Raw genomic sequence first — 47,039 nt, 5'->3', positions numbered from 1 at the left:
CCATCTTTGCCAATGCCCATGTCACCGGTCTGGATTCCGCGGACCGAACCATCTTCATGGTAGAGGATTTCTGATGCAGCAAAGCCCGGGAAGATCGAGACTTCCAGCTCCTCTGCCTTGGTACCCAGCCAGCGTACGATATTGCCCAGCGAGATGACGTAGTTGCCATCATTATGCATGGTTTTTGGTACCATCCAGTGCGGTGCTTCTTTGGAGGTGGTGTCAGAGAGCAGGAAAAAGGTTCTGTCTTCAGTCACGGGGACATTAAGCGGAGCACCGAGCTCTTTCCAGTCGGGGAAGAGTTCATTCATGGCCCGGGGTTCAAGTACAGCACCTGAAAGAATATGCGCACCAACTTCGGAACCTTTTTCGACGACACAAACGGAAAGATCGGGTAGGTTGTTTTCAATCGCCAGTTGACGGATGCGGATCGCAGCTGAAAGACCTGCAGGTCCTGCACCAACGATCACTACGTCAAACTCCATCGATTCTCTTTCTATATTTTCCATAATTAGAAACACCATTTCGCTTAGCGATATATTAATTTGTTATTTGTAAAAAGGCAACTCTCTACTGAATAGCACATATATTGAGATGCTAAAATAAACTATCTTTTCACTATAAAGGTGAACAGGAAAAATAAATGCAGAGAACTGTATCTAAAACTCTTTTAAAAGGCTGAGTTGAATATATTTAGAAACTATTAAATCTATATATGTTTTAGATTTGGATTTTTATATAAAAAATTCCAATAACTGGTTTTTGGCCAGTTATTGGGGAAAAGAACTCAAGAGTTCTGGGGGTCATATTGTTTCTCTTTGATAAAGAGGGCTGGAATAACTCCACAGATAAAGTAGGCTGCTCCCATGACTACAAAGCCTAAGCCAATTGAACCACCAGAAGCCAGATAACCAATAGTTGCAGGAGCAATCGCTGCGCCCAGACGCCCGACATTATATGCTCCTCCAATTGCTGTACCACGAATTGCAGTTGCAAAACTTTCAGTCATGTAGGTTGCATTTACACCATATGGTACGCCATACAGAAAACCGAAAATTATCAATAAGTACAGGATATTCTCTGGCGAATTATAAAATACAATTAATGGTAGAAATACAGCAGTTCCTATAGCACCAAAAGCATAGGTAAAGCGGCGACCCAGTTTATCCGCCATATAACCTGCAAGAACTTTACCTAGAATCATTGCAGTATAAGTTCCTACCATATAAGCAGTCATTTCTTTGAACTTCATTCCAAGTTCACTTTCCAGATAAGAAGGCATCCAGTTATTTACGCCATAGTAGCCAAACTGAAGGAAGCCGGCAGTAAGTGCCCAGAGTATAAACATATTGCGGTTACGTTTATCTTGGAAAATAAGTTTAAAGGCTGACTCTTTTTTCTGGTGATGATTATTTATCGCTTTATTCAAGCGAGATTGTTGCCAGGCTTCCGGTTCTGGAACCAGAATGTGCATAAAGATAGCGATAGCAATTGGAATAATTGCAACATAAAACAGCATGCGCCATCCATGATCAGGAATAATCCAGCCGGCTAGCAAAGTTGCTACAATATAACCCACTGTCCAGCCAGCTTGTAAGGTACCTAATACAGTAGTGCGGTATCGGGTAGGAACATATTCTGCCATTAAAGTATTACAGGCGATGTAAAGAGAACCTAGACCTAATGAAGCAAAAAAACGTAGAATACCAAACTGCATAAAGCTTTGCGTAAAGCCCAAGCCACAGGTCAAAACTGAAAAGGTTAAAATTGAAATTACAACTATTCTGACCCTGCCAAAGCGGTCGCAGGCCCAGCCCCCAAAGATACCGCCAATTGCCATACCAGCTAAAGTAAAACTACCCAGCATGCCAGCCTCAACAGTACTCAGTCCGAAATCTGCCTTAATACTGTTGAGGCTATAAGAAAGCAGCATTAAATCAGCGCCATCGACCAGTAAAGCTAAAAATGCAAATAAGAATGCAATTTTCCAGGTATTCGGGCCAATGCTTGAAGTTATTGTGTTTATAGACATAATCCATTACTTACTATTAAGGGCGCTTTAATTTTCCTTAAAGCGCTTGAGGTTTTATTGAGTCATTTCACGAATCATATTGCGTGCAATAATAATTTGCTGAATCTGTGTGGTTCCTTCATAAAGACGGAACAGGCGTACATCCCGATAGAAACGTTCAATGCTGTATTCACTGATATAGCCAGCTCCTCCATGAATCTGTACGCAGCGATCTGCAACACGGCCACACATTTCCGTTGCGAACATTTTTGAGCATGATGCTTCCGTACTGGTATTTTCACCCTGGTCCCGACGCCGGGCAGCATCGAGCACCATACATCTGGCTGCATAGATTTCAGCTTTGGAGTCTGCCAGCATGGCCTGGATTAACTGGCCACTGGCAATTGGCTCACCGAACTGTTTACGTTCAACGGCATACCGCAGTGCGTCATCCAGCATACGTACCGCAGCACCTACACTTAAAGCAGCAATATGTAGACGTCCTTTATCAAGGACTTTCATGGCCGTTTTAAAACCGATCCCTTCCACTCCTCCAATCAGGGCAGAGGCGGGTACACGACAGTTTTCAAAGATGACGTCACAGGTATGAGCACCTTTTTGCCCCATTTTTTGGTCACGTTTACCTAGAGATATTCCGGGTGTCTTGCTATCAATAATGAATGCAGAAATACCGCCTGAGCCTTTAACTTCAGAGTTAGTACGTGCCATGACTGTAAATGCACCTGCATGTGGAGCATTAGTAATAAAACGCTTGGTACCATTCAGGATATAAAAATCGCCATCTTTCACTGCAGTCGTGCGTAAAGATGCGGCATCAGAACCTGATTCTGGTTCAGTCAGGCAAAACGAGCCAATAATTTCCCCTTTAGCAAAACGCGGGAGATAATACTGTTTTTGCTCCTCCGTGCCATCAATCAAGATTGCGCTAGAACCAATACCATTATTTGTTCCAATAAGTGAGCGAAAGGCAGGTGAAGTGCGACCCAGTTCAAAGGCAACTCGTACTTCTTCTTCCATGGTTAAACCCAGACCTTCATATTCTTCAGGAATAGTCAGTCCAAATAATCCGAGTTCACGCATTTGCTGAACAATATCTGCTGGAATTTCATCTGTTTCTGCTACTTCAGTTTCCCTCGGAATAAGTACGCCTTCAACAAACTGACGTAACATATCAAGTAGTTGATCCAGGGTTTCCTGATCACGAACCATTTCATCTCCTTGGTCGTTATTTTCACCACAGAAGTGGTATAAGCGGACGAGCCGGTATATTTCTTTTTGGGCATACTAAAGAAAATGATTTCACATGACAATATATTTTGATAATTTATTTTGCAATGCGATATTAATTTCTATTACAGCTAACTTATTAAACTTTTGATTTTGCTTAGACAGTTCTTATATTTCAGAAAATATCTTATCTCTAGAGTTTTGTTTTACATAAATTGAGAGTATATTAAAATAAATAATATCGCTAGGCGAAACTTAATCTTGAGTAAATAGAGATTAAGATTTGTTATAGCAAACTAAACAAATAGTGAGATAAAAATGGGAGCACTAACAGGAATTCGTGTACTTGATCTGAGTCGTGTATTGGCAGGCCCTTGGTGTGGGCAAATACTGGCAGATCTGGGGGCTGAAGTAATTAAGGTAGAGCGACCTCAGCATGGTGATGATACTCGTAGCTGGGGGCCACCCTGGATGAAGAATGATGCAGGTGATGACACACGTGAAGCTGCTTATTATCAATCTGCGAACCGTAATAAACTCTCTGTAGCAATTGACATTGCCAGTTTGGAAGGGCAGGAGCTGATCAAAGCTTTAATTCAGGATACTGATGTAGTTATTGAAAACTATAAGACAGGTTCACTGAAAAAATATGGTCTGGACTACGACAGTTTAGCTGCAATCAATCCGCAACTGGTTTACTGTTCTATTACCGGTTTCGGTCAAGACGGACCACGTGCTGAAGAACCTGGTTATGACTTTATCATCCAGGGGATGGGTGGGTTAATGTCTGTTACTGGGGAAAAAGATGATTTGCCTGGAGGCGGCCCACAAAAGGTTGGTGTGGCATTTTCTGATTTGGCTACAGGCCTTTATTCTACGATTGCCATTCAGGCAGCACTGCTGAACCGGCATGAAACCGGATTGGGCCAATATATTGATATGGCTTTGCTGGATGTACAAATTGCCACGCTGGCAAATCAGGGGATGAACTATCTGGCTTCAGGAAAAGTACCGGGCCGTTATGGCAATGCGCATGCCAATATTGTTCCGTATCAGGTATTCAAAGCGGCCGATCGGGATTTTATTATTGCTTGTGGGAATGATAAACAGTTTATCCAGTTGTGTCAGAGTATTGGATTAGCAGAATTACCAAATGACCCACGCTTTAGCCGTAATGCTGACCGAATCAAACATCGTACTGAAATTATTGATATTTTATCGAAGCATTTCTTGAAGAAAACTGCAGATGAATGGGTAACAGCTATTCATGCAGTTAAAGTACCTGTGGGAGTAATTAATAACCTGGAACAGGCTTTTCGGGAACCACAAGTAATAGCCCGAAAAATGCTGGTTGAGATGCCACATCCATATAAGCAAAAACTGACAGTTATTGGTTCACCAATAAAAATGTCGCGTACACCAGTAGAATACCGTCGCGCGCCTCCAACGCTAGGAGAACATACTGAGCAGATTTTAAGACGCGTTGCCTCTCAGGAACACTTAAAAAAATTAAAAGCCGAAGGTATTATTGAGTAAACTGATAAAAAAGAAGCAATCGGCCAGTTTGCTTCTTTGCTATTTAATATAATTATAGATTATAATTTCGCAATGCGAAACATTAGTAGGTTGAGAAAGAGTCATGGATAATACCAATGATATAGAACAAACAGAAAAAATTTTGGCTCCTTTAAGACATGAGTTACTACATCCAATTGAAGATATGCAGGATGAGAATGATCGGCAGTTTATTACTGCCTTGGCCCGTGGTCTGGAACTGCTACGTTGTTTTACACCTAAGCACCAACATTTAGGAAATCAGGAACTAGCTCAATTAACCGGTTTACCTAAACCCACTATTACCCGTCTGACTCATACGTTGTCACGTCTGGGTTATATTAAGCAGGTTCCAAATTCGAGCAAGTTTCAGCTGTCTGTTGGGGTACTGGCATTCGGTTACTCCATGCTGGCTAATGTATCGATTCGTTCAATTGCTAATCCTTATATGAAAGAACTCGCTGACTATGCAGGTGCAGCAGTAGCCATGGCAACCCGAGACCGGTTAAACATGATTTATTTGGATGTCGTGCAGGGGAAAGGCAATATCACCATGCGAAGACAGGTAGGAACTTATTTACCTATTCATTTAAGTTCTATGGGTCGGGCTTGTCTGGCAGCTATGCCAGAAGATGAACGTGATTTTCTGCTTGATGCTATCCGTTTAAAATATAAGGAAGACTGGTTCAAGATTAACCGTGATCTTGACCGTGCCTTTAAGGATTATCAGGATTTTGGCTACTGTTTCTCGATTGGAGAATGGCATAAGGATGTGAACTCGGTCGCGGTGCCTTTAATTCATGAACAGCATGGTTTACTGGTTTTTAACTGCGGTGGACCAAGTTTCATTATGAAACGTGAAAAACTTGAAGAAGATATTGCACCGCGCCTGCTACATATGGTGAATAATATCCGTACTGAAATCAGTTAAAATATGATGCATTGGTCAGGAAGATCAATGCATTGTTATGATTGAAGCGGTAAAGCAGTTCGTTCTTCCAGAATACAAATCACTAGACAGGTAATTGCAAATATCATGCCTAACGTGCAGGTGCCTGTCCAGCCAAAATGAGTCCAGGCATAGGCTCCGGCGGTAGTCCCTAATGCTCCTCCTGCAAAATAACCTGTCATATAAATAGCATTAAAACGAGATCTGAGGTTTTCACTTAATTTAAATACTATGCTTTGATTGGTTACATGAATTGCAGAGAGTGATGCGTAAAGGATAAGCGTTGCCATCATATAAAACGCTAATTGATAAGGTGTAAGTAAAAATAATAGCCAGCAAATGATAAGACCCAGACTACATAAAATAGAAATCTGGTGAATATATCCCCGGTCAATAAACTTACCCGTGAAATTAGCTATAAATACACCAACGATGCCAACCAGACCAAATAATCCAATACTAAAATCGCTCATATGATAAGGAGCTGGTGCAAGTAGTAGTGACGTAGTAGTAAATGTCATACTTACCCCAGCAAAGGTTAATCCGCCAATATAGCTGCGCCGGCGTAAGCGTTGATTTGTCAAAAAAATAGAGGCTAACGAGCGTAGAGTATAAGCATAGCTTTCAGTGCTGGTAGGCGGAAAAACCCCGATATTTCGATGTAATATAAAAGCAATACAGAAAAGTAAGATACCACTGGCCAGATAGATAAAATTCCATGCAAATAAACTTGAGGCCAAACCTGAAAGGGAACGGGCAAGAAGAACCCCCATCATTAAACCGCTAAGCAGGAAACCCACCACCCGACCACTCTGTTGTGCTGGAACCAGACTGGCTGCTAAAGGTAATAATAGCTGCGCAGCTACAGAAAATAGACCAGTAATGAGTGTACCCAGTATAAGCAGACTTATATGCTGTGAAATACCGCTGATGATCAGGCCAAGTGCAGCAAATAGCATGAAACAGAAGAGTAGGCGGCGTTTTTCGAGAATATCTCCAAGAGGCATCAGCAGGAGCAGGCCACAGGCATAAGCAATTTGTGCCAAAGTAGGTACCCAGGAAACAAGGGTTTCTGGTAATTGCAAATTTTGACTCATAGAATGAATGAGTGGCTGACTAAAATAATTACTACCGGTACAGATACCGGCAGCAATTGCCATTAATATAATTGTTGGAGTATAAAGCGTATTTTTCATATTCTCTTAGTATTAAAAGCCTCTGTAGAGGCTTTACCAAGTTAAGCCTTTAAGCTGTTTTCTGCGGGTCATATTGACGGTCTTTAATAAAGATTCCTGATACTGCACCGCATAAGAAATAAGCTCCGCCCATGATCAAAAAACCAAGACCGATAGAGCCACCACTTGCAGCCGCACCAATAATTGCCGGAGCAAACATGGCACCAATACGGCCAGCATTATAAGCTCCACCCACAGCTGTTCCGCGAATATTGGTAGCAAAACTTTCAGTCATGTAAGTGGCATTGATGGCGTAAGGAATTCCATAAAGGAAACCGAAGAAAATCAGCAAATAGGCAATATTATCTGGCGAGTTAAATATTACAATCACAGGTAAAAATATAGCTGTACCAATAGCCCCAAAAGCAAATACAAAGCGTCGGCCCAAGCGGTCAGCTGCATAACCTGCAATAATCTTGCCAAAGATCATGGCAATATAGGTTCCAATCATGTAGCCAGTCATGGCTTTAAAATTCATCCCCAGTTCAGATTCGAGATAAGCTGGCATCCAGTTGTTTACACCATAATAGCCAAACTGTAAAAAGCCGGCAGTTAAAATCCACAGCATGAACATTCTGCGATTACGCTTATCTGCGAAAATTATTTTGACTGTACTTTGCTGTTTTACCGGCTGTGCCTGTACAGTAACCCGTGAAGCGGATAGACGCTCCAGACGGGCTCGCTGCCAGGATTCCGGTTCGGGAACCAGTTTCTGAATAAATAATGCCAATACCGAAGGAATAATGGCTATAAAAAATAATACCCGCCAGCCATGTTCAGGAATAATCCAGCCCGCTAGCAATGTTGCTACAATATAGCCGACTGTCCAGCCAGCCTGTAGAGTCCCCAGTATTGTAGTTCGATATTCAGTAGGTACGTACTCAGCCATTAACGTATTGGCTGCAATATATAAAGAACCAATACCGAAAGCTGAAAGAAAGCGGATGATAGCAAACTGCTCAAAACTTTGTGTAAAGCCGAGTGCCGCAGTTAATAATGAAAATACCAGAATCGAAATCACGACTGTTCGAACCCGTCCAAGATAATCACAGGCCCAGCCACCCATGAAACCTCCTAGTGCCATCCCTGCCAGGGTAAAACTTCCTAATGCACCAGCTTGTAAATTGGTCAGTCCAAATTCGGCTTTTAAACTGGTTAAACTAAAAGACAGTAGCAGCATATCGGCACCATCAATTAACAGGGCCAAAAATGCAAAAACAAAAGCGATTCGCTGCGTAGTTTTAGAAATTGGCCGGATAAGGGTTTCCGGCATCAGTGGTGTGGTCATAATTCATCCTGAAATTCAAAGGTTAATCCTTAACCTGATTAATCATATTTTTAGCAATAATGATCTGCTGGATTTGTGAAGTTCCCTCATAAAGACGGAACAGGCGTACGTCCCGATAAAAACGTTCAATACTGTATTCACTGATATAGCCAGCCCCTCCATGAATCTGCACGCAGCGGTCTGCAACGCGGCCACACATTTCCGTTGCGAACAGCTTGGCACAAGATGACTCAGTAGAAACATTCAGTCCTTGGTCCCGACGCCGGGCAGCATCGAGTACCATACATTTGGCTGCATAGATTTCAGCCTTGGAATCTGCCAGCATGGCCTGAATTAACTGGAAACTGGCAATTGGCTGACCGAACTGTTTACGTTCAACGGCATACCGCAGTGCGTCATCCAGCATACGTTCGGCTGCACCAACACTGACTGCTGAAATATGTAAACGTCCTTTATCGAGGACTTTCATGGCTGTTTTAAAGCCAATACCTTCCACACCTCCAATCAGGGCAGAGGCAGGTACACGACAGTTTTCAAAGATAACATCACAGGTATAAGTACCTTGCTGCCCCATCTTTTTATCTTTTTTACCTAAGCTAATGCCTGAAGTATTCCGGTCAACTACAAAAGCGGAAATACCGCCTGCGCCTTTAATATCAGGATTGGTTCTGGCCATTACGGTATAGGTACTTGCTAGCGGCGCATTGGTGATATAGCGTTTAGTACCATTCAGGATATAAAAATCACCATCTTTCACTGCTGTAGTCTTTAAAGATGCAGCATCAGAACCTGATTCCGGTTCAGTCAGGCAAAATGAACCGATGATTTCACCACTGGCATAGCGTGGTAAATACTTCTGTTTTTGCTCCTCAGTCCCGTCAATAATAATACCGCTTGAACCAATTCCATTATTAGTTCCAAAAATAGAGCGGAAAGCAGGTGAGGTACGACCAATTTCAAAGGCTACATAAAGTTCTTCTTCCATGGTCAGTCCTAAACCGCCATATTCCTCAGGAATAGTGAGACCAAACAAGCCTAATGCTTTCATCTGGTCAATAATGTCCTGAGGCATTTCATCTTTTTCAGCCACCTCATGTTCACGTGGCATTAATTCATTTTTAACAAATTGCTGAATCATATGAAGTAACTGATCCAGTGTTTCCTGATTACGAATCATCCTGACTCCTTGGAGTTATATTCTTTACAAAGGAAAAGACTAAAAATCTATATAAATAATTTTTGGTACTAAAATTAATTAATAATAAAAATTAATTTTACTCTGCAAAATTAATTTATCTAAATATAGCTTCATATTTTATTTAAAATCTATAGTTTTGTGTTATAAATAAAATATTATTTCGTTTGATGAAATAAATATATTTTATTTCTAGGGAAATTAGAACAAGAGTAAGGAGTAGAATGATGGGTGCTTTGAGAGGTTTTAGAGTGCTGGATCTAAGCCGTATTCTGGCAGGCCCTTGGTGCAGTCAGATTCTGGCTGACTTGGGTGCTGAAGTCATCAAAATTGAAAAACCCTATAGTGGTGATGATACCCGTCGTTGGGGACCACCCTGGTTAAAAGATGATTCAGGACAAGACACTCAGGAGTCTGCTTACTATCTTTCTGCAAATCGGGGTAAGCATTCAGTCGCTATTGATCTTGCAACTCTGGAAGGGCAGCAGCTTATCCGGACACTTGTACTTGAATCTGATGTATTAATTGAAAATTATAAAGCGGGTTCACTTCAAAAATATGGTCTTGATTATGAAACGTTAGCAGCAATCAATCCGCGACTCGTTTATTGTTCTATTACAGGGTTCGGACAGAAAGGACCTCGTGCAAATGAACCTGGATATGATTTTATTATTCAGGGTATGGGCGGTATGATGAGTGTTACCGGCGAACGGGATGACCTGCCGGGTGGTGGTCCCCAGAAGGCTGGCTTGGCTTTTGCAGATTTAACCACCGGGCTCTATTCAGCTATTGCTATTCAGGCAGCACTGCTTTCCAGAGAAAAAACGGGCGAGGGTCAACATATTGACATGGCCCTGCTAGATACACAGGTAGCTTCCTTATCTGTTCTCGCCATGAATTATTTAACCTCGGGAAAAGTCCCGGGCCGTTTCGGCAATGCTCATGCTAATATTGTACCTTATCAGGTATTTAAAGCTGAAAAAGGCGAGTTTATTATTGCCTGTGGTAATGATAGCCAGTTTAAAGCACTGTGTGAAAGTATTGGTCTGGCTGAGTTAGCTCTTCATCCACATTACAGGCAAAATTCCGGGCGTGTCACTTATCGGGAAGAATTGACTGCTTTATTACAGCAACACTTTATGACACGACCAGCCGAGGAATGGGTAAAAGTCATTCATCAGGTTAAAGTCCCGGTCGGCATGATTAACAATTTAAAGCAGACTTTAGAAGAAGAGCAGGTGATTGTCCGGGAGATGGTAGTTAACATGCCTCATTCTTTGCAGCAGAACTATACATCTATTGGTTCACCTATTAAACTTTCAAAAACACCGGTAGAGTATCAAAAGGCGCCGCCGTGTTTAGCACAAGATACTGAAAATATTCTAAGCCGGTATTTATCAGAAACAGAAATTATAGAACTGAAAGAAAAGAAAATTATTCAGTAAATTTAAAAGTCCCCGTTCTTACAAGTCGGGGACTTTTTATATTTTACATAATTTCATTTAATGAGTCCTGAATATTGTGCACCATATGAATCAGGCGCGGACCGATTTCATCTTCGAGGCGCTCGGGACTGAGTTGAAAGCTGGGTGCTCCACAGTTAAAGACATATAAACCATGCTGACTGCTTACCAAGGGTACCGCCACAGAATTTACTTCCTTATGCCATTCTCCTAAAGATAAACAATAGCCATAGTCCTGATAATCACGAAAAGCACGTTCAAGTGAACGTTTGATTGAAGGCCAGTTCTCCGGATTTTTCTTGGCTAGTGCATCCATCAAGAAATTGCGCTCATGTTCTGGTGTAGCTGCCAGACAGGCCCGTCCCATAGAGCTGCTATAAATGGGTAAAGTCGAACCAATAGGGCGACGCATATTCAGTGAGCTTTCTACTTGTACTACATCAATATAAATCATATTCAACCGGTCACGGGTTGCCATAGCGACCGGTGCCTGAGCATATTTACTCATCTCTTCCATAAGCGGATGAGCAGTATTGCGAATAGAGATATTAGACAAGGCTGAATAGCCTAAGGAAAGTACACCTATATCAAGCATGTACTTTGTAGAATTTGGCAACTGTTTTAAATAGCCTAAGCTTACCAATGTATTAGTAATACGGGCAATTGTCGGCTTCGGTAAACCTGTCATCTTAGCCAGTTCCTGATTACCCAAGACCTGTTTATGAGCAGAAAAGCAGCGCAGTAACTCTAATCCACGTGCCAAAGAGGCAATAAATTGCGGATTATTTTCACGATGTATATGAGAGATAGGGTCGAGACGAATTTCATCCAGATTGGTTATTTTTTCAGTTTTTTCTACTCTGGTACTTTCAGACATTCAAGCCTCAAATATAATGAAAAATAAATATGTTATTCATTATATTTCGTTAAACAAAATTAATCCATTCACCACTTTTATAGTGAATGGATCTTTAAACTCAAAAAATCAGGAAACGTTTTCAATGACCATAGCCAGACCTTGACCTACACCAATACAAAGACTAATCACCGCATATTTTTTCTGGCGGCGCTGTAATTCACGTGCAACTGTTAGTGTAAGACGCGCGCCAGAAGCACCAAGAGGGTGGCCTACTGCAATTGCTCCTCCGTTTGGATTAACACGCGGATCATTAAAATCTACATCTAAACCTTTCAAACAGGACAATACCTGTGAAGCAAAAGCTTCATTGATTTCAATAATGTCCATATCATCAAGAGTCAGACCAGCACGGCTGACTGCTTTTTTAATTGCCTCAATAGGACCCGCACCCATAATACGTGGTTCAATACCTGCCGCTGCCGCTGACAAAATTTTTGCCATTGGCTTTAAGCCGTATTTTTCCTGAACTGTTTCTGAACCGATCAGTAGAGCTGCTGCGCCGTCATTAATACCAGAAGCATTTCCTGCAGTAACTACACCACCTTCAAACAAGGGTTTTAATTTAGATAGAGCTTCAAAATTAGAAGATGGACGTGGATGTTCATCTTCACTAACCAGTTTAGGCGGTAACTTTTTACCTTGAGAAACTTCAATAGGAGTAATTTCTCCTTCAAAGAAGCCTTCAGTCTTTGCCTGCTGATATTTCGCCTGTGACTGTGCAGCAAAGGTATCCGCCTGTTCACGGGTAATTCCAAATTCGACAGCTACATTATCGCCTGTTTCAGGCATTGAATGGCCACCATACTGCGCAGTAATTTTCTTATTAGGAAAACGTGAACCAATAGTGGTATCAAAGATTTTTGCCTCACGACTAAATGCAGTTTCTGCTTTGCCCATAACAAATGGTGCACGGGTCATGCTTTCTACACCACCAGCAATATACAGTTCACCTTCACCACAGGTAATGGCACGAGCCGAATCGATAACAGCCCCTAAACCACTTGCACATAACCGGTTTACTGTCTGTCCGGGTACAGTAACTGGCAAACCGGCCAATAACACAGCCATACGTGCTACATTACGGCTGTCTTCGCCAGCCTGATTCGTATCACCCAGAATAACATCTTCAATATCTGTCCCTGGTACACCTGTTTTTTCAATGAGCTTTTTAATAACTTCTGCTGCCAGATCATCAGGACGTATAGACGCGAGTACACCCCCATGACGGCCAATCGGACTACGTAAACCATCGTAAATATAGGCATTTAGCATTTGAAAACTCCATTTCAGAGATAGTAAGAGAGTAATTTTTGATTACTCAAAAAATATTTTGGTATCACTACGGCTTAAGGCTTATAAGTCATTCATCATGCTACATTTATTTGTCAGTTCAATCTGTGAAGAGCTTGGCAGTCAGTGATGAGTACATATAAGGCCTATAAATTTGGGATTTCTTACATTCCATCTTCTTAATTAAGATTCTAGAAAAGCACTGGGTTTTTATGTTTTAGCTTAAAATTTCAGTGCAATGAAAAAGACAAGTATTGCCTTTAACTCTTGATTCCTAGGTCTTAATTATATTGATTACTTTGTTTCGTATAGCAAAACTATATTCTTTTTATCCTGTTATGTCTAAATTTTTTTGCAATTAATTTCGAAGTAGAATTAAAAACATTTTTATTATTTTATTAATTATTTGATTTATATTAATTAAAAAAATTAATTTCGCTCGACGAAATTAATTTTCAAAAAAGCTTGAATTTTGTGCATTTTATCTTTTACTATTCAGAACAGCATAAGTAAAACCAGATTTTTCATTGTGAAATTTAAATGAAGTGAAAAATCTATAGCGTTTAAAATAAATAGGTAGGGAGATCTCTGATGATCCGTGATGAAGGAATGCTTGAACAGCTGCTTTCAACGATTCGAAATTTTGTTAAAAATGAACTTATTCCACGTGAACACGAAGTTGCCGAAGCAGATAAAATTCCTGAAGACCTCATCCAGAAAATGCGTGAACTCGGTTTATTTGGACTCACTATCCCTGAAGAGTATGGCGGTTTAGGAATTACTATGGAGGAAGAGGTACGAGTTGCCTTTGAACTGGGCCAAACTTCACCAGCCTTCCGTTCACTTATTGGAACAAATAATGGTATTGGTTCTAGCGCAATCTTGATTGATGGCACTGAAGAGCAAAAACAGAAGTATTTACCACGCTATGCCAGTGGTGAAATCATTGGTTCGTTTTGCCTGACTGAACCGGAATCAGGTTCTGATGCTGCATCTTTACGCACGACTGCAGTCAAAAATGGCGATTTTTATATCCTGAATGGCACTAAACGCTATATCACCAATGCTCCACATGCTGCAACCTTTACCGTAATGGCCAGAACCAATCCTGAAATTAAAGGCTCAGGCGGTATTTCTGCCTTTCTAGTTGAAGCCGATAATCCAGGTATTACTCTTGGAAAAATTGATCAGAAAATGGGGCAGAAGGGTTCACATACCTGTGACGTCATCTTTGAAAACTGTCGTGTACCCGCCTCTGCCCTGATTGGAGGAGTGGAAGGGGTCGGTTTTAAAACAGCCATGAAAGTCCTCGATAAAGGACGTCTGCATATTGGAGCCTATAGTGTAGGGGTAGCAGAACGTATGCTGGATGACGCATTGCGGTATGCCGTTGAACGTAAACAGTTCGGTCAGCCAATTGCCAATTTCCAGTTAATCCAGGCCATGCTGGCAGACTCCAAAGCTGAAATCTATGCAGCCAAATGTATGGTGCTCGATGCTGCACGTCGTCGTGACCAGGGTGAAAATATCAGTACAGAAGCATCATGCTCAAAAATGTTCGCAACGGAAATGTGTGGCCGTGTTGCAGACCGCTGTGTACAGATTCATGGAGGAGCTGGCTATATCAGTGAATACAGTATTGAACGTTTCTATCGGGATGTACGCTTGTTCCGTCTTTATGAAGGAACCACACAGATTCAGCAAATTATTATTGCACGCAACATGATTAAAGAAGTGTCTTCGTAATGAGGACATGATGGGGATAAGGCATCAAAGCTAAGATGCCTTTTATTACAAGGAAATGGACATGATGGATCAGGCTGTTCAAAAAACAGATAACACAACAAATGCAAAAGTCTGGAAATTTGCTTTTATTTTTTCCTTCCTGGCTTTATTGGTTGATGGCGCTGATATTGCTTTTTTATCTTATAGTCTAACCAGTCTGAAAGCTGAATTTGGTTTAAGCAGTATACAGGCAGGCGCACTCGGAAGCTGGACACTGGCAGGCATGGCAATTGGTGGCTTCTTTGGTGGCTGGGCCTGTGACCGTTTTGGACGGGTGCGGGTTATTGTTATTGCAATTACCTTATTCTCGTTGCTGACCTGCTGGCTGGGCTTTGCACAAAGTTACCAGCAATTTGTGACACTACGTTTTATTTCAGCGATTGGTTTAGGGGCACTCTACATCGCCTGTAACACCTTAATGGCTGAATATGTGCCTACAAAATATCGCTCGACTGTATTAGCTGCCCTTATGACTGGCTGGACCTTGGGTTCAATTGTGGCTACGGTACTTGCAGGCTGGCTTATTCCTGAATTCGGCTGGCGCATGCTGTTTTATATTTCAATTATTCCTATTGTTCTGGCAGTAGCCATGCACTTTCTGGTGCCTGAACCACAGTCATGGAAAGATGCACGTGCCCAGCGCCTCACCACTACCACTTCAGTAGATCAGAGCCAACCTAAACCTAAAGGTGCTTTCAAGACAATTTTTGCAGATGTCATGAACCGCCGCATGTTCATCCTGTGGTCATTCAGTACTGCTTTTCTACAGTTCGGCTATTATGGGGTAAGTAACTGGTTGCCAGCCTATTTAGAATCCGATCTTGGTATCAAGTTTAAAGAAATGACCATGTATATGATCGGCACATTCTTTATCATGATCTGTACAAAAATTATTGCAGGCTATATTGCAGACCGGATTGGACGCCGTGCTGTATTTGCCTTCGGTACAATGGGCACAGCAATCTTTATTCCCATCATTGTATTTGGTAATACGCCTGACAATATTTTATGGCTAATGCTGTTATTCGGTTTTCTGTACGGTATTCCATACGGAATCAATGCAACTTATATGACAGAGAGCTTTCCAACCAAGGTTCGAGGTACAGCTGTAGGCGGTGCATACAATATTGGCCGTCTGGGTGCAGTACTTGCGCCGGTTACTATTGGCTACTTTGCACAAGGCGGTTCCATAGGTACAGGTCTGTTGATTATGGGTGTAGCCTATTTTCTTTGCGGTTTAATTCCAGCCTTGTTTATTAAAGACCGTTTATATAATCCTCAAAAAGCAGAGTAATGGTATTTACCATTGCTCTTTTTTTATATTTGAGAAGGTAAAAGTTCAGATGATCAATAAAATCACTCCGGATATTGAAACGATTTTAAAGGGTATTCCAGACGGGGCCAGTATCATGACAAGCGGCTTTGGACTAGCTGGACAACCAGTTGAACTCATTGAGGCCCTGATTGACTTTGGCCCACGCGACCTGACCATTATCAATAATAATGCAGCCTCAGGTGACCGTGGTCTGACCAAGCTATTAATGGCTGGACTGGTCAAAAAAATGATCTGTTCTTTCCCAAAAGCTAATAATACCAAAGTATTTGATGAACTTTATAAAGCAGGAAAAATAGAGCTGGAGCTAGTACCACAGGGCAATCTGGCCTGCCGGATTCAGGCAGCTGGTGCAGGGCTGGGAGCAATATTTACTCCGACCGGTTATGGGACCAAGATTGCTGAAGGTAAGGAAACCCGTATTATCAAAGGCAAAGCTTATGTACTTGAATATCCGATTGAAGCTGACTATGCACTGATCTATGCAGACAAAGCAGACCGTTGGGGTAATCTGACTTATCGAAAAGCTGCGCGAAACTTTGGCCCCCTTATGGCTAAAGCTGCAGAGATCACAATTGCTCAGGTTCATGAAATTGTTGAGCTGGGTACATTAGATCCTGAGTGTGTCGTCACACCAGGAATTTTCGTTCAGCATGTATTTCAGTTACCAGGAGGAGGCGCATGAGTATCCAGAAGCGTACACGTGAGCAAATTGTACAGTTAATTGCACAAGATATCTCCGATGGTTCTTATGTGAATCTAGGCATAGGTCTGCCAACAAAAGTTTCTAAATACCTGCCAACAGACCGGGAAATTATTCTTCATTCAGAAAACGGTATATTGGCTTTTGGTGCACCACCAGAGCCAGGGCAAGAAGACCCCGACCTCATTAATGCAGGAAAAGAATTTGTCACTTTACTGGATGGTGGCTGTTTTATGCATCATGGTGACTCATTTGACATCATGCGCGGCGGGCATCTGGATATTTGTGTGCTTGGGGCTTTTCAAGTTGCAGTAAATGGTGACCTGGCCAACTGGCATACTGGTGAAGCAGATGCAGTACCAGCTGTAGGTGGTGCAATGGATCTTGCAGTCGGCGCAAAAACTATTTTCGTATGTATGGAACATGTGACTAAGCATGGTGAGCCTAAAGTGGTTAATGCACTGACTTATCCCGTAACAGGGGAGCAATGTGTGAACCGGATTTATACTGATCTCTGCATTATTGAACTCAGCAATGGCAAAGCATTAGTTAAGGAAATAGTTGAAGGCTTAAGTTTTGAAGAATTACAGTCTATGACTGGATGTGCACTTGCCGACGCCAGAACTTAAAAAGCTTTTTATACGGATTTAATATCTTTAAGGATTAAAGAATGAAAAAAATGATTTTAGCTGCAGCCTGTGCTGCGGCCTCAGGGAGTATTTTCGCCGATTCTACCGAGCAGCGTATTTTACTGTTGGAAAATGAATTACAGCGCTTAAAGACCGAGCTTAAAGAGCAAAAACAGCAGCAAAATGTTCTGCAAGCACAGCAGCAGGAAGATCGGGCTTTAACACAGAAAATTAATACTTCCTCATGGAAAGACAATGTCGACTTTTATGGCATCTTGCGTATGGATGGTGCAGTAGACTTTAAAAGTACAACAGGCCGTTCAAGCGGAGGGCGTACCAGTAATAAGATTAATAGTGTCCCTTTTGATGGAGTTGAGGGAAACCGTTCAGATTTTACCGTAGCCGCCAGCCGCTTTGGAGTAGACATTAATCATCTGGGGGGACGTAAAGATGTTAAAGCCAAGCTGGAAGCCGACTTTTGGGTGGACAGTGGTAAAGGCGATGGCAAACTCAGGATACGTCATGCTTATGTCAGTTTTGATGACTGGTTATTTGGCCAGACATGGTCGCTTATGTCGAATATGGAAACAATTACTGAGTCAGTTGATTTTACCCAGTTACTCGGTGCTTCAATCCTGCGTGATCCGCAAGTCCGCTATCAGTGGCAGTTTAGCCCCGCACATACATTGCAGATGGCTCTTGAGTATTCAGGTGAAAGAACTTCAGAATTTCCAAGCCTGACCAGTAAATACACTTACAAGAATGGACCATTGCATTTGATGGGGCAGGGCTTCATCAACGAGAAGCAGGCACAAGCTACCACTGGTGATATTGAAAAAGTCAGTTGGGGTGTAGGAGCGGGTGCCAAATATAAATTTAATGCTCAGCAATCAGTTCAGGCGAACTATTACCATGTGAAAGGTGACCAGAAGTTTGTATTTTATACCAATCAGGGTTCAACCTCGGATAACGCAAACTGGGGCGGCGACTTCTCTGTAAATACAGATAATAATGAGTTACTGTTAAATGAATTTGATAGCCTGAGTATTGGTTACTCTCATAAATTTAATGACCAGTGGCGAGCAAATATTGCAACTTCATTACTGCAATATGATGATAATAGTGCATATGCCAAAGCCAATCCAGAAAGTAATAAACGCCTAACTGACCATGTAGTTAATGCATTTTATACCCCAGTGGAACACGTAGATCTAGGGGTAGAATATCATCATGGTAAACGTGAAAACCTTGCAGGAAAAGAGGCGGATATTTCACGTGTTAATATGTCAGCACGTTATAAGTTTTAATTTAACCAGACAAGGATGTCATTTATGCAAAATAGCCAGCCAGAACATTATGACCTGTCACGAGGTCTGATTCTGATGTTGGCAATTACCTGCGGTTTATGCGCAGGCTCGAATTATTTTAATCAGCCATTGATATATTCAATTTCAGAAAGCCTTGCAGTGAGTGCAGAACAGGCAGCCTTTACAATTGTGATCAGTCAGCTTTCATATGCTGCCGGTTTATTTGTATTGGTTCCCTTAGGAGACCTTTTTGAGAAACGGAGTTTTATCTGCCTGCTCATGTGTTTAACCGGAATTGCCCAGATTGGGCTTTCCATGAGTCATTCAGTTTCTGTACTTTATGGTTTTACATTTTTAGCCACATTCTTTTCTATAGCAGCTCAGGTACTTATTCCCTTCATTTCCAATCTGGTATGTCCGCGTAAAAGTGCTGAACTTGTCGGTATACTGATGAGTGGTTTACTGATGGGAATACTTTCCGCCCGAACAATAGCCGGGTTAGTCTCTACCATGTGGTCTTGGCACTATATTTATCTGGGTAGTGGTATAACCATACTTTTATTTGCACTGGTGATGTGGAAACGTTTGCCTCAGTCCAATAAAGTATCTGGCTTAACAATATGGAAAATTTACCAGTCTTTATTCAGCTTTGCTGTTCATGAACCCCATCTGATCCGTAGGGGTATTGTAGGAGGACTCGGCTTTGGCATGCTTACTCTTATCTTTACAACGATGACCTTTCTTTTAGCAAATGCTCCTTACCATTTTAACGATTTTCAGATTGGCCTTTTTGGAATTGTAGGTTTAGCAGGGGTTTTTGCTACACCTTGGGCAGGTAAACTCATCAGCCGTGGTCAAGATCACCATGTAGCACGCATATGCATCTGTTTATTAATCATATCTTGGTTACCACTCTATTTTGCTCAGCAATCATTATGGATGTATGGAGTAGGGGTGATTTTAGCCTATTTCGGGCTTTCTGCCTTGCATGTATTAAATCAGAATCTGGTTTACCGGATTTCAGCTACAGCACGTTCAAGGATTAATTCAATTTATATGACGATGTACTTTGGTGGCGCAGCTATAGGTTCATTTTTGGCGGTCTTTTTCTGGAAACATGGAGGCTGGCCAGTATGTGTAATATTAGGAGTTTGCATCGCATTACTCATCTTTTTATTTGATCGCTATGATTACCGAGCAATGAAGCAATCCACAATCCCTTAATAAGATTTATCGCTCTACTAAAATAATAGCCTAAGCAAACTAATTCTCAATCAAATAGCCTAAGTATAGTTTTAAACTTTTAAAGCAAACCTCTCAACATAAGCCTCACAAAAAAATTCAAGAACGATTGGTAATCATAAGAGTAGCTGAACCAAAAGCATAAACTTTATCACTCTCATCAACTATACGAGCTTCAGACGTTAAAATATTACGTCCCGTATTAATCACATCCCCAATGGCAATATATGTTTTATCTTTCTGTAAAGGCCGAATCATTTTGACATTCAAATCCAGTGTCGCAAAACTTACTCCATTCTCAACAGTTGTATGAACTGCACCTCCAGTTGCTGTATCTAGTACTGTGGCACAAAAGCCACCATGAATTAAACCCTGTAAATTAAGATGACGTTCATCTGGTGTAACTGCATATTTAATATGACCAGGATGCACATCAATAATACGCATAGGAATAGTTTGAGCCATAGCAGCAGGACTCTTGATTTTCCCATCCTTTATGGCCATCAGAAATTCAAATCCATTTTTAAATTCCATATATTCTCCAAAATAGTTTATTTAAGTCTTTATTATATTTTGCTAAATAGAAATTAATTTCGCAATAAGAAATTTTTATATTTTATTAATAATAGTTGAGAAAGCTAACTGTTAAAGCTTAAACCAGCTGATCAAGAATATTTTTATGATCTAAGATAGAGTTATACTGCGTTTAGAATGAATTGATATTAAAATCGTGCTGTGCTGAATAGGGCATATGTTCAGCTATAAAGTCTTCAGCAGGAAAGCTGGTTAAAAAATTTTGAGCTTCTTGATGGGTAGCTTGTAACCAAGCTAGACGTAGCTCGGGTGGAATCACTACAACAGAGCGTTTTTCTTTTCCTGGCTTATGAAACTGTGACATTAATGGATGCTTCTCAGCATTTATAGTGAGCATAGACATAGAATGTATAAACTCTTTTTCAAGTTTTGTGCGCTCATAAATTGCTGCTATTGTAAAAGGTTGGCCATCTTTACGATAAATTCCCCAGCGTTGTGCTTTTCCCTCGATATAGCGAGGCTCAAAAAATACTTCAACTGGAATGAGTGCAAACTGGTCTGATTTCCACGCATGTCTGAAACTTGGTTTCTCGCTTGCAGTTTCACTCCGGGCATTAAAAGTTTTTTGTACTGTTTTTAAATCCTCTGCCCAAACCGGAACCAGACCAAATATGGCACGGCGCCATTCAGGCTGTTGTTCTGGAGCAATAATGATCGGACTCCGATCACTAGGGTAGACTTCAGCCTGATAGTCAAATGTCATTTGCGGTAAATCTAGTAAATGTGCATGTTCAGGTCGGATAGGTAAATAATTAGCACACATAATGCTCTACTATATTTATAATTTCTTATCTACTTTAAAATTACTCGAAATAGAAGAACAGCTAGCTATATAAAAAGTTGCAGTATAGATATATAAAATAAAATTTTTGCTAACCAAGACAGGTTGAGAGAAAATTATTTTTTAAAATAATAGCGAACCAGCAGAAGAAGGATGATAGTAACTATTAGCATGATAGCTGTAGTAGAATCAAAAAATTGCATAGATATTTTTACCTGATGATTATTTTTAAAGAATACCAGATGTCAGAAACTGTCTGGTATTCTACAATATAATAAATTAATTCCAAAAGTTAGCGATGATATTCCTGCTCAATGGCTGCAAGTTCTTGCGCATAATGTTCCAGTTTGTCCGATAAAATTTTTAATTCGTTATCACTGTAGTCATTATCAATAAGAGTGCGATAAATTACTTCCAGATTATCTCTCACAGATTCATTTTTATTAGAAAGTTTGGCATACCATGCTGAATCGACACCATAGTCCATCCTTTCATCATTGCCTGTGGAATGAATAAACAGGTTGCTCTGATATTCTTTATTCCCTGCATTATTCAATTTTTCCGAAATATTATAGGCACGAACCTGTAAATCTTTAATGCGGTCATGTAGTTGATTTTTAGTTATGCTCATAATTTTATTTCCTGTCATTACTCTATTCTTATTAGTGACTATGAAGACAGCTTTAGACTATTTCAATTATAAGTTGTTAAGTTTTAACAGGTCGTTAACATATCCAAGCTAAGCATATTATACTTTTGATCTCGCTAAACCATCTTCATTCTTTAAAAGTTTCTGTTAATGCCTGCTGAACTGCTTCTACACGACTTTTACAAGCCTTATAGGCTCGCATGGATTCTTCTACAATCTCCATCAGATTATCAATGTCTGGTTCTTCCTGTGTTTCCAAAAACTCGGCATTCTTTTTCAAGATCTCATAACCCTGTTTAAAGCTGAGTTCTTCATTATTCATTTTGACTTCCTTTTACAATTTCTGCCTGAATCGTACCATCCTGCAGCTCGAGCTGTATATTTTGCATAATATTTAATTGCTGTATAGAACGAATGGCCCTACCATTATGCCGGACAATTGCATAGCCCTTATTCAAAATATGTCGTGGATTTTGCAGTAAGGTCTCTTTTAATAGGCTGTCAATATGTTGTTTAGTCTGACGAACTTGCTGCTGGGCACAGTAATGGACCACATCCTTTAAAACGTCTAGGGTTTTAGCTGACTCAGAAAGTTGGCTATGAGACAAAGTTCTGATTAAACGCATATATTGATCATTTTGACTCTGATAAACCGTAAGCTGATATTGAGATAAAGCCTTAATATGCTGAAAGGTATTTTGAACCTGCTGTACGTTTTCACTGATAGTATTTCGAATTCCTGCAATAACCTTACTTGGGGTATCAAAAGAGCGATGGGCAATTTCATCCAGAATGGTCCGGTCTTTTTCATGACCGATACCTACCCATACGGGAACCGAACGTTTGCATAAAAGGGCAGCCAGTTCATAATCATTTAAATAGGCCAAATCATTTACAGCACCGCCTCCGCGAATAATTACAATTAGGTCAGGAGGGTAGTTAAAATCATTAGCCCAGTGTTTCAGAGCACTACGTAGAGCCTCTATAATACTTTTTGGAGCTGTTTGGCCCTGAAATGTAGCTGTTTGATAGATGAAATTACAGACACCATATTTTTGTAGTACATCAGCATCTTTTTTAAAGTCACCTAAACCGGCTGCCTGTTGCGGGGCAATAACCAGTACATGCTGGATATCAAATGGCGTAACAAGCTGACGGTTTCGTTCGATCAGTCCTTCCTGAGTTAACCGTTCAACCAGTTGTTGATATTGTCTGGCGATATCACCTAGGGTAAAGCTGGAATCTATATCTTCAATATTGACTGAAAACCCATATTGCGGATCAAAACGAGCCTTGACCTTAATAAGCACATTTAAGTCTTTAGACAGTTCTATTCCACTTTCACGCTCGAATTTAAGCACAATGTTTGCCGCACTAAATTTCCAGATTGTTGCCCGGCAACTAGCAATGACCTTATCGCTCTGCTGTTCTTTTTCAGCAAGTTCCAGATAATAGTGACCACCTTTAATATTTAAATTACGTATTTCTGCCCTGACCCAAACGGGCTCGTCAAAAGTCAGCTGAATAATTTCCTGTACGCCAGATAAATATTCACTTAAAGAAAGTTGTGGATCAGCCATAGGTCTCTGGTTAGAGTAAAACGTAATTAAAAAATATCAGGAATATTATAAATCATCTGTTGAATAGTCGTGAGAATGGCTAAAAGATTTAAGCTTAACTATAAAAGGGACTTATATGAACATCACGCTAGTAAAACTTCTCAGATGTAACAATCAAAAGGTTATGTTATCTCTGCACAAATATTTTGTTACTTTTTATAGGACAAGAATTCTGTTTCTTTAAGAAAGCTTATAACGCACTTTGAAAAGAGTATATTGAATTTCATCATTACTGTTTAGGAGTTAAGGACATGCTTAAACAAGTATTGAAATGCTGGTTATGCTTTCATGTCTGGTCATTTACCAAACAAGATGGACATAAGCTCAAGCAATGTCATAAATGCGGAACCATTAAAGACCAGTTCGAATTCTAACTTGATGCTGTCTTTTAAAAATAAAAAGCTGAAGTAACTGATAAGGATTACTTCAGCTTTTTATTTTTCATATCTATTTAGAGAAAGATTTTTATTTAGGTATTTAATACCTAAAATGCAATTTCTAATTGCAAAAATCTTTTCTATTAATAAGCTGATTTTTTATACAGATGAAAAATTAATAGACCTCCAAGGAGGCCTATTAACTCATTATAATCTAGTGTTAATATCAGTCTGGCAAGGCATAAGCGATTAAATAATCACCCATTTTGGTTCCAAAGGAACCATGCCCACCTGCCATAATAACTACATACTGTTTGCCATTTATTGAGTAGGTCATAGGTGTAGCCTGACCACCTGCCGGTAAGCGGGCTTTCCATAGCTCATCACCATTGGAAACATTAAAGGCGCGGATATAATTATCCTGAGTACCTGCAAGGAACATCACATTACCAGCAGTTGAAATTGGCCCACCTAGCATTGGTACACCTAACTTAAATGGCGGTAATGGAATACCTGGCAGACTGTCACGGATTGTACCCACACGTTTCTTCCATGCTATCTGATGGTTATCCAGATCTACACCGGCAATATAACCCCATGCTGGCTGCTTACAAGGTAAACCTAAAGGAGAGAGGAATGCATTAATTTCTACGCCATACGGAACACCGTATTGTGGTTGAATGCCTGACTCTGTGCCTGTACCTTTTACTCCACCTTCAGGCCAGATCGGATTACCCGGACCACGTGGAATGAGTTTAGATACGAATGGTAATGCCATCGGATTCATTACGGCCACCTGACGGTCCGGATTCACAGAGATACCACCCCATTCAAACATACCAAGATTACCTGGGAATACGATGGTTCCATTTTCAGAAGGAGGTGTATAAGGGCCCTTATAGTCCAGGCTATGGAACATTACACGACACATTAGCTGGTCAAACATAGTCGCGCCCCACATATCTTTATCTGTCAGATGATTTTTAGGGCGGAAGGTAAACTCGGAAATCGGTTGAGTCTTAGATACCCAATCACCTTTAGCTGCACCTTGTGGAACCGGTTCTTCATGAACAGGAACTACCGGCTGGCCAGTACGGCGATCCAGTACAAAGATATGACCGGTTTTTGTCGGCGCATAAATTGCAGGCACTATTTGACCATTTTTAGCTTTTACATCAACAAGAGTAGGCTGTGAAGGTACATCCATATCCCACAAGTCATGATGTGTAGTCTGGAATGACCAGACCAGTTTACCTGTGCTTGCATTGAGAGCTACTACGGCATTTGCATAGCGTTCCATTTGTGGTGTGCGGTGACCACCCCAAATATCTGGGGTAGAAACACCAGTTGGAATATAAACGATATCCAGTTGAGAGTCATATGCAAGCGGTGCCCAGGCATTTGGCGAGTTATGTACATATGTACCACCAGTCGTCGGCATGGCATTTGGATCGGCTGCGCCTGTATCAAATACCCAGAGCAGTTTACCTGTATTTACGTCATAGCCGCGAATAACTCCTGAAGGCTCTTTAATTGACAGGTTGTCGGTTACAGAACCTGCAATAATGATCGTACTGCCAGTTACAATAGGAGGTGAGGTTGGGTTATAGCCGCCCGGATAAGCATTTGGCATATAAAGCTGAAGGTTAACTTCACCATTTTCACCAAAATCTGTACAGCGCTGACCATTATCTGCATTAATAGCAACAAGGCGCCCATCATTAACAGGCAAGATCACCTTACGTGGACATATCGCAGAGGTAGAGGTACGGCCCTGCAGGCTTGTAGCAAACTCGGCAGTATTGTTCTGATCATAGTAAGAAACACCCCGACAGGTTAGATGCTGAAAACTTGGATCTGTTTTGAGTTTTGGATCAAAACGCCATTTTTCCTTACCTGTAGCGGGATCAAGAGCCACCAGAAACTGGTGGGTAGTACAAATATACATGTTATTGCCAACTTTAATTGGCGTCACCTGATTTGTAGTTTCTCCAGAGTCCTTGTCAGTTTTAAAGTCACGGGTCCGATAGGTCCATGCAACTTTAAGATCTTTAACATTGTCAGCATTAATCTGAGCTAGGGGAGAATAGCGCAAACCTGACTGGGTACGGCCATATGCCGGCCAGTCTTCAGGGGGTATACCAGGAAGCGCTTGCCCTTGAGCTGGCTGCTGTGCTTTTAACTCACCATGAATCTCTTGCGGGTCATTAAATATTGAATAAATCATGACTAAAATTGTCAAGGCCAGTACTGCACCCAAAGCCATGATTGCCGGCTTGCGATTTATAAAGTTGTAGGTAACCGCTGGAATTAACAACCAGAGACCAAGCAAGCCTAGAATATCCAGACGTGGTGCAAGGGCCCAAAAGTCGGTTCCAACTTCCCAGATAGCCCAGATTACAGTTCCAAGCACTAAAGCGGCATATACCAGTAATGCTGAAATTCTGCCTTTATATAGCAAGAAGGCAGTAAGTAACATAAGAACGGCAGCAATAATATAATATATCGAGCCGCCAATTGCAGCGAGCCATATACCGCCGATGAGCAATCCGATTCCGATAATTGTAAAAATGAACACGGTAATCAGATTCATTTTTGACCTTGAAGATGCACGATTCATTTTCTGTGATCTCCTCCTAGTTTTAAGTTTTTTAGTGAGTTAAGCATTTTCATCAAGATAGAACAGGGTTCATCAAATCCTTTAATCAGAATCAACATATAATTAAAAAGCAGCCTGTAGTTTTAAACCACCGACCCAGACATTTTCGCCATTCTTATAACCACCGACGTGACGGATGTACTGAATATTCGGGCGAAGAGTCAGCCAATTTGTAGCGTGAATACCGTAGTAAAGCTCGGCATCATATTCTTCGTGTTGACCGGTTTGGACCTTGTCATTCACAGAAATCCGGCCAAATGCTATAGCGAGCTGATCATCTGGGCGTTGTAAGCTAAGACCGGTATAGACCAGACCAATATTTTGCATGTTATCTATAGTATTGGTTGCATCATCATGCAGGGTAAAATTAATAAAGCCTTTTAGACCACGATTCGAATCAGGTTCAGGCTGAGTAAGTTTCTGCTGAATTACTGCCCACATTCCCTGTTTATGGCTATTTTTTATAGGGTTTTCAATTTCTTCTACATCTGCGGTACTATAATAATAACCAAGGCGGTATTCACCTGGTAACTGTTGTAAAAACGCTCTAGGCTGCCAGACCAGTTCTACAGGAATAATTGCACCTTTGGAACCATCTGTACTCAAGTTAAATCCTTTACTGCGTTTCAGATTTTCAGGGTTATATTCATATACTCCTACTTGGCCATAAAGTTCTGGCTGTACCTGGTATTTAACTCGCATGGCCCATTGACTCACAGGCCAGTTATACCACTGGTCACCCACCCAGTTACCTACCTGTGAACCACAAAAAGTAAGATTCTGGAAATCACAGTCAAAACTGTTAAAATCTTCGCCTTCACCGAATCGGCCAACTTTAATATCTAACTTCTGGTCTAAAAACTGTTTTTTTATCCATAAATCAGTCAGACGCCAAGTTTGCCCACGTCCCCAGACTTCCTGTACCGAACTCAAATGTCCTTGTAGGGCCTCATGTGTCTGCGAAAGTGAACGGCCATTCCGGTGAGTAACAGTAATCTGGGCTTCTGTATCTTCCCAACCTATAATTTTTTCCAGATCAAAATGTGCGCCTAGAGCAAACTGGTCGGTGTATTCAGTTTTATGTTTATCATTATTCTTTGCATCTATAAGGCTTGCCATTTCACCTGTATAACCCAAACTAAATTGATAGCCTTGCTGTTCAAGCTGAGTTCTGTTGCTATTCCAGTCGCCCAACATCCAGGGAGATTGCATAGAAAATGCAGGTACAGCTGCGTAGAGACCGCTTGAAGTTAGCAGACCACCCAATAAGCCAAAAAGACTTACAAAGTATTTACTTTCAGTAGGCATTATGAATATCCTGAACAATATTTGTAATTGTTAATAAAGAGAAGTATGAAACTTTCAAAAAATAAAATGTAGGTATAAGATTTTTCTATGTATTCTTTTTATATATTTAAGTTAATAAATATTAACAATTCTTAAATATTCTATAGTTGTGAGATAATAAAAGGTTTTTTATAAAAAATAAGTAGATAGACGATTTTTTATAAGCATTTAATTTTAAGTAAAAACTCTAATTTAAAATACGAAATTACAGTAAATAATGCTTAATATTTTATACAGAAGCGATATAAATTTAAAAAAAAAGCCGTACAAAATTACTTTACATTTCTTTCAGATTTATGCAAGTTTAAAAACAACTGATTAAAATATGAAGAACAATATGCAAGATATTAATGAGCCGAAAATTAATCTTCCTGAAGAGATAAAATTAGAAGACGGAACAGTTATCCCCGTCGGTGACATCAGCTATGAGGCTTCCTATCTGGATGGAACCCATGATCCGGAAAGTTTTAATGGCTATATTCTTACATTTGAAGTATCAGGAAAGGGAATGGCCGCAATTCGGATTATCCCAAGTATGACTGATCCAGATGATGCCGAGCATGGAGTCAACTATACTGAATTCACTGAAGATGATGAAGCCGGTATCGACCTTTCACCTGAAACCGCCAGCCAGATTCGAATTATACCAGCAGAAGAAGATGATCTGGTTAATGAAGATGACTACGGCGACGGAAATGAACATGATGGGGGTGTAGTACCAGAGGACTATAATAATGAGGATATTGAAGATATAAATGATATTATAAACCGCTAGGTTACTGAATTATAAAATTAATCCTAGTATCTTTAAAAACGTTTCATGAGATAAAAAGTTTTGCTATAAGAACTTTTTATCTCATTTCTGATAGTGGTCAATACAACTTCCCGGAGCCAATATCAGCATTGAAGTTTGTATATACAACTTTGACCAAGTTGGTGGAAATCAGATGAATAGGAATCAAGCTGTTCCCATTTTAGCATTTTTTCAGTTAACCATATAAAATCGGCTAGTTGGGGCTGAGCAGACTCACCAATAAAGTTCTGTATAATATTTTTTATAAAATAAAATCTGTCTACATGTATCTCAGCAGAACATTGAAACCGGATAATATTGTAATGAATGAGTAGCTGCCAGATTTGCTGATAATCTTGCATCTGTTTTAATTCATATTGTGCCTTTTGAATAGCCTCGACTAAAGCGGTTAATGTATTTGGATGCTGGCTAGCCCATTCGGCCGTTACTGCCAATACTTTATCGGCGACTTTAGGAATAATGGTTTGGCTTGAAGTAATTATTTTTGAATAACCTTGTAATTCTCCTTGGGTATTCCAAGGTTCACCTGCACAAAAACCATCAATTAAGTGATTAGAAACAGCCTCAACCATATACGGCGGTGGCAGAGTCTTTAATTCAAACTGCTGGGCGACTTGTTCATCGGCCAGAGCCAGCCATTCTCTTAAACAATAATGATGAAGCGAGTATTTAAAAACCTGCGCTAATTGAATTGGACGACCCTGTAAGTAAGCCTGCACTACTTTTTGTGCAGATTGTTGTGCTGTATCACTAGAGTTAATATCCAGTTCAAAACACAGTTTCTGGCTTAAACTGATATAAGCCTGATTGGTACTTAATATTAATGGTGTTTGAAAAGGTATCCCTGACTGATCAAGACCTATTGCAGCAGCAGGTAACATTGCAGAAAGACAATGTGCAGCATCGAGAAAACCAAAAGCTAGCCGATCACGCAGACTGGCCCACGATGGTTCTTTAACCAGCTGGACATTTAAACCAGTTTCTGTAAAAAAGCCACGATGTTTGGCCCATAAAATAGCAATACAGTCCAGTAATGGTATATAGCCTAGCTGAATATCTGTTTTTTCAAGCTGTTTCATAACCTAATCCTTTAATCTGGTCTGTAATAATTGCTGTGCGTCAAGAAGCCTTCTGGCCATTTTACCCATGGTCATACGATGGCTCATGGCATTTTTTCTTAACAGGCGAAATGCATCTTCTTCACTGAGATGATGCATTTGCATGAGTAGCACTTTGGCTTTTTCAATATCCTTACGGTCAGCCAGTTTTCCTTCGGTTTCTTTTAAAGCATTAAGCAATTTTCGGTGTTTTTTAAACTGTTCAATCGAGATCTGCAAAATACTGTCAAGTTTGGCCGGATCAATCCCATCAACGATATAGGCGGTTACTCCAGCATCGATAGCACTTTTAATCGTATCCTTGTGGCTATTTTTGGTGAAAAGAACAGTAGGCAAATCAAAATGGCTGACACAGTTTTCAATAATATCTCGATGCGGATTTTGTATATCAAGCAGAATTACATCTGCGTGCAACTGCTGCAAATAAGACATATTAGAGTGGTCAATGACAAGACAGGCCACCACATCAAAATGATGTTCCAGCAGAGAAACTCTAATATATTCTGCTCGCTCCAGATCATCATCGATTAAAACTATTTTAAGCTTTGACATGCAACACTCGGGTTGTGTCTCTAACAATTATTAAAGATCTAAAGCAATTAGAATGCCAATCTGATATAAAAATTTAAGACACGATGATTAAAATTCAATGGAGAAATACAGAAAATGCAGAATAAGTGCTCTTTGCTTTAACCCTCTGCACCTTAATAATGCAATTCTTAGATTCGAACCAGTAAACTTATATAAAATTAAAACTATTAAAATCAGTTAATTGATAAAAATTAAATAAAATCAATAGAATATAAAATAATTTTTAAAATTGGCATATTAACTGCATATTACTGAATGGGTCAAAGAAGACTCTCAAAATTTGTAAGACGGCCAATGACGTCCGTTCTGATCGCATCTGGTGTGCAGCGATTCGCATAGCAGATAAGCCTATACGTTCAGTTCTGGAAGGAGATGGTGATGTCTTCAAATTTATATGAAAAGAAAGCAACAAAAATAAGTCTTTTGAATTTCAGCAGCGCAGCAATGAGAGCCTTCCATATGAGTTGGCTCGCATTTTTTGTCTGCTTCTTTGCCTGGTTTGCCTGTGCACCGCTAATGCCAGTTATTGCAGGAGAGTTTCATCTGACCAAAGACCAGATAGCCAATATTAATATTGCTGCAGTTGCAATCACCATTCTCGTAAGACTCATCGTTGGTCCTTTATGTGATAAATACGGCCCGCGCAAAACTTATACCGCATTACTCATTATTGGCAGTCTTCCAGTCTTTGGAGTAGCCTCTGCCAACAGTTATGAATCCTTTCTGTTCTTTCGTTTACTGATTGGCGCTATTGGTGCCAGCTTTGTAATTACTCAATATCACACCAGCATCATGTTTGCATCCAATGTAGTAGGTACTGCCAATGCTGCCACAGCTGGCTGGGGAAATGCCGGTGGTGGTGCAACTCAAGCCTTGATGCCCTTACTTCTAGCTGCGTTGGTGATGTTCGGTGTTGAACAGGCGATGGGCTGGAGAATTGCCTTAATTGTTCCAGGCCTGATGATGCTGATTGTCGGTGCCTTGTACTGGAAATTCACTCAGGACTGCCCACAAGGCAACTTTAAAGAACTGCGTGCAGCAGGAATTCAGGTTGGTAGCGAGAAAAAAGGTGGCATGGCAATTCTGATGCATGCTGCACGTAACTACCGTGTCTGGATTCTATTTGGCGCTTATGCGGCCTGTTTCGGTATCGAAATCTTCATTCATAACATCGTAGCCATGTACTACGTAGAAAACTTCAGCTTTGGTTTAAAAGAAGCAGGTATGACGGCCGGGATCTTCGGTCTGCTAGCCCTGTTTGCCCGTGCACTGGGTGGCATCGTTTCAGACAAAGTTGCCATCAAAAAAGGCCTGGACGGACGTACCAAAGTGCTGTTTGCCATGATCTTGATGGAAGGCTTATTCCTGATTTTATTCTCGCAAATGAACAGTGCCATGCTGGCCATTATCACAATGACTGTCTTTGCATTATTTACCCATATGGCATGTGGTGCAACATATGCGCTGGTGCCATTTATTGACCGTGATGCTTTAGGCGGTGTGGCCGGCATTATCGGTGCAGGCGGTAACGTGGGTGCGGTCGCAGCAGGATTCTTACTCAAAGGCATGCTGGATATTCAAACCTGTCTGATGGCACTTGGCGGCCTGGTCGTGATTGCAGCAAGTTTTGTTCTGATGATTCGCTTCTCGGTTGAGCATAAGGCCAAAGAGCAAAAGCTATATGAAGAAGCTGTTCTTGAACGAAACAACCTGGCTTAAAACACAAGATACAAGATTTAGAAAATTTAGGAGAAGGAATATGAAACTGGTAATGATTGGCCATGGCATGGTAGGACACAAATTTATTGAATCTGTGCTTGAGCATACGGGTGATGACGTTGAAATCACGATTCTGGCAGAAGAGCCGCATCTGGCGTATGACCGTGTTCACTTAACAGAATATTTTAGCGGTAAATCAGCCAAGGATTTAACCCTTTGCCGTACAGACTTCGCCGATGCTTATGGAATTGATCTACGTTTAAGCACTAAAGCCACTGCGATTGATACAATTAGTAAAACAGTGACTACCAATCATGGCGATGTGATTGCGTATGACAAACTGGTTTTAGCCACTGGCTCTTATGCTTTTGTTCCACCAATTCCGGGTAATGATCGTGAAAATTGCTTTGTTTACCGTACTATTGAAGATCTGGATGCCATTCGTGCAGCCAGCCTGAATTCAAAAACCGGTGTAGTAATTGGTGGTGGTCTGTTAGGTCTGGAAGCAGCTAAGGCACTACGTGACCTGAATCTGGAAACGCATGTGGTTGAATTTGCACCACGCCTAATGGCAGTACAGATTGATGATCTTGGCGGTAAAGTATTACGCAGCAAAATCGAAGATCTGGGCGTTAAAGTCCATACCCAAAAAGCCACCTCGTCTATTGAAGATGGTGTCAATGCCAAGCACGTGATGAAGTTTGGTGATGGTGCTGAGCTGGAAACCGACATCATTCTGTTCTCTGCAGGGATCCGTCCACGTGATGAGCTGGCACGTCAAAGCGGACTGGCAATCGGTGAGCGTGGCGGGATCATGATCAATGATTATTGCCAAACTTCCAATCCAGACATTTACGCGATTGGTGAATGTGCGCTGTGGAATAACAAGATTTTTGGTCTGGTTGCACCAGGCTATGACATGGCACGTATTGCTGCGAAACATGTACTACAAGAAGAATGTGCAGCATTTGCTGGCGCAGACATGAGCACCAAGCTGAAACTGATGGGTGTGGATGTTGCATCAGTTGGCGATGCACATGCCATGACACCAGGTTCACTGAGCTATTTCTATGCCGATGAAGCGGCACAGATCTACAAGAAAATTGTGGTTAATGCAGAAAAAACCAAACTGCTCGGTGCAGTGCTGGTCGGTTGTGCCAAAGAATATAACGACCTGCTGCAAATGATGCTAAATGGTCTGGAAATCCCGGAAAATCCGGAAAGCCTGATCATGCCGGGCTTTGATCAAGCGACTGCAAAAGCAGGCGGTAGCGGTGTAGACCTGCTCCCAGACAGCGCAACGATCTGTTCATGTAATAACGTATCTAAAGCGGATATCTGTTCAGCGATTGCCGATGGTTCAACTTCACTAGGCGCTCTGAAAAAATGCACCAAAGCAGCTACTGCATGTGGTGGTTGTGCACCTTTAGTCACTCAAGTATTGAAGTCTGAACTGCAACGCCAAGGCGTGACAGTGAATAACCATCTGTGTGAACACTTTGCTTATTCACGCCAAGAGCTGTATCACCTGGTGCGCGTCAATGAGATCAAAACTTTTGATGACCTGATCCAGCAACATGGTCATGGTCTGGGCTGTGATATCTGTAAGCCAACAGTGGCCAATATTCTTGCATCTTGCTGGAACGACTTTGTCCTGAAACCAATCCATGCCGGCCTGCAAGACAGTAACGACTACTACCTCGGTAACATTCAAAAAGATGGTACTTACTCTGTCGTTCCTCGTATGGCAGGTGGTGAAGTCACTCCAGATGGTCTGATCGTAATTGGTCAAATTGCTAAAGAATATGGTCTGTACACCAAATTGACTGGCGGCCAGCGTGTCGATATGTTTGGTGCGCAACTGCATCAATTACCAGAAATCTGGGAAAAACTGATCAATGCCGGTTTTGAATCGGGGCATGCTTACGGTAAATCGCTGCGTACCGTGAAATCTTGTGTGGGTAGCACCTGGTGCCGCTATGGTGTGGATGATTCTGTGGGCTTGGCGATCTATCTGGAAAACCGCTACAAGGGCTTACGTTCTCCGCATAAACTGAAAATGGCGGTATCTGGCTGTACCCGTGAATGTGCCGAAGCACAAAGCAAAGACGTGGGTGTGATTGCCACTGAAAAAGGATGGAACCTGTATGTTTGCGGTAACGGCGGTATGAAACCGCGTCATGCTGAACTACTAGCATCAGATCTGGATACACAAACTTTAGTTCGCTATATCGACCGTTTCTTCATGTTCTATATCCAGACGGCTGATCGTCTGCAACGTACTTCAGTATGGCGCGACAATCTCGAAGGTGGCCTGGATTATCTGAAAGATGTCGTTGTGAATGACTCACTGGGTCTGGCAACAGAACTCGAGCGTCGTATGGAGCATGTGGTGGGCACTTATCAGGATGAATGGCGTACTGCAGTTGAAGATCCAGAAGTCCGTAAACGTTTCAAAACCTTTATTAATGCCAAGGCTGAACAGCAAAACGACTCACATATCCAGTTTACAGAAGTTCGTGGCCAGATTCGTCCAAAAACAAAAGCTGAACGTGATGCAAACCGTATTGCAGTAGTGGAAGCCTGATTCAAATAACAAAGGAGCAAGAAGATGACTATTTTTAAAGACATGAATGAACTAAATTGGGTAGAAGTGTGTGCACTGGACGACATCACCCCAAATACTGGTGTAGCAGCATTAGTAGAAGATCAATCAATTGCGATCTTCCGTGTAGGATCAGAAAAACGAGTATATGCGCTGAGTAACCAGGACCCATTTAGTAAGGCTTTTGTGATGTCACGCGGCATCATTGGTGATTTACAAGGTGAGCGCGTCGTCGCTTCACCCATTTATAAGCAGCATTTCAGCCTGGCGACGGGCCGCTGTCTGGAAGATAAAGACCAGAAGCTCCTGGTATTTCCAAGCAAAATTGAAAATGGCAAGATATCCATTAGCCCTGTGCCACAAAAAACCTATATTACCAATAACGGTGTTTCACCTGAAAAAATGAAGCTGGTACTGGTCGGTAACGGTCTGGCGGGCATGCGTTGTCTGGAAGACGTGCTGGATATGGCGCCAGACCGTTATGAAGTTACCGTGATTGGCGAAGAACCGTGGGGCAACTACAACCGTATTATGCTATCACCTGTACTTTCGGGTGAGAAAACCATTGATGACATCATGCTGCATCCGCATGCCTGGTATGCCGACAAAGGTATTCGCCTGATTGCCGGTGATCCGGCAGTCCGCATTGACCGTCCGCGTAAGCATGTGTATACCGAAAAAGGTGAAGTAATCAGTTATGACCGCCTGATTCTTGCCACCGGTTCTAAACCATTCGTTCCACCAATTCCAGGTAGTGATTTAAAAGGCGTACTCAGTTTCCGTAATATTTATGACGTCAACCAGATGCTGGCCTATTGCAAGACTAAAAAAAATGCGGTAGTCATCGGCGGTGGTTTGCTGGGTCTAGAAGCGGCGTATGGCCTGAAACAGCAAGGCATGAATGTCACAGTATTGCATCTGATGGATCGCATCATGGACTGTCAGTTAGATATCAAAGCCAGCCAGATGCTAAAAACAGCAATTGAGCAGAAGGGCATTAAAGTCCTAACTGAAGCCAATACTGAATGTCTGATCGGTGAAGATGGTCATGTCACTCAGGTAAAACTCAAAGATGGTACTGTGCTGGATGTTGATCTGGTGGTATTCGCTGTGGGGATTCGTCCCAACATAAGCTTGGCGCAAAGTGCAGGTCTGCGGTGCAACCGCGGTGTATTGGTGAATGACACCATGCAGACTTTTGATCCGAGTATTTATGCTGTAGGTGAATGTATCGAGCACCGTGGTCAAACCTTTGGCCTGGTTGAACCCCTATGGGGCCAGGCATTCATTTGTGCATCGCATCTGGCCGGGCATGGCATCCTGATTTTCAAAGCGCCAACAGTTCCAACTCAACTTAAAGTCAGTGGTTGTGATGTGTTCTCGGCAGGTGACTTTGAACCGAAAGAAGATTTTGAAGATATCGTGCTCAATGACGAAAAACGTCAGATCTACAAGCGCATTATTATTCAAAAGGATAAAGTGATTGGTGCAGTGTTGTTTGGCGACACTGAAGACGGCGCATGGTATGCGGAACTAATTGCAGATCAAACCCCAATTACAAATATTCGCAACAAGCTGCTTTTTGGTCGGGATTTTGCATTAAAGAAAGCAGGTTGAAAAATCAATTTGTCATGGAAAAAAACAGGATATGCAGAAACGTTATCCGCAACTGTTTAAGCCAAGACAACATAAGAAAATGAATGTTCCTGCAAGTTTTTTGATAAATAATGAATTAAGACGAGTTTTACGGATGACAATAGTTTTGCCTACTTTTCCCGAAAGAAAAATAGGTCGAACCGAATGTTCATTCAGAAAAATGAGTCGAATTGAAAAGACACCGTTGTAATGAACCCCTTTTAAAAGAATTAAATGGCCCGTTACAAAACTTAAGGAGCATCCATGAACAGTATTCCCATTGTGGAACTTGAAAGCTCTACAGACTTAAAAACAATAATTACGCAAACGACCTGTCCATACTGCGGCGTGGGCTGTGGAGTAACGGCACATGTGACGCCAACACCATCAGGACTGAAAGTAGCGATAGAAGGCGATGTCAATCATCCTACTAATTATGGCAAGCTCTGCATTAAAGGCAGTAATCTGGCAGATACTTTGGGACTGGAAACCCGTGTCCTAGAACCGATAATCGGGCGTAAAGATCAGCAAGAAATCACTAGCTGGGATACTGCGACTTCTATTATTGCCAAAAAATTCCAGCAATGTATCGATCAGTATGGACGCGACAGTATTGCCTTCTATGTATCGGGCCAATTACTAACTGAAGACTATTATGTCGTCAACAAATTTGTTAAAGGCTACTTTGGTACAGCTAATATCGATACCAACTCACGACTTTGCATGTCATCGGCAGTTGCCGCGCATAAGCGCGTCTTTGGTGAGGATATTGTCCCTGCAAGTTATGAGGATTTTGAACATACCGATATGGTAGTACTAGTGGGTTCCAATACTGCATGGTGCCATCCGGTGCTGTACCAGCGCATTATGAAAGCCAAAGAACAGCGTAACCTGTTTGTAGTCGTAGTTGATCCCCGCTTTACCAGCACCTGTGAAGCTGCGGACTTGCATTTGCCGATTTTACCCGGACAAGATGTGGCACTGTTTAATGGTTTATTGCAGTATCTCTGGAAAAATGGTCACACAGACCAGAAATTTATTGCTCAATATACACAAGGCCTAGAACAGACTTTAGTACAGAGTGAAACTGAATCTTCCATTGAAGCAGTGGCTCAGCGTACTGGCATTACTGCTGATAAACTGCGAAACTTTTATGAGAAATTTGCCCAAACTGAAAAAGTTATGACCTTATTTTCAATGGGAGTTAATCAGTCTTCTCAAGGAGTAAACAAGGCTAATAGTATTAGCAACTGCCATTTATTGACGGGGAAAATTGGCAAACTGGGTGCCGCACCATTTTCTATGACCGGACAGCCGAATGCGATGGGCGGGCGTGAAGTGGGTGGACTGGCCAACATGCTGGCAGCCCATCTGGAGCTGGAAAATGAAAGCCATCAGCAACTGGTGCAAAATTTCTGGCAAAGCCCCTATATTGCCAAGCAGGCAGGGCTAAAAGCCGTTGATTTATTTCAGGCAGTTGAAAGCGGCAAGATTAAAGCAATCTGGATCATGGCGACCAATCCAGTTGTGAGCATGCCGGATGCCGATCAGGTCAAACGAGCTCTGGAAAAATGTGACTTTGTGGTGGTGTCGGATATTTGCCAAAATACGGATACCAGTCAATATGCCGATGTCTTGTTACCTGCACTTGGTTGGGGAGAAAAAGATGGCACCGTAACCAATTCGGAACGTCGTATTTCCAGACAGCGTGCTTTTTTAGATATACCAGGACAAGCCAAAGCTGACTGGTGGGCCATCAGTCAGGTGGCTCAAAAAATGGGATTTAGTGGTTTTGATTTTAATAATAGCCATGACATTTTTCTGGAACATGCCCGATTATCTGCCGAACAAAATTCTCATTTAAGTCAGCGATCTGAAACACCATATTTCCGTTATTTCAATTTAAAGGGTTTAACCGATTTAAGCTTGGCTGAGTACAATGAGCTAAAACCAGTGCAGTGGCCAGTGTGGAGCAAAGATCAGGCGGATCATCTAGTCACTCGACTATATAGCCAAGGTCAGTTTAGCCATGCCGATGGCAAAGCTAAATTTATTGCGGTCTCTGCAGTAGATCCATTTTATCCAATCTGTAGTGAATTTCCTTTAATTTTAAATACTGGCCGGATCCGAGATCAATGGCATACCATGAGCCGTACCGGACTCTCTGCCAATTTAAGTACACACCGTGCTGAACCGTATTGTGAAATCCATCCGCATGATGCCTTGAAATACGGGATTAAAGATGACGAGCTGGTAGAAGTTAAATCCAGATGGGGAAATTGTGTTTTACGTGCAATGGTCAGTGACAATATTCGCCGTGGACAGGTCTTTGCACCGATTCACTGGAATGACCAGGTGGCCTCTGACGCCAGGATCGGCAAGATCGTGAATCCGGTAGTCGATGCTATTTCCGGTGAGCCAGAATTTAAACACACACCAGTGCTCATACAACCCTTTCATATTCAGTGGCAAGGCGTATTTTATGTACGTCAGGGTTTTGAAAAAACCGTGCAATCGTCTATTGAAAATATGGTTTGGTGGGTAAAGATCACCACCACCAAAGCTCTCCGTTATGAACTGGCAGATCGTCAAAAATTCGCTCATACTACTGAGCATTTAAAAGAATTATTCCCATTTCAGGATGAAAGTTTTGAATGGCTAAATCTTGAAGATCAAACTGCTCACATCAGCCATACTGTAGTACTGAAAGAAGGTCACTTAATTGCCAGCCTGTATATTGCACCGAAGGCTTTATTACCAGACCGGGACTGGATAGCCAACCTGTTTAAACGTGAACGTTTAAGTGCCATGCATCGTAAAGCCTTACTCGCCGGGCAGCCAATGTCCATGGTGAATAATGAAGGTCCCTTGGTGTGTAGCTGTTTTAAAGTCGGTAAAAACCGCATTATTGAAACCATTAAAACTAAAAATATTACAGATGAGAAACAGATAACTGCATGTTTAAAAGCTGGAGGAAATTGCGGTTCATGTCTGCCTGAAATCCGTGGTCTGATTAAAGCATGCCAAATGGAGGCGGTAGAATGAAAAAAGGGAGCAAGAGAGAAAATAATAAAACAGTTTATCCGCGTACTGATCTGGTGATACTAGCCGGTGGACAGGCCAGACGGATGAATGGCATCAACAAACTGTTGCAGAAATTTGATGAACAGATTCAGCTGATTAAAATTTATCAACAACTGAAACCAAATATTGCACAGGTCTGGATCAATAGTCATCGTGACTATTCTATTTATCAAAAAATTATTCCAAATATTTATTATTATCAGGATGATGAGACCGGTTTTCAGGGGCCATTAATGGGCATGAAAAGTGCTTGGTCGCATGTGCAATCAGACTATGTGCTATTTGTACCCTGCGATGTAACCTATATCCCATCCAAAGTACTGCTCAAGCTACATGTGGCTCTAGCTAAAAATAATCTGGCAGAAGTCGCTTATGTCGAAATCAATGGTAAGCCACTTTATCCATTTTGTCTGGTCAAGCGCAGCAGCTTGGTAACCCTGAATTTACATATTGAACAAGAACAGCGCAGTCTTAAACACTGTTTTAGTAATTTGCACGCTCAAGTCGCATGTTTTAAAAACCCTGCCCTATTTTTTCACAGTATTAATTCGCTGGATGAGCTGCAACAGTATCAGCAGCTCAAATTTCTGCACTGAAACTGAATATTTTTCTTTTAGCGTAAAGTTGGAACACTTATTGCAAACCTGATTATTACAAGATTGAGCAATGCAGGTATCAAGCATGCAGATGCGCATAACCAGCCCGCAGTCTGAAGATGGATATTCAACATGAAGACGATGACACAGCTTGAAAACGTTGCATTATTTGTCGACCAGTTTGGCCGCAGCAAGCGCAAGCTACGTATTTCAGTGACTGATCGCTGCAATTTTAAGTGTGTCTACTGTATGCCAGAACATCCTGAATGGATGAAAAAACACGACCTGCTCAGTTTTGAAGAGTTATATCAATTCTGTGATTTTATGGTTCGTCATGGTATAGAGGCTATCCGCATTACTGGTGGTGAACCCTTAATGCAGCAGGGAGTAGTGCATTTCGTTGAACAGCTTCAAGCTCTGAGAAAGTTTGGACTAAAGCGTATTTCGATGACCACTAATGGACACTACCTCAAGCAATATGCAGATAGTTTAAAACAGGCCGGGCTGGATGATTTGAATATCAGTCTGGATAGCTTAAATAATGAGCAGTTCAAGCAGCTGACCCAAAAAGATTTGGCACCCGTTTTGGAAGGGTTTCATGCAGCCAAAGCTGCTGGTTTACCAATCAGGATCAATTGTGTATTGATGAACGGAATCAATGACAATCAAATTCTGCCTTTGGCACGCTGGTCGGTTCAGCAAAAAATTATGCTGCGTTTTATTGAGTTTATGCCCCTGGATGGGGATAGAAAATGGTCTACGGAACATGTGGTCAGTGAAAAATACATTTTAGAAACCTTGGCGACTGAATTTACTCTCACTGAAAAAAACAATGACTCTGCACAGTCAGGTTCGGAACCTGCAAGACAGTATTTAATTGATGGCCATCCGATTGGAATTATCTCGACCATTACCAATTCATTTTGTGGCAGCTGTGACCGGTTACGGTTGACAGCACAAGGTGAATTTTATAACTGCCTGTTTGCACCACAAGGTTTGAATATTAAAAATGAAATCCGCTCTCTGGGCTCTTCTTTACCTTTGGGTGAAGTGAATTTATACAGCATTTTATCTCCATACATCTGGAACAAAGAACAAGGCTTTTACGCTATAGCACAGCGTTTAAAAAGTCAGAATATGAACCAAAACAGCCGCAAGATTAGCATGCATATGATAGGAGGCTAAGATGTCACAGATCAAAATCAGGATTGAAGCCTTTGGTGCGGTAGAACGGCAGTTACCGCAAAATTTCGAAATTATCTGTAAATCTCAAAGTACAGTTTCTCAGGTCTTGGATCAGGTGGGACTTAACCATCCTGAAGCCCTTGCCATAATGGAACGCTGTGCCTGTGCAATTGGTGAAGATATTATTTCACGTCAGACTTCACTCATTACTGACAGCACGCTAGTACTACTTTCACCTGTAGCAGGAGGTTGAAATGGGCGAATACAAACAGTTTCTCCGGATTCAGGAGGCTGCTTTAAAGCTGGAATTTTTTGATCTGATTCAGTCTTTTCCTGAATGTGGTGGGATTGGAGTATTTATCGGTACGGTTCGGAATCACCATGAAGGCAAAGCAGTAAAAGCACTAAAATATACTGCCTATACACCCGTTGCAGAAAAAATGATTCGTCAGATTGAACAGGAAATTCAGCTTAAATACGGCGTATCTTATGTACGTGTAATACACCGGATTGGGACACTGGAGATTGGTGAAAAAGCCATTATTGCCATTGCTTATGCAGCACATCGCCGGGAAGCCTTCGCAGCCTGTGAAGAAGCTGTAGAACGGGTCAAACATGAGGTACCTGTCTGGAAAGAAGAGTTCTATATAGATGGCAGTAGTCAATATGTTGAGGGTTGCTGTATCCGTAAAGATGAAAACAGACCTTAGCCATGCACATCATCCAGAATATTCAGCCGAAAAGCATCAGCATTGCCGTCACACCAAAGAGAACACTCCATTGATTTATCAATGGCCGCTATAAGCTACAACTGAAAATACGCTCGTTTAAAGAAAGAATGAACCACAGGAATAGGCAATGAAAAATGTCGGGATGAAGCCAGAAAGTTACCGTACTGCAGTGGCCACAGGAATTCTGCGTGCTCCGCCACATTGCATTGAATTATTACGCAATGGTAATACTGAAAAAGGTGATGCTCTCAAGACGGCTCGCATTGCGGGAATTCTGGCAGCTAAACGTACCGATGAGCTCATTCCACTATGTCATCCATTACCCATTTACCGGGCTGACGTAGAATATAAACTGTTTGATACGCATGTTGAAATTATTGCGATAGTTGAAACCATAGGCCCAACGGGTGTGGAAATGGAAGCTTTAACGGCAGTTAGTCTGACCGGTTTAACACTGTATGATATGTTGAAGCCTCATTGTGAACCAGAAGATTTATCACTGGATCAATGCAAGTTACAAAAGAAAAAAGGGGGGAAATCACATTTTACCCGCGTTTTAAAAAACAGCTTGCCTGCTTCTATCATTGTATTGTCAGACACGGTTGCTGCCGGTAAAAAGCCGGATACAGCAGGGCAAAATGTCCTGGAAATATTACAAGAAGCTAATTTCGCAAATATTGCCTATCAGATCATTCCGGACAATCCTGAACAGTTACTAGCACTAGTTGAACAACAGAAAAATGATTATCCACTCATTTTAGCGGTAGGCGGGACAGGACTTGGCCCTAAAGATTTAACTGTTGAAACCATACAGCCTTTGTTAAGGCGGGAAATACCCGGCTTGATGGAAGCTTCACGCAATTTTGGTCAGAAACGTACGCCCTATGCTGCTTTAAGTCGTGGTGTCGCTGGTTATATCGAGAATAGTCTGGTCATGACTTTGCCAGGCAGCCGTCAAGGTGCCAAAGAATCTTTGATTGCGGTTTTACCCGCTTTGATCCATCTGTTTGATGTGCAAAAAAATATTCCACATCAGGAAGGATATCAATGAATACTATCAGCTCAAGGTGTGGTGCTGAATATGGCCTGATCAGTGTAGATCAGGCATTGGATCGCATTTTGCAACATGTGCAGCCCTTAGATACTGAGAAACTTGAATTACAGAACGCCTTAAATCGCTATCTGGCTGAAAATATCTATTCTTCAATCAATTTACCCTTATTTTCACAAAGTGCAGTCGATGGATATGCCATCTGTGCCAAAAAAGCGATTGAACCGGAAAGTGAATTCCAGCTCATCGGTGAAATTCGGGCCGGTCAGCAGGTCGAAGTACAACTCCAGGCAGGGCAGGCAGTCCGAATTTTTACTGGGGCCAAAATTCCATCTGGAACTACTACAGTGGCGCGTCAGGAAATAGTTGAGCTAATCAATTCATCCAGAATTAAAATCATCGAAAACCTAAAAGCTAATATTGATATCCGGGATGTAGGCGAAGAAATTGTAGCAGGGCAATTATTGGCAAATGAAGGTCAGCAATTGTCTGTCGGAGTAATTGCTTCCTTAAGCATGGCAGGGATCAATACCGTTGAAGTCTTGCAATATCCTAAAGTTGCCATAGTTATTTCAGGAGATGAAGTTGCTGAAAGTGTAGAGGACTTTGCAGCAGGAAAAATTTTTGATGCCAATGGACCCTTGATTAAAGCATGGTTTCAGCAGGCAGGGCAGCAAGTAGAAATCTTTCATATTACCGATACCAAAGAGGCTGTACAGGCACTCATCCAGCAATTATCGTCAAGTTATGACCTGATTTTAACCACTGGGGGCGTATCGGTGGGAGATTATGATTTTATTCGTCCCGTTGCTTTAGAGTCAGGTTTTGAACAGATTTTCTGGAAAGTAAAACAGAAGCCGGGTAAACCCATATTCTTTGCGTACTTACAGCGTAATGACAAGTCCGATTGTTATCTGCTAGGGCTACCGGGCAATCCTGCAGCGGTTTATGTAGGTATGCAAGTCTATACTTCCACCTTATTAAACGTTTTACAAGGTCAAAAAAATCAGCCGAGCTGGTTTAATGCGGTACTGAGCCATGATCTAAAAATGGATGCCAGAGAACGTTTTTTAAGAATGTACGCAAGCTTTGATGATTCGGTTTTAACAGTTAAGAGTTTGTCCAGGCAGCAATCACATATGTTGAGTAATTTAATGCAGGCTAATTGTCTGGTACGGGTTCCGGCAGAACGAAGCCTGAGTCAAGGTGATATGGTTCAGGGCTTATTTATTCAGTAATAAGGAAAATGCACATGAAAAAAATCCTGTTTTCTTATATGTGCCTGACACTGACATTTTCCTCTACACAGGCCGGTACGGTTAAGATCTATGCAGCGGCCAGCCTGAACAATGCCATGACTGAAATCGCTAAAATTTATCAGGCTCAATATCCACAAACTAAAATTGTCACAGTATTTGGTGGCTCTTCAACTTTGGCTAAACAGATTGAAGCCGGAGCCAGTAGTGATCTATTTTTTTCAGCAGATCAGGAGTGGATGGCTTATCTGGTCAGAAAAAATAAAATTCATGCGGATCAAGTGAGGCCTTTATTGGGTAATCAGCTAGTTATGATTAGCCCCAAATACCTACATATTCCATTCAAGCCGCAGCCGGACTTTAAAATAGCTAAAGTTTTTAATGGATATTTGTGTACAGCACAGATGGAGACTGTTCCCGCAGGCAAATACGCTAAACAGGCCTTGACCAGATTACGCTGGCTGAATGATTTGAAAGGACGCATTGTAGGTACAGATGATGTACGTTCTACGCTGACCTTTGTAGAACGGGGAGAATGTAAACTGGGAATCGTGTACAAGACAGATGCTTTGATCAGTCAAAAGGTAAAAATTCTGGGAGTCTTTCCTGAGCATTTGCATAATCCTGTTATTTATCCGCTTGCCTTGACCAAGGCAGGAAGTAACAGCCCTGAAGCGGTACGATTCCAAAAGTTTATTGTAGAGTCAATACAGTCAAAAACTATATTTCATCACTACGGCTTTTCGCTTAAACCTTAAGGATAATCATGTTCGGACCAGAAGAGCTGAGTGCACTTTATTTATCAGCCAAAGTTGGCCTGTTTGCAACGCTGGTCTGTTTACCGTTTGCTATTGCATTGGCCTGGTACTTGGCTCGTTATGAATTTCGTCTAAAATTTATGGTTGAGGCCTTATTACAGCTTCCAATGGTCTTGCCGCCTGTCGTATTAGGTTATCTGTTACTTATACTATTTGGTCAGCAAGGGCTAATCGGTCAGTACTTGCATATTCTTGGACTGGAACTGGCCTTTAACTGGAAAGGTGCTGTGCTGGCTTCAATGGTAGTGGCATTTCCATTAATGGTACAGCCAATCCGCCTGTCTTTTCAGTTAATGAACCGGCAGTTAGAACATGTAGCAGGTACACTTGGTGCTACACCTGTTCAGGTCTTTTACAGTATTAGTCTACCTTTGGCCTTACCCGGCATGATCATTGGCAGTATTTTATGTTTTAGCCGGAGTCTCGGAGAGTTTGGCGCGACAATTACTTTTGTAGGCAATATTCCTGGTGAGACCCGTACTATGCCTATTGCTATATATTCTTTTTTACAGCAGCCCAATGGTGAAGAAATGGCTTTACGGCTAGTGATGTTATCTCTGGTACTGGCTTTTTCAGCCCTCATCGCCAATTACTTCATTTTACAGAAATATCAGAAAAAACTGGAGGGGTGATATGCTCAAATGCAAATTTCACTATCAACAGTCAGGGTTCAGATTAGATGTAAACCTGACCATGCAACAGCAGGTATTGGGGATTGTGGGAGCATCAGGAAGCGGGAAAACAACATTCTTAAAAAACATTATAGGTTTATTATCTCCGGTAGAAGGCCAGATTGTCTTTAAAGAAACTACTTTGCTCGATACAGTAGAGAATGTGAACCTTCCTACTCATCAGAGACATATTGCTCTGATATTTCAACATGCCTTATTATTTCCCCATATGAATGTATTACAAAATCTGCATTACGCGAAAAAATTCTCAAAAACAGTCCATCAAAAAATTAGCCTTGAACATATAGTTGACTTACTTGAATTAAAAAAATTACTCCAGCGTAAATCTCACCAACTTTCGGGCGGTGAAGCACAGCGGGTATCAATAGGTCGGGCTCTGCTTTCATCTCCAGACTTGCTGCTTCTTGATGAACCTCTAAGCGGCTTAGATCAGCAATTAAAACAGCAGGTTTTACCCTTTCTTAAACAATTGCAAAGCCATATTGAACTCCCAATGATCTATGTTACTCATCATCCGGCAGAACTGGATTTTTTAGAGGCAGATACCATAATGCTACAGCAGTACAAACCGAACTGTTCCATGTTAACCGGCCCATAAGCAGATATTTTTTCAGGTATTTAAAATTATTCTCTGTACACGACAAATTTCACAGAACCCTTATCCTATCAGGGTTCTGCCTTCTTAAAATTGCCAAAATTTCCTTAAACTCTTCTTTTTTCCCAAAACCAATTAAACGCTGAATCGCCATTTGAACATAGTCTAAACCATAGCGAAATAAACTCATTGAGAGTCGTCCATGCTTCTTTATTTTTATCGCTTTTTTTTGATCATGTTGCCATTCACCCGTTAAGTAACACCAACAGAAGCTTATAGCTAACACCGCAATCAATTTTTTCACTCGTCTAGGGTCTGTCAAGCGCGTATTTTCAAGATTAAACCCGCGTCCTTTGAGACAACTGAATAAGG

Annotated in this window: 41 protein-coding genes and 1 pseudogene; 24 read left to right on the top strand and 18 right to left on the bottom strand. The window is 41.4% G+C overall.

What is annotated here, in order from left to right; genetic code table 11:
* The 3 genes from N518_RS0110130 to N518_RS0110120 form a co-directional block, all read right to left on the bottom strand.
* On the bottom strand, nt 1–509 hold a 509-nt coding region (locus N518_RS0110130), incomplete at its 3' end, for an NAD(P)/FAD-dependent oxidoreductase (protein WP_155756712.1).
* Between the two features lie 278 nt (nt 510–787).
* On the bottom strand, nt 788–2,032 hold the full coding sequence (locus N518_RS0110125; RefSeq protein WP_005014155.1) for an MFS transporter: 1,245 nt from the start codon (nt 2,030–2,032) through the stop codon (nt 788–790).
* Between the two features lie 54 nt (nt 2,033–2,086).
* The gene (locus tag N518_RS0110120; RefSeq protein ID WP_017401243.1) at nt 2,087–3,241 is read right to left on the bottom strand and encodes an acyl-CoA dehydrogenase family protein; all 1,155 of its coding nucleotides are present in this window, start codon (nt 3,239–3,241) and stop codon (nt 2,087–2,089) included.
* A 336-nt stretch (nt 3,242–3,577) separates the two neighbouring features.
* Here N518_RS0110120 and N518_RS0110115 point away from each other — a divergent pair, with 336 nt between their 5' ends.
* Complete coding sequence (locus N518_RS0110115; RefSeq protein WP_005026003.1) at nt 3,578–4,795, top strand: CaiB/BaiF CoA transferase family protein; 1,218 nt, start codon at nt 3,578–3,580, stop codon at nt 4,793–4,795.
* A 103-nt stretch (nt 4,796–4,898) separates the two neighbouring features.
* Nucleotides 4,899–5,744 (top strand): IclR family transcriptional regulator, encoded by an 846-nt coding sequence (locus tag N518_RS0110110; protein ID WP_005014160.1) that lies wholly within the window; start codon nt 4,899–4,901, stop codon nt 5,742–5,744.
* A 35-nt stretch (nt 5,745–5,779) separates the two neighbouring features.
* On the opposite strand, the gene N518_RS0110105 is transcribed toward N518_RS0110110, so the two are convergent.
* The 3 genes from N518_RS0110105 to N518_RS0110095 are packed head-to-tail and all read right to left on the bottom strand — an operon-like array spanning nt 5,780 to nt 9,462.
* Entirely contained in the window at nt 5,780–6,958 is a 1,179-nt protein-coding gene (locus tag N518_RS0110105) for an MFS transporter (protein ID WP_005026001.1), read from the bottom strand.
* Between the two features lie 49 nt (nt 6,959–7,007).
* Complete coding sequence (locus N518_RS0110100; protein WP_005014163.1) at nt 7,008–8,285, bottom strand: MFS transporter; 1,278 nt, start codon at nt 8,283–8,285, stop codon at nt 7,008–7,010.
* Nucleotides 8,286–8,307: 22 nt separating this feature from the next.
* On the bottom strand, nt 8,308–9,462 hold the full coding sequence (locus N518_RS0110095; protein ID WP_005025999.1) for an acyl-CoA dehydrogenase family protein: 1,155 nt from the start codon (nt 9,460–9,462) through the stop codon (nt 8,308–8,310).
* Between the two features lie 245 nt (nt 9,463–9,707).
* Between N518_RS0110095 and N518_RS0110090 the strand changes: the two genes are divergently transcribed.
* Nucleotides 9,708–10,925 carry a CaiB/BaiF CoA transferase family protein gene (locus N518_RS0110090; RefSeq protein WP_026444195.1) on the top strand — a complete coding sequence of 406 codons (1,218 nt, stop codon included), beginning with the start codon at nt 9,708–9,710 and terminating at the stop codon, nt 10,923–10,925.
* Nucleotides 10,926–10,968: 43 nt separating this feature from the next.
* Here the strand turns inward: N518_RS0110090 and N518_RS0110085 are convergent, their stop codons facing one another.
* The gene (locus tag N518_RS0110085) at nt 10,969–11,820 is read right to left on the bottom strand and encodes an IclR family transcriptional regulator (protein ID WP_005014172.1); all 852 of its coding nucleotides are present in this window, start codon (nt 11,818–11,820) and stop codon (nt 10,969–10,971) included.
* Between the two features lie 108 nt (nt 11,821–11,928).
* Nucleotides 11,929–13,134, bottom strand: a complete 1,206-nt coding sequence (locus tag N518_RS0110080) for a 3-oxoadipyl-CoA thiolase (protein ID WP_026444194.1) — start codon at nt 13,132–13,134, stop codon at nt 11,929–11,931.
* 609 nt (nt 13,135–13,743) lie between these two features.
* Here N518_RS0110080 and N518_RS0110075 point away from each other — a divergent pair.
* From N518_RS0110075 to N518_RS0110050, 6 genes are all read left to right on the top strand, one after another.
* Nucleotides 13,744–14,898, top strand: a complete 1,155-nt coding sequence (locus N518_RS0110075; RefSeq protein WP_005025988.1) for an acyl-CoA dehydrogenase family protein — start codon at nt 13,744–13,746, stop codon at nt 14,896–14,898.
* A 61-nt stretch (nt 14,899–14,959) separates the two neighbouring features.
* On the top strand, nt 14,960–16,231 hold the full coding sequence (locus N518_RS0110070) for an MFS transporter (protein ID WP_005014178.1): 1,272 nt from the start codon (nt 14,960–14,962) through the stop codon (nt 16,229–16,231).
* A 49-nt stretch (nt 16,232–16,280) separates the two neighbouring features.
* Nucleotides 16,281–16,955: a 3-oxoacid CoA-transferase subunit A gene (locus N518_RS0110065; protein WP_005025985.1), complete on the top strand. Its 675-nt coding sequence runs from the start codon at nt 16,281–16,283 to the stop codon at nt 16,953–16,955.
* The gene (locus N518_RS0110060; protein ID WP_005025983.1) at nt 16,952–17,602 is read left to right on the top strand and encodes a 3-oxoacid CoA-transferase subunit B; all 651 of its coding nucleotides are present in this window, start codon (nt 16,952–16,954) and stop codon (nt 17,600–17,602) included. The genes N518_RS0110065 and N518_RS0110060 overlap by 4 nt, the downstream gene beginning before the upstream one ends.
* Before the next feature lie 41 nt (nt 17,603–17,643).
* Nucleotides 17,644–18,909 carry a DcaP family trimeric outer membrane transporter gene (locus N518_RS0110055; RefSeq protein WP_005025982.1) on the top strand — a complete coding sequence of 422 codons (1,266 nt, stop codon included), beginning with the start codon at nt 17,644–17,646 and terminating at the stop codon, nt 18,907–18,909.
* A 24-nt stretch (nt 18,910–18,933) separates the two neighbouring features.
* Complete coding sequence (locus tag N518_RS0110050; protein WP_005025980.1) at nt 18,934–20,133, top strand: MFS transporter; 1,200 nt, start codon at nt 18,934–18,936, stop codon at nt 20,131–20,133.
* Nucleotides 20,134–20,250: 117 nt separating this feature from the next.
* Here the strand turns inward: N518_RS0110050 and N518_RS0110045 are convergent, their stop codons facing one another.
* The 5 genes from N518_RS0110045 to xseA form a co-directional block, all read right to left on the bottom strand.
* Nucleotides 20,251–20,685: a PaaI family thioesterase gene (locus N518_RS0110045; protein WP_005025977.1), complete on the bottom strand. Its 435-nt coding sequence runs from the start codon at nt 20,683–20,685 to the stop codon at nt 20,251–20,253.
* 172 nt (nt 20,686–20,857) lie between these two features.
* Nucleotides 20,858–21,508, bottom strand: a complete 651-nt coding sequence (locus N518_RS0110040; RefSeq protein ID WP_005025974.1) for an SOS response-associated peptidase — start codon at nt 21,506–21,508, stop codon at nt 20,858–20,860.
* A 310-nt stretch (nt 21,509–21,818) separates the two neighbouring features.
* On the bottom strand, nt 21,819–22,157 hold the full coding sequence (locus tag N518_RS0110035) for a hypothetical protein (protein WP_005025972.1): 339 nt from the start codon (nt 22,155–22,157) through the stop codon (nt 21,819–21,821).
* Between the two features lie 145 nt (nt 22,158–22,302).
* Nucleotides 22,303–22,497 carry an exodeoxyribonuclease VII small subunit gene (gene xseB / locus N518_RS0110030; protein ID WP_005014193.1) on the bottom strand — a complete coding sequence of 65 codons (195 nt, stop codon included), beginning with the start codon at nt 22,495–22,497 and terminating at the stop codon, nt 22,303–22,305.
* Entirely contained in the window at nt 22,490–23,755 is a 1,266-nt protein-coding gene (gene xseA, locus N518_RS0110025; protein WP_005025970.1) for an exodeoxyribonuclease VII large subunit, read from the bottom strand. The genes xseB and xseA overlap by 8 nt, the downstream gene beginning before the upstream one ends.
* 290 nt (nt 23,756–24,045) lie before the next feature.
* On the opposite strand from xseA, the gene N518_RS17460 reads away from it, so the two are divergent.
* Nucleotides 24,046–24,168, top strand: a complete 123-nt coding sequence (locus N518_RS17460; protein WP_005404932.1) for a hypothetical protein — start codon at nt 24,046–24,048, stop codon at nt 24,166–24,168.
* 229 nt (nt 24,169–24,397) lie between these two features.
* On the opposite strand, the gene N518_RS0110020 is transcribed toward N518_RS17460, so the two are convergent.
* Together N518_RS0110020 and N518_RS0110015 are read right to left on the bottom strand one after the other, a co-directional pair.
* Entirely contained in the window at nt 24,398–26,791 is a 2,394-nt protein-coding gene (locus tag N518_RS0110020) for a glucose/quinate/shikimate family membrane-bound PQQ-dependent dehydrogenase (protein ID WP_005014199.1), read from the bottom strand.
* 102 nt (nt 26,792–26,893) lie between these two features.
* A complete protein-coding gene (locus N518_RS0110015; RefSeq protein WP_005025966.1) occupies nt 26,894–28,138 on the bottom strand; it encodes a carbohydrate porin in 1,245 nt (414 codons plus the stop codon).
* A 364-nt stretch (nt 28,139–28,502) separates the two neighbouring features.
* Here N518_RS0110015 and N518_RS0110010 point away from each other — a divergent pair, with 364 nt between their 5' ends.
* The gene (locus tag N518_RS0110010) at nt 28,503–28,952 is read left to right on the top strand and encodes a hypothetical protein (RefSeq protein ID WP_227548699.1); all 450 of its coding nucleotides are present in this window, start codon (nt 28,503–28,505) and stop codon (nt 28,950–28,952) included.
* Between the two features lie 122 nt (nt 28,953–29,074).
* Here N518_RS0110010 and N518_RS0110005 read toward each other — a convergent pair whose 3' ends face one another.
* Together N518_RS0110005 and N518_RS0110000 are read right to left on the bottom strand one after the other, a co-directional pair.
* Complete coding sequence (locus N518_RS0110005; protein ID WP_005025961.1) at nt 29,075–30,070, bottom strand: ABC transporter substrate-binding protein; 996 nt, start codon at nt 30,068–30,070, stop codon at nt 29,075–29,077.
* A 3-nt stretch (nt 30,071–30,073) separates the two neighbouring features.
* The gene (locus N518_RS0110000; protein WP_005025959.1) at nt 30,074–30,661 is read right to left on the bottom strand and encodes an ANTAR domain-containing response regulator; all 588 of its coding nucleotides are present in this window, start codon (nt 30,659–30,661) and stop codon (nt 30,074–30,076) included.
* 417 nt (nt 30,662–31,078) lie between these two features.
* On the opposite strand from N518_RS0110000, the gene N518_RS0109995 reads away from it, so the two are divergent.
* The 13 genes from N518_RS0109995 to N518_RS0109935 all read left to right on the top strand — a co-directional run bounded on the left by N518_RS0109995 (nt 31,079) and on the right by N518_RS0109935 (nt 46,670).
* Nucleotides 31,079–32,419, top strand: a complete 1,341-nt coding sequence (locus N518_RS0109995; RefSeq protein WP_005025957.1) for an MFS transporter — start codon at nt 31,079–31,081, stop codon at nt 32,417–32,419.
* A gap of 40 nt (nt 32,420–32,459) precedes the next feature.
* On the top strand, nt 32,460–35,006 hold the full coding sequence (gene nirB / locus N518_RS0109990) for a nitrite reductase large subunit NirB (RefSeq protein WP_005025956.1): 2,547 nt from the start codon (nt 32,460–32,462) through the stop codon (nt 35,004–35,006).
* Nucleotides 35,007–35,030: 24 nt separating this feature from the next.
* The gene (gene nirD, locus N518_RS0109985) at nt 35,031–36,641 is read left to right on the top strand and encodes a nitrite reductase small subunit NirD (RefSeq protein ID WP_005025954.1); all 1,611 of its coding nucleotides are present in this window, start codon (nt 35,031–35,033) and stop codon (nt 36,639–36,641) included.
* A 282-nt stretch (nt 36,642–36,923) separates the two neighbouring features.
* Nucleotides 36,924–39,704: a nitrate reductase gene (locus N518_RS0109980; protein WP_005025952.1), complete on the top strand. Its 2,781-nt coding sequence runs from the start codon at nt 36,924–36,926 to the stop codon at nt 39,702–39,704.
* Nucleotides 39,701–40,339, top strand: a complete 639-nt coding sequence (gene mobA / locus N518_RS0109975) for a molybdenum cofactor guanylyltransferase (protein WP_005025949.1) — start codon at nt 39,701–39,703, stop codon at nt 40,337–40,339. Before N518_RS0109980 ends, mobA begins: the two co-directional genes overlap by 4 nt.
* Nucleotides 40,340–40,471: 132 nt before the next feature.
* Nucleotides 40,472–41,524: a GTP 3',8-cyclase MoaA gene (gene moaA, locus N518_RS0109970; protein ID WP_005025946.1), complete on the top strand. Its 1,053-nt coding sequence runs from the start codon at nt 40,472–40,474 to the stop codon at nt 41,522–41,524.
* A 1-nt stretch (nt 41,525) separates the two neighbouring features.
* Nucleotides 41,526–41,777 (top strand): MoaD/ThiS family protein, encoded by a 252-nt coding sequence (locus N518_RS0109965; RefSeq protein WP_005025944.1) that lies wholly within the window; start codon nt 41,526–41,528, stop codon nt 41,775–41,777.
* Nucleotide 41,778: 1 nt separating this feature from the next.
* Nucleotides 41,779–42,234, top strand: coding sequence for a molybdenum cofactor biosynthesis protein MoaE (locus N518_RS0109960; protein WP_005025941.1), 456 nt, complete (start codon nt 41,779–41,781; stop codon nt 42,232–42,234).
* Nucleotides 42,235–42,382: 148 nt separating this feature from the next.
* On the top strand, nt 42,383–43,306 hold the full coding sequence (moaCB, locus tag N518_RS0109955) for a bifunctional molybdenum cofactor biosynthesis protein MoaC/MoaB (protein WP_005025939.1): 924 nt from the start codon (nt 42,383–42,385) through the stop codon (nt 43,304–43,306).
* Nucleotides 43,303–44,544, top strand: a complete 1,242-nt coding sequence (locus N518_RS0109950; protein WP_005025937.1) for a molybdopterin molybdotransferase MoeA — start codon at nt 43,303–43,305, stop codon at nt 44,542–44,544. The genes moaCB and N518_RS0109950 overlap by 4 nt, the downstream gene beginning before the upstream one ends.
* A 14-nt stretch (nt 44,545–44,558) precedes the next feature.
* Nucleotides 44,559–45,320 (top strand): molybdate ABC transporter substrate-binding protein, encoded by a 762-nt coding sequence (gene modA, locus N518_RS0109945; protein ID WP_005025935.1) that lies wholly within the window; start codon nt 44,559–44,561, stop codon nt 45,318–45,320.
* An 8-nt stretch (nt 45,321–45,328) separates the two neighbouring features.
* Nucleotides 45,329–46,012, top strand: coding sequence for a molybdate ABC transporter permease subunit (gene modB / locus N518_RS0109940; protein ID WP_005025933.1), 684 nt, complete (start codon nt 45,329–45,331; stop codon nt 46,010–46,012).
* A gap of 1 nt (nt 46,013) precedes the next feature.
* Complete coding sequence (locus N518_RS0109935) at nt 46,014–46,670, top strand: ATP-binding cassette domain-containing protein (RefSeq protein WP_005025932.1); 657 nt, start codon at nt 46,014–46,016, stop codon at nt 46,668–46,670.
* Nucleotides 46,671–46,719: 49 nt separating this feature from the next.
* Here the strand turns inward: N518_RS0109935 and N518_RS0109930 are convergent.
* Nucleotides 46,720–47,039: pseudogene (locus N518_RS0109930) on the bottom strand (IS4 family transposase); the annotation flags it as partial.

The sequence above is a fragment of the Acinetobacter sp. UNC436CL71CviS28 genome (assembly GCF_000620525.1).
GTDB lineage: Bacteria > Pseudomonadota > Gammaproteobacteria > Pseudomonadales > Moraxellaceae > Acinetobacter > Acinetobacter radioresistens.
Note: the sequence above shows the minus strand (reverse complement) of the source record. Positions and strands in the feature narration are given on the sequence as shown.

Bases quoted from the DNA above. Each gene is read 5' to 3' on its own strand.
- N518_RS0110125 (WP_005014155.1), bottom strand. From the start codon at position 2,032: ATGTCTATAAACACAATAACTTCAAGCATTGGCCCGAATACCTGGAAA.
- N518_RS0110120 (WP_017401243.1), bottom strand. From the start codon at position 3,241: ATGGTTCGTGATCAGGAAACCCTGGATCAACTACTTGATATGTTACGT.
- N518_RS0110115 (WP_005026003.1), top strand. From the start codon at position 3,578: ATGGGAGCACTAACAGGAATTCGTGTACTTGATCTGAGTCGTGTATTG.
- N518_RS0110110 (WP_005014160.1), top strand. From the start codon at position 4,899: ATGGATAATACCAATGATATAGAACAAACAGAAAAAATTTTGGCTCCT.
- N518_RS0110105 (WP_005026001.1), bottom strand. From the start codon at position 6,958: ATGAAAAATACGCTTTATACTCCAACAATTATATTAATGGCAATTGCT.
- N518_RS0110100 (WP_005014163.1), bottom strand. From the start codon at position 8,285: ATGACCACACCACTGATGCCGGAAACCCTTATCCGGCCAATTTCTAAA.
- N518_RS0110095 (WP_005025999.1), bottom strand. From the start codon at position 9,462: ATGATTCGTAATCAGGAAACACTGGATCAGTTACTTCATATGATTCAG.
- N518_RS0110090 (WP_026444195.1), top strand. From the start codon at position 9,708: ATGGGTGCTTTGAGAGGTTTTAGAGTGCTGGATCTAAGCCGTATTCTG.
- N518_RS0110085 (WP_005014172.1), bottom strand. From the start codon at position 11,820: ATGTCTGAAAGTACCAGAGTAGAAAAAACTGAAAAAATAACCAATCTG.
- N518_RS0110080 (WP_026444194.1), bottom strand. From the start codon at position 13,134: ATGCTAAATGCCTATATTTACGATGGTTTACGTAGTCCGATTGGCCGT.
- N518_RS0110075 (WP_005025988.1), top strand. From the start codon at position 13,744: ATGATCCGTGATGAAGGAATGCTTGAACAGCTGCTTTCAACGATTCGA.
- N518_RS0110070 (WP_005014178.1), top strand. From the start codon at position 14,960: ATGATGGATCAGGCTGTTCAAAAAACAGATAACACAACAAATGCAAAA.
- N518_RS0110065 (WP_005025985.1), top strand. From the start codon at position 16,281: ATGATCAATAAAATCACTCCGGATATTGAAACGATTTTAAAGGGTATT.
- N518_RS0110060 (WP_005025983.1), top strand. From the start codon at position 16,952: ATGAGTATCCAGAAGCGTACACGTGAGCAAATTGTACAGTTAATTGCA.
- N518_RS0110055 (WP_005025982.1), top strand. From the start codon at position 17,644: ATGAAAAAAATGATTTTAGCTGCAGCCTGTGCTGCGGCCTCAGGGAGT.
- N518_RS0110050 (WP_005025980.1), top strand. From the start codon at position 18,934: ATGCAAAATAGCCAGCCAGAACATTATGACCTGTCACGAGGTCTGATT.
- N518_RS0110045 (WP_005025977.1), bottom strand. From the start codon at position 20,685: ATGGAATTTAAAAATGGATTTGAATTTCTGATGGCCATAAAGGATGGG.
- N518_RS0110040 (WP_005025974.1), bottom strand. From the start codon at position 21,508: ATGTGTGCTAATTATTTACCTATCCGACCTGAACATGCACATTTACTA.
- N518_RS0110035 (WP_005025972.1), bottom strand. From the start codon at position 22,157: ATGAGCATAACTAAAAATCAACTACATGACCGCATTAAAGATTTACAG.
- xseB (WP_005014193.1), bottom strand. From the start codon at position 22,497: ATGAATAATGAAGAACTCAGCTTTAAACAGGGTTATGAGATCTTGAAA.
- xseA (WP_005025970.1), bottom strand. From the start codon at position 23,755: ATGGCTGATCCACAACTTTCTTTAAGTGAATATTTATCTGGCGTACAG.
- N518_RS17460 (WP_005404932.1), top strand. From the start codon at position 24,046: ATGCTTAAACAAGTATTGAAATGCTGGTTATGCTTTCATGTCTGGTCA.
- N518_RS0110020 (WP_005014199.1), bottom strand. From the start codon at position 26,791: ATGAATCGTGCATCTTCAAGGTCAAAAATGAATCTGATTACCGTGTTC.
- N518_RS0110015 (WP_005025966.1), bottom strand. From the start codon at position 28,138: ATGCCTACTGAAAGTAAATACTTTGTAAGTCTTTTTGGCTTATTGGGT.
- N518_RS0110010 (WP_227548699.1), top strand. From the start codon at position 28,503: ATGAAGAACAATATGCAAGATATTAATGAGCCGAAAATTAATCTTCCT.
- N518_RS0110005 (WP_005025961.1), bottom strand. From the start codon at position 30,070: ATGAAACAGCTTGAAAAAACAGATATTCAGCTAGGCTATATACCATTA.
- N518_RS0110000 (WP_005025959.1), bottom strand. From the start codon at position 30,661: ATGTCAAAGCTTAAAATAGTTTTAATCGATGATGATCTGGAGCGAGCA.
- N518_RS0109995 (WP_005025957.1), top strand. From the start codon at position 31,079: ATGTCTTCAAATTTATATGAAAAGAAAGCAACAAAAATAAGTCTTTTG.
- nirB (WP_005025956.1), top strand. From the start codon at position 32,460: ATGAAACTGGTAATGATTGGCCATGGCATGGTAGGACACAAATTTATT.
- nirD (WP_005025954.1), top strand. From the start codon at position 35,031: ATGACTATTTTTAAAGACATGAATGAACTAAATTGGGTAGAAGTGTGT.
- N518_RS0109980 (WP_005025952.1), top strand. From the start codon at position 36,924: ATGAACAGTATTCCCATTGTGGAACTTGAAAGCTCTACAGACTTAAAA.
- mobA (WP_005025949.1), top strand. From the start codon at position 39,701: ATGAAAAAAGGGAGCAAGAGAGAAAATAATAAAACAGTTTATCCGCGT.
- moaA (WP_005025946.1), top strand. From the start codon at position 40,472: ATGAAGACGATGACACAGCTTGAAAACGTTGCATTATTTGTCGACCAG.
- N518_RS0109965 (WP_005025944.1), top strand. From the start codon at position 41,526: ATGTCACAGATCAAAATCAGGATTGAAGCCTTTGGTGCGGTAGAACGG.
- N518_RS0109960 (WP_005025941.1), top strand. From the start codon at position 41,779: ATGGGCGAATACAAACAGTTTCTCCGGATTCAGGAGGCTGCTTTAAAG.
- moaCB (WP_005025939.1), top strand. From the start codon at position 42,383: ATGAAAAATGTCGGGATGAAGCCAGAAAGTTACCGTACTGCAGTGGCC.
- N518_RS0109950 (WP_005025937.1), top strand. From the start codon at position 43,303: ATGAATACTATCAGCTCAAGGTGTGGTGCTGAATATGGCCTGATCAGT.
- modA (WP_005025935.1), top strand. From the start codon at position 44,559: ATGAAAAAAATCCTGTTTTCTTATATGTGCCTGACACTGACATTTTCC.
- modB (WP_005025933.1), top strand. From the start codon at position 45,329: ATGTTCGGACCAGAAGAGCTGAGTGCACTTTATTTATCAGCCAAAGTT.
- N518_RS0109935 (WP_005025932.1), top strand. From the start codon at position 46,014: ATGCTCAAATGCAAATTTCACTATCAACAGTCAGGGTTCAGATTAGAT.